Source organism: Naasia lichenicola (assembly GCF_004801885.1).
In the GTDB taxonomy this organism is placed as follows: Bacteria; Actinomycetota; Actinomycetes; order Actinomycetales; family Microbacteriaceae; genus Naasia; species Naasia lichenicola.
In genome coordinates, this window is sequence record NZ_SSSM01000004.1 from 457,205 (window position 1) to 514,088 (window position 56,884).

56 protein-coding genes (2 of these 56 cut by a window edge) are annotated in these 56,884 nt (G+C 68.4%); 21 read left to right on the forward strand and 35 right to left on the reverse strand.

Annotation, left to right across the window (positions count from 1 at the left end):
- Positions 1–746, forward strand: the 3' portion of a protein-coding gene (locus tag E6C64_RS10290) for an aldo/keto reductase (RefSeq protein ID WP_199241011.1). It extends 238 nt beyond the left edge of the window; 746 of the gene's 984 nt are visible here — the last part of the coding sequence; the start codon falls outside the window, past its left edge; its stop codon occupies positions 744–746.
- Between the two features lie 27 nt (positions 747–773).
- On the opposite strand, the gene E6C64_RS10295 is transcribed toward E6C64_RS10290, so the two are convergent.
- The gene (locus E6C64_RS10295) at positions 774–1,445 is read right to left on the reverse strand and encodes a ThuA domain-containing protein (protein WP_136427394.1); all 672 of its coding nucleotides are present in this window, start codon (positions 1,443–1,445) and stop codon (positions 774–776) included.
- A gap of 412 nt (positions 1,446–1,857) precedes the next feature.
- On the opposite strand from E6C64_RS10295, the gene E6C64_RS10300 reads away from it, so the two are divergent.
- From E6C64_RS10300 to E6C64_RS10330, 7 genes are all read left to right on the forward strand, one after another.
- Positions 1,858–4,935 (forward strand): FtsX-like permease family protein, encoded by a 3,078-nt coding sequence (locus E6C64_RS10300; RefSeq protein ID WP_136427395.1) that lies wholly within the window; start codon positions 1,858–1,860, stop codon positions 4,933–4,935.
- The gene (locus E6C64_RS10305) at positions 4,932–7,745 is read left to right on the forward strand and encodes an FtsX-like permease family protein (RefSeq protein WP_136427396.1); all 2,814 of its coding nucleotides are present in this window, start codon (positions 4,932–4,934) and stop codon (positions 7,743–7,745) included. The genes E6C64_RS10300 and E6C64_RS10305 overlap by 4 nt, the downstream gene beginning before the upstream one ends.
- Positions 7,742–8,809: an ABC transporter ATP-binding protein gene (locus E6C64_RS10310; RefSeq protein ID WP_136427397.1), complete on the forward strand. Its 1,068-nt coding sequence runs from the start codon at positions 7,742–7,744 to the stop codon at positions 8,807–8,809. Before E6C64_RS10305 ends, E6C64_RS10310 begins: the two co-directional genes overlap by 4 nt.
- On the forward strand, positions 8,806–9,486 hold the full coding sequence (locus E6C64_RS10315; RefSeq protein WP_136427398.1) for an ABC transporter ATP-binding protein: 681 nt from the start codon (positions 8,806–8,808) through the stop codon (positions 9,484–9,486). The genes E6C64_RS10310 and E6C64_RS10315 overlap by 4 nt, the downstream gene beginning before the upstream one ends.
- Positions 9,487–9,681: 195 nt before the next feature.
- Positions 9,682–10,518, forward strand: a complete 837-nt coding sequence (locus E6C64_RS10320) for an alpha/beta fold hydrolase (RefSeq protein ID WP_136427399.1) — start codon at positions 9,682–9,684, stop codon at positions 10,516–10,518.
- Between the two features lie 78 nt (positions 10,519–10,596).
- Complete coding sequence (locus E6C64_RS10325; RefSeq protein WP_136427400.1) at positions 10,597–10,920, forward strand: hypothetical protein; 324 nt, start codon at positions 10,597–10,599, stop codon at positions 10,918–10,920.
- A gap of 5 nt (positions 10,921–10,925) precedes the next feature.
- Positions 10,926–11,318, forward strand: coding sequence for a hypothetical protein (locus E6C64_RS10330; RefSeq protein WP_136427401.1), 393 nt, complete (start codon positions 10,926–10,928; stop codon positions 11,316–11,318).
- Between the two features lie 103 nt (positions 11,319–11,421).
- On the opposite strand, the gene E6C64_RS10335 is transcribed toward E6C64_RS10330, so the two are convergent.
- The 9 genes from E6C64_RS10335 to E6C64_RS10375 form a co-directional block, all read right to left on the reverse strand.
- Positions 11,422–12,465, reverse strand: a complete 1,044-nt coding sequence (locus tag E6C64_RS10335) for an NAD(P)-dependent alcohol dehydrogenase (RefSeq protein WP_136427402.1) — start codon at positions 12,463–12,465, stop codon at positions 11,422–11,424.
- Between the two features lie 116 nt (positions 12,466–12,581).
- A complete protein-coding gene (locus tag E6C64_RS10340; protein WP_136427403.1) occupies positions 12,582–13,622 on the reverse strand; it encodes an NAD-dependent epimerase/dehydratase family protein in 1,041 nt (346 codons plus the stop codon).
- A gap of 131 nt (positions 13,623–13,753) precedes the next feature.
- Positions 13,754–14,548: an anti-sigma factor family protein gene (locus tag E6C64_RS10345; protein WP_136427404.1), complete on the reverse strand. Its 795-nt coding sequence runs from the start codon at positions 14,546–14,548 to the stop codon at positions 13,754–13,756.
- Positions 14,545–15,063, reverse strand: a complete 519-nt coding sequence (locus tag E6C64_RS10350) for a sigma-70 family RNA polymerase sigma factor (protein WP_199241012.1) — start codon at positions 15,061–15,063, stop codon at positions 14,545–14,547. The genes E6C64_RS10345 and E6C64_RS10350 overlap by 4 nt, the downstream gene beginning before the upstream one ends.
- Positions 15,064–15,190: 127 nt before the next feature.
- Positions 15,191–16,384: a M20/M25/M40 family metallo-hydrolase gene (locus E6C64_RS10355; protein WP_136427406.1), complete on the reverse strand. Its 1,194-nt coding sequence runs from the start codon at positions 16,382–16,384 to the stop codon at positions 15,191–15,193.
- Positions 16,385–16,386: 2 nt separating this feature from the next.
- Positions 16,387–16,950 carry a dihydrofolate reductase family protein gene (locus E6C64_RS10360; protein WP_136427407.1) on the reverse strand — a complete coding sequence of 188 codons (564 nt, stop codon included), beginning with the start codon at positions 16,948–16,950 and terminating at the stop codon, positions 16,387–16,389.
- Positions 16,951–17,201: 251 nt separating this feature from the next.
- The gene (locus E6C64_RS10365) at positions 17,202–18,992 is read right to left on the reverse strand and encodes an ABC1 kinase family protein (RefSeq protein WP_233255558.1); all 1,791 of its coding nucleotides are present in this window, start codon (positions 18,990–18,992) and stop codon (positions 17,202–17,204) included.
- Entirely contained in the window at positions 18,989–19,567 is a 579-nt protein-coding gene (locus E6C64_RS10370) for a PadR family transcriptional regulator (protein WP_136427408.1), read from the reverse strand. Before E6C64_RS10370 ends, E6C64_RS10365 begins: the two co-directional genes overlap by 4 nt.
- Before the next feature lie 166 nt (positions 19,568–19,733).
- Complete coding sequence (locus tag E6C64_RS10375) at positions 19,734–20,900, reverse strand: L-dopachrome tautomerase-related protein (RefSeq protein ID WP_233255559.1); 1,167 nt, start codon at positions 20,898–20,900, stop codon at positions 19,734–19,736.
- 354 nt (positions 20,901–21,254) lie between these two features.
- On the opposite strand from E6C64_RS10375, the gene E6C64_RS10380 reads away from it, so the two are divergent.
- The gene (locus E6C64_RS10380; protein ID WP_136427409.1) at positions 21,255–22,451 is read left to right on the forward strand and encodes an MFS transporter; all 1,197 of its coding nucleotides are present in this window, start codon (positions 21,255–21,257) and stop codon (positions 22,449–22,451) included.
- A gap of 103 nt (positions 22,452–22,554) precedes the next feature.
- On the opposite strand, the gene E6C64_RS10385 is transcribed toward E6C64_RS10380, so the two are convergent.
- The 7 genes from E6C64_RS10385 to E6C64_RS10415 all read right to left on the reverse strand — a co-directional run bounded on the left by E6C64_RS10385 (position 22,555) and on the right by E6C64_RS10415 (position 30,838).
- Positions 22,555–23,172: a TetR/AcrR family transcriptional regulator gene (locus E6C64_RS10385; RefSeq protein WP_136427410.1), complete on the reverse strand. Its 618-nt coding sequence runs from the start codon at positions 23,170–23,172 to the stop codon at positions 22,555–22,557.
- A 25-nt stretch (positions 23,173–23,197) separates the two neighbouring features.
- Positions 23,198–25,204 carry an MDR family MFS transporter gene (locus E6C64_RS10390; RefSeq protein WP_136427557.1) on the reverse strand — a complete coding sequence of 669 codons (2,007 nt, stop codon included), beginning with the start codon at positions 25,202–25,204 and terminating at the stop codon, positions 23,198–23,200.
- A gap of 308 nt (positions 25,205–25,512) precedes the next feature.
- Complete coding sequence (locus tag E6C64_RS10395) at positions 25,513–26,403, reverse strand: anti-sigma factor domain-containing protein (RefSeq protein ID WP_136427411.1); 891 nt, start codon at positions 26,401–26,403, stop codon at positions 25,513–25,515.
- Positions 26,390–26,923: an RNA polymerase sigma factor gene (locus tag E6C64_RS10400; RefSeq protein WP_136427412.1), complete on the reverse strand. Its 534-nt coding sequence runs from the start codon at positions 26,921–26,923 to the stop codon at positions 26,390–26,392. The genes E6C64_RS10395 and E6C64_RS10400 overlap by 14 nt, the downstream gene beginning before the upstream one ends.
- Before the next feature lie 107 nt (positions 26,924–27,030).
- The gene (locus E6C64_RS10405) at positions 27,031–27,807 is read right to left on the reverse strand and encodes a class F sortase (RefSeq protein WP_136427413.1); all 777 of its coding nucleotides are present in this window, start codon (positions 27,805–27,807) and stop codon (positions 27,031–27,033) included.
- 2 nt (positions 27,808–27,809) lie between these two features.
- Positions 27,810–28,646, reverse strand: coding sequence for a DUF4397 domain-containing protein (locus E6C64_RS10410; RefSeq protein ID WP_438941852.1), 837 nt, complete (start codon positions 28,644–28,646; stop codon positions 27,810–27,812).
- 125 nt (positions 28,647–28,771) lie between these two features.
- On the reverse strand, positions 28,772–30,838 hold the full coding sequence (locus E6C64_RS10415; protein ID WP_136427414.1) for an MMPL family transporter: 2,067 nt from the start codon (positions 30,836–30,838) through the stop codon (positions 28,772–28,774).
- A 64-nt stretch (positions 30,839–30,902) separates the two neighbouring features.
- Here E6C64_RS10415 and E6C64_RS10420 point away from each other — a divergent pair, with 64 nt between their 5' ends.
- The 3 genes from E6C64_RS10420 (at position 30,903) to E6C64_RS10430 (ending at position 32,742) form a co-directional block, all read left to right on the forward strand.
- Positions 30,903–31,376 (forward strand): MarR family winged helix-turn-helix transcriptional regulator, encoded by a 474-nt coding sequence (locus E6C64_RS10420; RefSeq protein ID WP_158437828.1) that lies wholly within the window; start codon positions 30,903–30,905, stop codon positions 31,374–31,376.
- Between the two features lie 152 nt (positions 31,377–31,528).
- Entirely contained in the window at positions 31,529–31,894 is a 366-nt protein-coding gene (locus E6C64_RS10425) for a VOC family protein (RefSeq protein ID WP_136427416.1), read from the forward strand.
- Between the two features lie 68 nt (positions 31,895–31,962).
- A complete protein-coding gene (locus E6C64_RS10430) occupies positions 31,963–32,742 on the forward strand; it encodes an LLM class flavin-dependent oxidoreductase (RefSeq protein ID WP_136427417.1) in 780 nt (259 codons plus the stop codon).
- 98 nt (positions 32,743–32,840) lie between these two features.
- Here E6C64_RS10430 and E6C64_RS10435 read toward each other — a convergent pair whose 3' ends face one another.
- The 10 genes from E6C64_RS10435 to E6C64_RS10485 form a co-directional block, all read right to left on the reverse strand.
- Positions 32,841–33,326, reverse strand: a complete 486-nt coding sequence (locus E6C64_RS10435) for a pyridoxamine 5'-phosphate oxidase family protein (RefSeq protein WP_136427418.1) — start codon at positions 33,324–33,326, stop codon at positions 32,841–32,843.
- Between the two features lie 497 nt (positions 33,327–33,823).
- Positions 33,824–34,135, reverse strand: a complete 312-nt coding sequence (locus E6C64_RS10445; protein ID WP_136427419.1) for a hypothetical protein — start codon at positions 34,133–34,135, stop codon at positions 33,824–33,826.
- 236 nt (positions 34,136–34,371) lie between these two features.
- Positions 34,372–35,838, reverse strand: a complete 1,467-nt coding sequence (locus E6C64_RS10450; protein WP_158437829.1) for a relaxase/mobilization nuclease domain-containing protein — start codon at positions 35,836–35,838, stop codon at positions 34,372–34,374.
- A gap of 918 nt (positions 35,839–36,756) precedes the next feature.
- Complete coding sequence (locus tag E6C64_RS10455) at positions 36,757–37,248, reverse strand: signal peptidase II (protein ID WP_136427421.1); 492 nt, start codon at positions 37,246–37,248, stop codon at positions 36,757–36,759.
- A gap of 68 nt (positions 37,249–37,316) precedes the next feature.
- Positions 37,317–37,922 carry a cadmium resistance transporter gene (locus tag E6C64_RS10460; RefSeq protein ID WP_136427422.1) on the reverse strand — a complete coding sequence of 202 codons (606 nt, stop codon included), beginning with the start codon at positions 37,920–37,922 and terminating at the stop codon, positions 37,317–37,319.
- Between the two features lie 175 nt (positions 37,923–38,097).
- Positions 38,098–38,439 carry an ArsR/SmtB family transcription factor gene (locus E6C64_RS10465; protein WP_136427559.1) on the reverse strand — a complete coding sequence of 114 codons (342 nt, stop codon included), beginning with the start codon at positions 38,437–38,439 and terminating at the stop codon, positions 38,098–38,100.
- A gap of 92 nt (positions 38,440–38,531) precedes the next feature.
- Positions 38,532–39,353 (reverse strand): NAD(+) synthase, encoded by an 822-nt coding sequence (nadE, locus tag E6C64_RS10470; RefSeq protein WP_136427423.1) that lies wholly within the window; start codon positions 39,351–39,353, stop codon positions 38,532–38,534.
- Between the two features lie 9 nt (positions 39,354–39,362).
- The gene (locus tag E6C64_RS10475) at positions 39,363–40,658 is read right to left on the reverse strand and encodes an MFS transporter (RefSeq protein ID WP_136427424.1); all 1,296 of its coding nucleotides are present in this window, start codon (positions 40,656–40,658) and stop codon (positions 39,363–39,365) included.
- 9 nt (positions 40,659–40,667) lie between these two features.
- Positions 40,668–41,159, reverse strand: coding sequence for a GNAT family N-acetyltransferase (locus E6C64_RS10480; protein WP_136427560.1), 492 nt, complete (start codon positions 41,157–41,159; stop codon positions 40,668–40,670).
- Positions 41,160–41,176: 17 nt separating this feature from the next.
- On the reverse strand, positions 41,177–42,583 hold the full coding sequence (locus E6C64_RS10485) for an FAD-dependent oxidoreductase (RefSeq protein WP_136427425.1): 1,407 nt from the start codon (positions 42,581–42,583) through the stop codon (positions 41,177–41,179).
- A 112-nt stretch (positions 42,584–42,695) separates the two neighbouring features.
- On the opposite strand from E6C64_RS10485, the gene E6C64_RS10490 reads away from it, so the two are divergent.
- The gene (locus E6C64_RS10490) at positions 42,696–43,046 is read left to right on the forward strand and encodes an ArsR/SmtB family transcription factor (RefSeq protein WP_136427426.1); all 351 of its coding nucleotides are present in this window, start codon (positions 42,696–42,698) and stop codon (positions 43,044–43,046) included.
- 9 nt (positions 43,047–43,055) lie between these two features.
- Here E6C64_RS10490 and E6C64_RS10495 read toward each other — a convergent pair whose 3' ends face one another.
- On the reverse strand, positions 43,056–43,724 hold the full coding sequence (locus E6C64_RS10495; RefSeq protein ID WP_136427427.1) for an arsenate reductase/protein-tyrosine-phosphatase family protein: 669 nt from the start codon (positions 43,722–43,724) through the stop codon (positions 43,056–43,058).
- Positions 43,725–43,773: 49 nt separating this feature from the next.
- Here E6C64_RS10495 and E6C64_RS10500 point away from each other — a divergent pair, with 49 nt between their 5' ends.
- The 7 genes from E6C64_RS10500 (at position 43,774) to E6C64_RS10530 (ending at position 50,696) form a co-directional block, all read left to right on the forward strand.
- Positions 43,774–44,511: an MIP/aquaporin family protein gene (locus E6C64_RS10500; protein WP_136427428.1), complete on the forward strand. Its 738-nt coding sequence runs from the start codon at positions 43,774–43,776 to the stop codon at positions 44,509–44,511.
- Positions 44,512–44,526: 15 nt separating this feature from the next.
- The gene (locus E6C64_RS10505) at positions 44,527–45,912 is read left to right on the forward strand and encodes an FAD-dependent oxidoreductase (RefSeq protein ID WP_136427429.1); all 1,386 of its coding nucleotides are present in this window, start codon (positions 44,527–44,529) and stop codon (positions 45,910–45,912) included.
- On the forward strand, positions 45,909–46,301 hold the full coding sequence (locus E6C64_RS10510) for an arsenate-mycothiol transferase ArsC (RefSeq protein WP_136427430.1): 393 nt from the start codon (positions 45,909–45,911) through the stop codon (positions 46,299–46,301). Before E6C64_RS10505 ends, E6C64_RS10510 begins: the two co-directional genes overlap by 4 nt.
- 102 nt (positions 46,302–46,403) lie before the next feature.
- Positions 46,404–49,160, forward strand: coding sequence for a heavy metal translocating P-type ATPase (locus tag E6C64_RS10515; RefSeq protein ID WP_136427431.1), 2,757 nt, complete (start codon positions 46,404–46,406; stop codon positions 49,158–49,160).
- 30 nt (positions 49,161–49,190) lie between these two features.
- On the forward strand, positions 49,191–49,472 hold the full coding sequence (locus E6C64_RS10520; RefSeq protein WP_136427432.1) for a metal-sensitive transcriptional regulator: 282 nt from the start codon (positions 49,191–49,193) through the stop codon (positions 49,470–49,472).
- Positions 49,473–49,554: 82 nt separating this feature from the next.
- Complete coding sequence (locus E6C64_RS10525) at positions 49,555–49,998, forward strand: DUF6153 family protein (RefSeq protein ID WP_136427433.1); 444 nt, start codon at positions 49,555–49,557, stop codon at positions 49,996–49,998.
- A gap of 98 nt (positions 49,999–50,096) precedes the next feature.
- On the forward strand, positions 50,097–50,696 hold the full coding sequence (locus E6C64_RS10530) for a DUF305 domain-containing protein (RefSeq protein ID WP_233255561.1): 600 nt from the start codon (positions 50,097–50,099) through the stop codon (positions 50,694–50,696).
- Positions 50,697–50,769: 73 nt separating this feature from the next.
- Here E6C64_RS10530 and E6C64_RS19425 read toward each other — a convergent pair whose 3' ends face one another.
- Entirely contained in the window at positions 50,770–51,681 is a 912-nt protein-coding gene (locus E6C64_RS19425; RefSeq protein ID WP_332908225.1) for a cation diffusion facilitator family transporter, read from the reverse strand.
- 84 nt (positions 51,682–51,765) lie between these two features.
- On the opposite strand from E6C64_RS19425, the gene E6C64_RS19430 reads away from it, so the two are divergent.
- Positions 51,766–52,350 (forward strand): hypothetical protein, encoded by a 585-nt coding sequence (locus tag E6C64_RS19430; RefSeq protein ID WP_233255588.1) that lies wholly within the window; start codon positions 51,766–51,768, stop codon positions 52,348–52,350.
- Here the strand turns inward: E6C64_RS19430 and E6C64_RS10540 are convergent.
- The 6 genes from E6C64_RS10540 to E6C64_RS10565 all read right to left on the reverse strand — a co-directional run.
- Positions 52,320–52,685: an ArsR/SmtB family transcription factor gene (locus E6C64_RS10540; protein ID WP_136427436.1), complete on the reverse strand. Its 366-nt coding sequence runs from the start codon at positions 52,683–52,685 to the stop codon at positions 52,320–52,322. The two genes, E6C64_RS19430 and E6C64_RS10540, sit on opposite strands and share 31 nt — an antisense overlap.
- A gap of 240 nt (positions 52,686–52,925) precedes the next feature.
- Positions 52,926–53,861: an arsenic resistance protein gene (locus E6C64_RS10545; RefSeq protein WP_136427561.1), complete on the reverse strand. Its 936-nt coding sequence runs from the start codon at positions 53,859–53,861 to the stop codon at positions 52,926–52,928.
- Between the two features lie 196 nt (positions 53,862–54,057).
- Positions 54,058–54,384 carry a hypothetical protein gene (locus tag E6C64_RS10550; RefSeq protein WP_136427437.1) on the reverse strand — a complete coding sequence of 109 codons (327 nt, stop codon included), beginning with the start codon at positions 54,382–54,384 and terminating at the stop codon, positions 54,058–54,060.
- A 237-nt stretch (positions 54,385–54,621) separates the two neighbouring features.
- Positions 54,622–55,422 carry a motility protein A gene (locus tag E6C64_RS10555; protein ID WP_136427438.1) on the reverse strand — a complete coding sequence of 267 codons (801 nt, stop codon included), beginning with the start codon at positions 55,420–55,422 and terminating at the stop codon, positions 54,622–54,624.
- 128 nt (positions 55,423–55,550) lie between these two features.
- A complete protein-coding gene (locus E6C64_RS10560) occupies positions 55,551–56,300 on the reverse strand; it encodes a cytochrome c biogenesis CcdA family protein (protein WP_369122743.1) in 750 nt (249 codons plus the stop codon).
- A 46-nt stretch (positions 56,301–56,346) separates the two neighbouring features.
- Positions 56,347–56,884, reverse strand: partial view of a TlpA family protein disulfide reductase gene (locus E6C64_RS10565; RefSeq protein WP_136427439.1) — the 3' portion only. It continues 95 nt past the right edge of the window; only the last 538 of its 633 coding nucleotides appear in the window; its start codon lies beyond the right edge, outside the window; it ends in the stop codon at positions 56,347–56,349.

Consider the following 56,884-nt stretch of genomic DNA (forward strand, 5'->3'; position numbering starts at 1 on the left):
AGCGCCGCATCGGGCAGACCCTTCGGTCGCTGGGCGGGCTGCCGGATGGCGTGCTCCTGCAGACCAAGCTCGATCGCGATCCGGTCACCGGCACGTTCGAGGCGGATCGGATGCGGCGATCCCTCGAGGAGAGCCTCGAGCGCCTCGGCGTTCCCCGGCTCCCCCTCCTCTTCCTGCACGACCCCGAGCACATCGGGTTCGAGCGGGCGATGGAGCCAGGCGGCCCGGTCGAGAGCCTGCTCCGCTTCCGGGACGAGGGGTACACCGACTTCGTCGGGATATCGGGCGGCCCCGCATCGATGCTGGAGCGCTTCGTCGACACCGGGCTGTTCGATGCCCTCATCACGCACAACCGGCACACCCTGGTCGACCGCACGGCCAGCCGGCTGCTCAGCAGGGCATCGGAGGCGGGGATGGGCGTGTTCAACGCCGCCCTCTACGGCGGCGGCGTGCTCGCCCGCTGGCCGCGCATCTCGGATCGCTATCACTACGCCCCCGCCAGCTCCACGATGCTCGCGGCGATCGATGCCATGGGGGCTGCATGCGCCGCCCACGACGTCCCGCTCGCCGCGGCCGCCCTCCAGTTCTCGATCCGAGATCCTCGCGTGCACTCCACCATCTGCGGAGTGGTCTCCCCCGAGCAGGTGGACGAGACGATCGAGCTGGCCAGCCATCCCATCCCGGACGAGCTGTGGGCGGAGCTGGAGACGCTGGTACCCGACCGCGCCGAGTGGAGCAACGACTGACCGAGCCGCCTGGGCGCCCTCGGCAGATCAGCCGATGAGCCACCGGACGAGCGCCACCAGCATCGCGCGATGGCCCGGGCTGTCGTACGACTCGATGCCGTGGCCGAGCGCCGAATAGCCGACCCGTCCGGCAGCGGTGGGGCACGACCAGACGAGCGGGTACTCCGCAGCCCCCTCCCGATGGAAGGCGAGGACCTCGACGTCCGACGCGACCTCGAGATCGGTGTACCGCTCGTCATGGGCCGCGAAGTCGGTGACGCCGAACAGCGCAGATCCGGCCGATGTGAGCACGACGTCGGCGGCGCCGATGGGCGGATGCCATGAGACGCCCCTGATCCAGCGACCGCCCAGCGTCTCGGCCCAGCGCGGGTCGTCGCGGAAGGCGATGCTCGACGAGTGGACGCCCAGCAGCGCGCGCCCGCGGGCGACCGACGCGACGAGCAGATCGACCACGGCCCTGGACGACCCCGGCTCGAGGTCGAGGTTCGAGCTGGCGTTGACGATCACGAGCGCGGCATCCGCGAGCGATTCGGCCGTCAGCTCGTCGGTGCCCACGACGTCGACGGCGCAGCCCACCCCCTCCTCGAGGACTCGGGCGATCGCAGCGCTCGTGTCATCGAGGGAGTGCCACTGATCGGTGTGCGGGCCTTCGCCGCGCACGATCACGACCCGAGTGCTCCCGGTGTCCGCTGCGCCCATCACTCCTCCTCGAGTCGATCGCTCGAAGTCAATCACGCGCCGGCGTCCGAGGACGCTTCCGCCCCCGTGCCGAACTGCGGACTCGGCGGACCGAACTGCGGATCGGACATCCAATTCCCGCGTCAGGAGGCTGACACAGGGCTGTGGTCCGCAGTTCGGCGTGGAATCGGTCGCAGCTGCTGGTCGCGACGCGGTACTGAGGACGAAACGCGGCGGAACCCCGACGCGTTTCGTCCTCTGCACCGCGTCTTAACCGGCCCGGACCGTGGGAACGCGACCACGGTCCGTTCGGTGTGCACGGAAGCGACACCATGTGCACCGAATTTCGTGCACATGGCGCCGGAACGTACACATCCGTCATGGGCCGTAGAGTGCATCGACCACCCATCGACGTGTCGGAAGGATCGCTCAGGTGCTCGCGCTCAAGCGCCTCCGACCCCGCGCCGGACTCTTCCTCGCTCTGTTCGCCGTCGTGCTGCTGCTGTCCGGCCTCGCCGTCGGACTGACCGGGTACCTCTCGGTCGCCGGCAACGCGGGAGCGCGTACCGGGCTCGCCGCCCTCAGCGGGAACGACGGCGGATTCCGCATCATCACGCCGCTCGCGGACGGCGCTGACGCCGAGGCCCAGGACGAGCGGATCAGGGCGGCCATCGCCACCCTGCGCGGCGATGGTCGAGCGCTTCCGGTGATCGTCAGTCGGGACATCGCGACCCGCGACTCCGTCTCCCTCGAATCGAGCGGATCGGCGGCGTCGCCGGGGCCGCACGCCGTCGGCGTGACGATCGCCTCGATCCCCGACCTCGAGGGGCGCGCCGACCTGACCGGCGGGCGCTGGCCGACGAGCCCGGACGAGGCGACCCTGCAGGCCGATGCCGCCGACCGGCTGCGGATAGCCGTCGGAGACGTCCTCGCCCTGCCCGACGGCACGCCCATGACCGTCGTCGGCACCTGGCGGGTCCGCGATCCCGACGACCCCCGCTGGCTCGGCGAGGGCAGCATGCTCGTCGGCCGCCCCCTCCTCGGCTCGCCCGGGTTCCTCGTCATCGATCCGGCCCTCTGGCCGTCGACCGGGGTGGTCCCGGAAGCGCGCTGGACCGTGCAGCCCGACGCGGCCCGGGTCACAGCGGTCGAGCTCTCCGCCCTTCGGACCGCGTCGGACACCGTCGGCGCGGTCATCCGTGCCGGCGAGGAGACGCCGGGGCGCATCGTGCAGAGCGGTCGTCTGCGGCTGAGCATCGCCCCCATCGAGCGCAATGTCCGCTCCACCGCCGCGGTCGCGACAGCACCGCTCATCGTCGTCGGCGTGCTGGGACTGATCATGCTGCTGGAGCTCGCGCGAGTGCTCGAGCAGCTGCGGCGCGAGGAGAACGCCCTGCTGCGCGCCCGTGGCACGACCGATGGCCAGTTCGAGCTGTGGGCCGGGGCCGAAGCCGCCGCCGCCGTGGTGCCGGCCGCGGCGATCGGCTCGATCGGCGCGGCTCTCGCGATCACCGCCATCGGCTCCCCCACCGATGTCTCCCCCCTCGGCTGGGCACTCGCGGGTGTGGTCGCCGCCGTGGCGATCGGGGCGGTCGCGGCATCGGCCGGGCGCGAGTCGCGCGACATCAGCCGTGGCTCCGCGCCACGGGGGATGGCAGCGCAGCGCGCGCGGGGCGTGGTCGGGATCGGCGCCGTCCTGCTGCTCGTGCTTGCCGCCGTCGTCGCGGTGTCGCAGTTCCTGCTCTACGGCTCCCCGCTCGTGCCCACCGCCGACGGCGGGGTCGCCATCGACCCGCTCGCCGTGTCCGCGCCCGCGCTGGCCATCGCGGCGGCCGGCCTGCTGCTCGTCGCGGCCTTCCCCCTCGCGGCGCGTGCCATCGAGCGGATCGCGGACCGGCTGAGGGGGTTCCGCTTCCTCCCCCTGCGCCAGCTCGCGCGCCGCTCCCGCGCCGCGCTCACCTCGATCCTGGTGCTCGCCTTCGCGGTCAGCGGCGTCGTCTTCGCCGCCGCATACTCGGGCACCTGGTCGGCCGGCGCGGCCGAGACACGCGCCGTGCGGATCGGCACGGACCTGCGCATCACCGATGACGGGGGGATCCCGGCCGAGGTCCGTGCGCCAGCGCCCGGGCAGACGGCCGCCGCGCCCGGGCTCTCCACCGACGGGCAGATCGGCGACAGCGGCACGACGATCGTCGCCCTGCCGCACGCGGCGATCGGAGCCGTCGTGGCGACCGTCGCCGGCGCCGTGGATCCGGCCGAGCTCGGGAACCAGCTCTCCGACGCGGACGTCCGTCCGTCACTGCCGACCGATGCGACAGGCGTACGGGTGGGAGTCACCTCGACCCGCGCGGGCGACGAGCCGCTCGAGCTGAGGATCCTCCTCTCCGACAGCTCCGGTTCGCTCCGCGAGCTGTCGATGCAGCGCACGGCGTCCGGCTACACGGCGGACCTGCCCGCGAGCGATGGGGAGCCCGCGGGCTGGACGCTGCGCGGTCTGCGTCTCGAGCTGCCGGCCGTCCGGGTGGGGGCGGACATCGAGTTCGACGTCACGGCGATCGGCGGCGCGGGCGGGGATGCTCGGGTCCGCATCGAGGGTCGATGGGAGCCCGCGCCGGGTCCTCTGGCGAACCCCTCCGCCAAGTCCGACATCGTCGGCCTGCACGCCGGACGGCTCGGCGTCCACGCTGCGGCAGGCGACCCGGGCGGCAGCTTCCTCCTCGTCCTCGCTCCGGCCAGCGGCACCCTCGTCCCCATCGTCATCTCGCAGGGTCTCGCCTCGAGCTCCGGGCTCGAGGTCGGAGCCGAGCCCGTGGTGACGGTCGTCGGCTCGGGAGGGCTCCCCGCCGTCGTCGTGGGGATCTCCCCGGTGACCCCCGGCAGCTCGTCCGGCGAGGGGATCCTGGCGGACCTCGCGACCTTCCAGGACGGGGTCCTCCGGGCGAACCTCGGCACCCTCTCCGCGAACCAGTGGTGGGTCTCCACCGACGATGTGGACGCCGCCGGCATGGCAGCCACCGCCGCCGCACCGATCGGGGTCGAAGTCGAGACTCGGGGACCACTCGAGGCCGACCTGGTCCTCGGCTCAGCGCGCGTTGTCGTCTGGATCGCTGCAGCGGCCACCGCCGCTCTGACCCTGCTCTCGATCGCGGCGGGACTGCTCACCGAGCTGCGGGGGCGCCGAGGCGAGGTGGGGGTGCTCCGATCGCTCGGCCTGAATCGACACGAGCAGGGCATCACCCGAGCGCTGGAGTGGGGCGTGCTGCTCGCGCTCGGGCTGATCGCCGGCATCGTCGCCGGCGGCCTCGTCAGCGCGCTGCTAGTCGGATCGCTCGCTCGAGCTGCGGTGCCCGGCGCCGTCCCCGGGCTTCTGACGCCGTTCCGGATCGACCCGCTCGAGGGAGGCGCCGCGCTCGGACTGCTCGCGTTGGCCCTCGCGATCCTCCTTCTCGGCACCGCCCGAGCCGTGAGCCGCCAGGCCGACGCCTCCGTCGCCGACGGGAGCCGAGGATGAGCGCCGCGCGCCGCGGGCACCGCACCCGACGATGGACCGCCGGCCGTCTGCTCTGGCGCCGAGCCCGCACCCGGCCCGCTGCCACCGTGCTCGTGGCGGCGCTGGTGCTGCTCAGCCTGATCGTCGCGGCTGCGGTGCCGCGTCTCGTCGAGCGCCAGTCCGCCGCCGAGCTCGACTATCAGCTCCGTTCCATCGGCGCCACGGCCCGATCCCTGCAGGGCGTCACCGACTATCGGTCGCTGTGGCCGACCGAGCCGCCGCCGAACGCCGACCAGCTCTACGGTGCCATCGACCAGAGCCTCAAGCTCGAGCGGCTGGACTACCCCGAGCCTCTGTACAGCGCCGTCGGGGAGCCGAACTGGCTCGTGCAGATGCCGCGATTCAAGCTGGAGTCGCGCAATGGTGCACCCGTCGACCTCGGTCTGCAGCTGACCGCCGCGGAGGACTACCTCACCCGCATCCGCATCGTCGAAGGAGGGACACCGTCCACTTGGACGGAGAGCGAAGCAGACCTCGAAGAGCTCGAACGGGAAGCCGCCGAGCGGGAGGCCGCCGCTGCGGGCGAGCCCGGCGAGGCCACGAGCGGCGCCACCGCTGTGGCGCCGATCGACATCCTGGTGTCCACGAGCTCGGCAACCGCGATGGGCCTGAAGCCGGGAGACCTGCTCGGGGCGTCGGCAGCTGCGAACGCCGATCCGGAGGTTCCGGTCACCCCGCTGCGCTACCGGGTCAGCGGGCTGTACGAGCCGATCGACAAGGGCGACCAGTACTGGCTCCAGTTCGCCGACCTCCTGCCGGCGACCGAGATCCTCCCGTACATGGCGCGGCCCTACCTCTCGACCGCCGCATTCGTCGACCCGCTGACCATCGGACGATTCACCAGGTCGCTGGACGGCGCCAAGACCCGCCTCTACTACCCGGTCAGCGCAGACGCCCTGAACGGCGCCGACCCGGACCTGCTGCTCCGCCAGCTGTCGACCGTGGTCTCGCTCGGCATCACGCTGCCGGATCAGGCGGGACAGCTCAACCTCGGAACCCGGACGGACGACGCGATCGAGGAGGCTCTGGCGCGGGGTCGGACGCTCGCCGGACTTCTCGCGATGCTCGCAGCGGCTCCGGCGGGCGTGATGCTCGCCGTCCTGCTTCTGGGCATCCAGGCGGTCGTGAGGGGCCGTCGCTCGGATCTCGTGCTCGCCGCCGCGCGCGGAGCGGGCGAGCTGCGGCTGCGGCTCCTGATGACGCTCGAGGGCGCACTCATCTCCATCCCCGCAGGCGTCATCGTGACCGCGCTGGCGACGCTGCTCCTGCCGACCGAGCAGTCGGCGGTCGGATTCGTGCTGCCCGCGATCGTCGCGGTCGCCCCTCCGGCTCTGTACGGCCTGCTCGCCGACAGCCGCCCCGATGCGGGACGGACTGGCTCCCTCCTCTCCCGACTGCGTGCCGTGGCCGAGCTGGCCGTCGTCCTGCTGACCGCTGCATCGCTGTTCCTGTTGATCCGTCGTGGCCTCTCGACCTCAGGCCAGGCCGTAGGAGTCGATCCCCTGCTGTCCGCCGTGCCGCTGCTGCTCGCCGTGACCGTGGGCATCGCCGTGCTGCGCGGCTTCCCCGTGCCGCTCCGAGGCGCCGTCCGATCGGCGCGCGGCCGGCGCGGTGTCGAGGCCTTCGTCGGCTCGATCCGCGCCACCCGGGTCCCGACCCTGGGCCTCGCGGGCGTGCTGGCGCTCGTCGTCGGCCTCTCCATCGCTACCTTCTCCGCCGTCATGCTGACCACCTTCGACACCGGCATCGAACGCGCCGCCGCGGAATCGGTCGGCGCGGATGCCCGCGTCGACGCTCCCCTGCTGACCGCGGATGAGCTCGATGCGGTCACCCAGGTAGACGGTGTTGAGCACGTCGCCGGCATCCAGCTCGTCGGCCCGCGCACGCTCGGATCGGGCGACTCCGACGAGAGCATCACCATCGTGCTCTCCCCCACCGCCGAGCTCGGCACGCTCCGCACCCTCCCTGCACGGCTCGACGCGGAGCAGGACGGACGGATCCCCGTCCTGCTGTCCGATGATCTGAAGGAGGAGTTCACCGAAGGCTCCTCGGCGATCGTCAGCGGCCAGCCGCTCACGGTCGTGGGCTTCCTCCCCGCCGACTCCCAGTTGGGTCCGACCCACGGCTGGATCCTGGTCGACAGCTCCTTCTCCGATCGCATGTCGGTGCAGTTCTCGCCCAGCGTGCTGCTGATCGGCGCGGATCCGGCGCTGCTGCCTCAGCTGAAGGCTCCGCTCGAGGCCGCCGTGCACGCCGGTGCGGTCGACCAGGGCACCGTCATCACCCGCTCCAGCGTGTCGACCGTTCCCACCATGACCGCCCTGCGGAAGTCGGAGCCGAGCATCCTCGGGGTCCGGATCGGGCTGGGAGCGGGCGCTCTGCTCTCCGTGCTGCTCTGCTCGATCACCCTCGTGCTGTCCACGATCGCCGCCGGCCGCGAGCGGGGCAGGGTGGCCGGGATCCTGCGCACCCTCGGTCTTCCGCGGCGACGGCTGCGGAGCCTGATCGCCTGGGAGCTCGGTCCGGTGGCCCTCGTCTCCCTCCTTGCGGGAGCGGTTCTCGGCCTCGTGCTGCCGTACATCGTGACCGCCGCGGTCGACCTCCGGCCATTCACGGAGGGTACGGCGCCGGTCGCTCCGGTCCTCGATCCGACGACCATCGTCGGGGTGCTGGCACTGTTCTCGATGGTGGTGCTGGGCTCTGGGATCGTCGCCGTGGCCATCGGCGATCGCATCGCCCCCTCGACAACCCTGAAGATGGGATCCTCATGACTTCTGCCAACTCCTCGACGAACCCCTCGACGGGAGCACCTTCCCGTACCCCGTCGAGTGGCCTGTCGAGTGACCCGACGGGTGCCGCGAAGAGCCCGCCGACGATCGAATGCCGTGAGCTGGTGCGGATCTTCTCCTCCACCGGTGTGGAGGTGCAGGCGCTGCAGGGTCTCGACCTCACCGTCGAGCGCGGCGAGCTCACCGCCGTGGTCGGCGCATCCGGATCGGGCAAGTCGACCCTGCTGACCATCCTGTCGGGTCTCGATGTGCCGACCGCGGGACGGGCGAGCGTCGCAGGGCACGACCTGCTCGCCATGGGGAGGCGGGAGCGCACAGGATTCCGTCGGCACACCGTCGGTTTCATCTGGCAGCAGACCTCGCGCAACCTCCTGCCGTATCTGACGGCGGCGGAGAACATCGCCATGGCGCTGATCGTCGCTCGTTCGCCGAAGCGCGCACGTGGCGCGCGCATCGGGGAGCTGCTCGACCTGCTGAACGTGGGCGACCTCGGCGATCGGCTGCCGGCGGAGCTGTCGGGCGGTCAGCAGCAGCGGGTGGCGGTCGCCGTCGCCCTGGCGAACGGCCCGGAGGTGCTGCTGGCAGACGAGCCGACGGGCGAGCTCGACGAGGCCAACTCCGAGATGGTGCTCGATTCGTTCCGCGCCGTCAACGAGCAGCTCGGCACCACGGTGCTGATCGTCACGCACGACTCCGGCGTCTCCGAGCATGTCCGGCGCACCGTGCAGATCCGTGACGGACGCACCTCGACGGAGGTGCTGCGCAGCACCCGCACCGATCATGCGGGACTCGAGCACGAGGTCGCGGAGGAGTTCGCGGTGCTCGATCGGGTCGGCCGGCTGCAGCTGCCGCAGGACTACATCAGTCAGCTCGACATGCGCGACCGCGTGCGCCTCGGCCTGACGGACGACCATGTGACCGTGGCACCCGTGCGCGAGCGGTCGAGCCCGGCCGCCCAGGACGCGCTCGAGGCGTCGGGCACGGACGCCGATGGCGGGCCGGATGCCCCTCGGACCGCCGCGTCGACGTCGGAGGGCGACCGATGAGCGGCCCCGTCCTGCGCGCCGCGGCGCTGAGCCGCAGCTTTCCGAGAGCGGGCGGTGAGGTGCGCGCCGTCACGGACGTCGATCTCGAGCTGCACCCCGGTGAGCTCGTGGTGCTGCGCGGGCCCTCTGGATCGGGCAAGACCACCCTGCTCAACATGCTCGGCGGGCTCGACCGCCCGACCTCGGGCGAGGTGTGGATCGGCGACCGCGAGCTGTCGATCGCGAGCGAGGACGAGCTGTCCGCGCTGCGCAGCTCGACGCTCGGCTTCGTCTTCCAGTCGTTCGCGCTGCTGCCGATGCTGACTGCGGCGGAGAACATCGAGGTGCCGTTGCGCATCCTCCGCACGGATCCCGCCGAGCGCGACGCCCGGGTCCGGGAGCTGCTCGACCTCGTGGGCCTCGGACAGCATGCCAACCAGCGACCCGACGAGCTGTCGGGCGGGCAGCAGCAGCGCGTCGGCATCGCCCGCGCGCTCGCCAACCGACCGCAGGTGCTGATCGCCGACGAGCCCACCGGCCAGCTCGACAGCCGCACCGCCGTTGCGATGATGACTCTCATCAGCGAGCTGGTGCACGAGCAGGGCGCGGCCGGCATCGTGAGCACGCACGACCCGTTGATGGCCTCGTTCGCCGATCGCACGATGGCGATCCACGACGGCCACCTGACGACGACCTGACGACCACCTGACGACCGCGAACTCCGAGCCGCGTACCGAACTGCCCACACCTGCCACCTGAAGCGCGCTCCGAGCGGCAGAACTGGGCAGCTCGCGATGATTTCCCCTCGTAGTCAGCCGCATGCGGCCTGGGTTCATCCTGCAGAGATCCTGATGGCGACGCGTGCCCCCGGGCGGGGGTGCCAGGGTCGGAGGATGTCAGAAATCACCGCACATCACGGAATCTTCAAGGACACCGATCTGCACGTGGACGACACGGGAGGGTCCGGGCGCCCGATCGTGCTGATCCACGGATGGCCGCTCTCCGGCGCCTCGTGGGCCCACCAGGTCCCCGCCTTCGAAGCGGCCGGCTACCGGGTGATCACCTACGACCGCCGCGGCTTCGGGCAGAGTGACAAGCCGCTCACGGGCTACACCTACGACACCCTCACCGAAGATCTGCACGCTCTGCTCGAGGCACTCGACGTCACGGACGTCACGCTCGTCGGCTTCTCGATGGGCGGCGGAGAGGTGGCCAGATACTTCACCAAGTACGGGACCGAGCGCCTGCACAGTGTCGTCTTCGCTGCGGCCGTCCCCCCGTTCCTCGCTCACCTGCCGGGCAACCCGGACGGCCCGCTCGAGGAATCGCTCGCGGCGAAGATGACGGCGCAGCTCACCGCCGATCAGGAGGCGTTCTACGACGACTTCGTCACCCAGTTCTTCTCGGTCGACGGCACGCTCGTCGTCTCGGAGGTGGAGCGTCAGTCGGCGCTCGAGCTCACCAAGCTGGCCGACAAGAACGCGGCGCTCAAGACGATGGCCGCCTTCGCACACACCGATTTCCGCGACGACCTGAAGCTGGTGACGGTGCCGACGCTCGTCATCCACGGCGACGGCGACGGGACCGTGCCGTTCGAAGGATCGGGCAAGCGCACGCACGAGGCGATCCCGGCGAGCGAGCTGCATGTGATCGCCGGCGGTCCGCACGGCATCAATGCGAGTCACCCGGACGAGTTCAACCGCGTGCTGCTGGAGTTCTTCGCCAAGTAGTCCGCTGGGCATCGGCCGTCGCGCTCCGGCGCGGCGGCTGATGGACGTCCACGCACGGCAAGCGACTGGAGGTGCAGGGTGGCGGAAGAGTCCGACGACCTCGGCAGGCGGGCTGTGACACTGTTCGCGGCGACGAGTCTGGTCGCCGCGATCGTGGTCGGTGCGATGCTCGTCTCGGGCTACCGTGCCGGGGTCCTGGACAACCGGATCGAGTGGCTCTATTGGGCCGGCGCGATCCTCGGAGCCGCGGGGGTCGCCTGCCTCGGCATCGCCAGCATGCCTGCCCGACCGTCGGAGGCGTCGGTCGGCCGCCTCTCCGCCCTCATCCGCACCGGTCTGCTGCTGTTCATGGCCGCGCCGGTCCTCTGCGTCATCGCCGTGTTCACCGACTACTGGATCTGAACCCCATGGACGATTCCACGCCGCACCCTGCAATCGACTCCGCGGTGCATCCTGGAGTCCGCCGGCCGGATCCGGGGCGCACCCGCACCCGGCTCGAGCTGCAGGCCGCACTCGGCCTGCTCGCCGGGGTCATCGCGATGGCGACCATCTGCGGCGCCATCATCGTCTCGGGCTGGTTCGCCGGCGTCCTCTGGGATCCCGCCGAGCGGTTCTTCTGGGCGGGCGCAGCGGCCGGCGGCCTGATGGTGGCGTCCTTCGCAGCGGCCGCGTTCCCGGGCGGCGACGACGATGAACGAGCGATCTTCCGGATCCGGCTGTTCGTGCGGATCGGCCTGCTCCTGCTCGTGGTCGCGCCGACTCTGTGCATCGGCGCGATGGTCGCCGACTTCTACCGCTGACCCGCATCGCGCACCCTGGCCGCGGCAGAGAAGAGCTCCCCGCGGGTGATGTCTCACCCGCGGGGAGCTGCCTTCCCCCGCGACGAGCCGAGGGGGCACTGCTCTACTTGATGGACTCGACGTCGATCACGAAGCGGTAGCGGACGTCCGAATTCAGGACGCGCTTGTAGGCCTCGTTGATCTGCGATGCGTCGATCAGCTCGATCTCCGCAGCGATTCCGTGCTCGGCGCAGAAGTCGAGCATCTCCTGCGTCTCGGCGATGCTGCCGATGGAGGATCCCGCGAAGGAGCGGCGGTTGTCGAACAGGGTGAAGGCGTGCACCTCGAGCGCCTCGGGCGGGGCGCCGACGCTCACCAGCGTGCCGTGCAGACGGAGCAGCTTGAGGTAGGAGTCGATGTCGATCTTCGCGCTGACCGAGTTGATGATCAGGTCGAACGTGTTGGCGAGCTTCTCGAAGGTCTCGTCGTCACTGGTCGCGTAATAGTGGTCGGCTCCGAGTCGGAGGCCGTCCTCCTTCTTGCTGAGCGACTGGGACAGGACGGTGACCTCGGCGCCCATGGCGTGGGCGATCTTGACGGCCATGTGGCCGAGCCCGCCCATGCCGACCACGGCGACCTTCTTGCCGGGTCCGGCGTTCCAGTGCGCGAGCGGCGAGTAGGTGGTGATGCCGGCGCAGAGCAGAGGGGCGGCGGCCTCGTACGGGATGGATTCCGGAACCTTGAGCACGAAGTCCTCGACGACGACGACATGCGTCGAGTAGCCGCCCTGGGTGATGCTGCCGTCCTTATCGACGGCGGCGTAGGTGCCGGTGTTGCCGTTGAGGCAGTAGTTCTCGGCACCGGCGAGGCAGTTCTCGCACTCGCGGCACGAGTTCACCATGCAGCCGACGCCGACGCGGTCGCCGACCGCGTGCAGGCTGACCTCGGATCCGACCTCGGTGACGACGCCGACGATCTCGTGGCCGACGACCTGGGGGTAGCTGATCTCTCCCCATTCACCACGGACGGTGTGGATGTCGGAGTGGCAGATGCCCGCGTAGGCGATCTCGATCAGGACGTCGTGGGGGCCGACGTCGCGGCGTTCGATGGTGGTGGGAACCAGGGGCTCCGTGGCGGAGGGGGCGGCATAGGCGTTGACGGTGAGCACCGGACAACGCTAGCGGGCACCGCCTCGGCGTTAGCCGGGCGGAGCGTATGGCAGCGGGGCACCGCAGGCCACGGCCCGGCCACGACCCGACATTCCGCCCTGCAGCGCCGTCGGTCTCAGGGGGCCAGGGACGCCGATGCCGGGTGCCCCGTGCCATGCGCCATGGCGTCGAGGAACTCGCGCAGTGCGTCCTGCGCCGAGACGGTGGGCTCCCAGCCGAGGACGCTTCTCGCGCGTTCGGTGGACATGACGGGCACACTGGTGGCGATGTCGAGCCAGCCGGGATCGGTGGGCTGGAGGCGCGCCTTCCAGGTCAGCCAGATCAGGGCGCGGACCACGCTGCGTCGGATCGGCACGGTCCTGCCGCCGAGCAGGGAGGCGAGCACATCCGGGGTCATCACCGGCTCGGCGGCGAGGTTGAATGCGCCGCCTGCCGTGCGGTCGATACTGCGCCAGATCCCGTCCGCCACATCGTCGGCGTGCACCACCTGCGATACCACCGTGCTGGGCAGCGGGAGGATCGGCGTCCGCAGCCGGCCGATCAGTCGGTGCGGCACGAGGGGTCCGAGGAAGAGTCGCGCGACCTCTTGGGCGGCGTCGGCCTGGAACACCAGTCCTGGACGGATGCGGGTCAGCACCACCTCGGGATGCGCGGCCTCGAAGGCGTCCATCGCCCGCTCGTTCATGGCCTTGTGCGTGGCGTAGTGAGAGGTCGGCAGTCCACCGGTCGGCCAGCCCTCGTCGACCCGGCGATGCTTGGGCCCCGGGCTGTATGCGCCGACGGACGAGGCGACGACCACCTGCGGAACGCCGGCGAGCGCCGCCGCATCGAGCACGCGGGCGGTGCCGGCCACGTTGGTGGCGCGCATGAGCGGCACGTCGTGGCTGGGCTGCAGCTTCCAGGCGAGGTGCACCACCGCGTCTGCACCGTGGAAGGTCTCCGCGAGGTCTGCGGTGGCACTCGGCGTCGAGACGTCGATCGATCTCCATTCCGCTCCGTCGAAGGGCGGCGCGGAGGACGGCTCGCGGCGGCTGATGCCGACCCGGCTGACGCCGGGCTCGGACGCGAGCCGTCGCATCAGCGCGGCGCCGAGATTGCCGCTTCCGCCGACGACGACGATGCGCCTCGATGCAGTCTGGTTCGTGGCATCCGCCATGAGCTCTCCGCCCCTCCGAGCGCTCCCATGCGGGGGCGTCTGTTCGACGCTATCCCCTCGACCGTCGAGCTCTCGGAGAACGGCCGCGATACGGCCCTGGCGGGCCTACTCGACCACCGACGGCGCTCGAGTCAGGAGCGCGCGACCTCCGCGGTCATCAGGGTTGCGCCGGTGGCGAGGGAGCGGATCTCGACCGTCCGGATCTGATCGACGCTCAGCTCGGTCGAGCCGACCACGTCGACGGATTCCCCGGGGGCCGCCTTCCAGGTCGACACCTGGGTCTCCTCGCCCGTGTCGTCGATCACCACGAGGGCGTAGCGCCAGCCGCCCTCGTCGGTCGGCGGCGCGTACCAGGTGCCGTCCTCCGCATAGCTGCAGGCCACGTCGAGACTGGTTCCCCAGTCCGCCGAGGCGAGTCGCACGGTCGCCTCGAGCGGCCCGGGCTGCGTCTGCGCGAGGACGGTGGTGGAGCCGGTCGACGAGGTCGCGGCGATGATCGACGGGACGGCGACGGCCGCCAGCACGACGGCCGCTGCCACCAGGCCGAGCACCAGGCGTCGTCGGGTCCGGCCACTGCGCCGACGCTCCCTCTCCTGCATCCGCTCCAGCAGGTCGGCGGGGGGCGGAATCGATCCGGCGTCCGTTCCGGAGTCGAGGTCGGCGTCGGAAACCTCTTCGGCGCGGGCGTATCCGTCCTCCTCGCGGTCGAGCAGGCCGAGGGCCGATTCGGCCGGCACGGTGCGCAGCAGTCCCGGCAGGCCCGCGAGGGCCGCGACGGCGTCGGCGCATCGCTCGCAGCTCTCGAGATGCAGCTCGAACGCGCGTCGGTCTTCGGCGGACAGCGCGCCGAGCACGTAGGCGGCGTCCCACTGGGAGACCCGATCATGGGCCGCATGCTCGCGGGCGTCGGCGTGGGAGTCGGTCATCGCGTGACCCCCTTCTCCTGGAGGGCGAGTCTCAGTGCGTGGAGTCCGTAGTGCAGGCGGGACTTCACCGTCCCCTCCGGGATTCCGAGCTCGCGGGCGATCTCCGGCACGGTGCGGCCGGCATAGTAGGCGTGCACGATCGCGGCCCGGTGCTCCACGGACAGCTCGGCGAGCGCCGCTCCGACTACCAGTCCCTGGAAGACGGAGTCGGATCGGTCGTCGGAGAGCACCTCGGGGAGCTCGTCGACGGTCACCTCGTGCCGTCGCCGAGCCGTGCGGTACTCGTCGACGACGAGGTTGCGGGCGACGGTGAACAGCCAGCTGCGGATCGAACCGCGCTCGGGATCGACGGTGCGCTTCGTCCGCCAGGCCCGAAGCAGGGTCTCCTGCACGATGTCCTCGGCGGTGGCGCGATCCCCCGTGAGCGAGACGACGTAGCGCCAGAGCGCCGGGGCATGCTGGTCGTGCAGGGCGCGCAGCAGCTCGTCATCGGGACGACGCGGCGCGATTCTCACAACAGCCACACGATACGGCGGCGCGGATCGTTCAGCTCCGCCCGGCGCGGATCGTTCAGCTTCGCCCGGCCCGGTGGCTGAGCCGCGCCGGAGGCGCGTGTCGAAGCCCCGCCGAACGTTCGTCCCGCTATCCGGCCAGGAAGTGCCCGACCGCGGCGGCGAGCGCGATCGGAAAACGCTGCAGCTGAGGGATGTCGACCCACTCGTCGACCGCGTGCAGCCCGCCGCCGGCCGGACCGCAGACGATCGTCGGCACGCCCGCCTCCTGCCAGAGCGCCGACTCCATCCAGTAGGGCGCTCCGACCTCGCGCGGCGGCTCGGCACCCGCCTTCGGCAGCTCGATGGCCATCAGGTCGAGCAGCTCGCGCGCCGGGCCGCTCGGCTGGGCCCGCCAGGCGGGACGCGAGATGCCGGGTTCGAGCTCCCAGCCGACCTGCGGATGGTCGCCGCGGATGGCGTCCACGATCTCCTGCAGATCGCGCATCCCGATGTCGTCCGGCTCTCCCGACACCGTGCGGCGCTCGACGGTCAGCTCGCCGTTCGCTGCGATGGTGAACGGCGCGACTCCGGCGCGAGCGACCGTCGCCATCAGCGACCCCGAACCGAGCAGCGGATGCGCCGGCGCCGCCGCCATCGCGCGGTTGCGTCGGGCGATGGCGACAAGCAGCTCCCCCAACGGTGGCATCACGTCGACCGCGAGCTCCGGCTGCGAGGAGTGGCCCGCGCGCCCGGTCAGCCGTGCCGTCTGCACCGAGTAGCCGCGATGCGCGACCGGCAGATCGAGCCAGGTGGGCTCGGCGACGATGCAAACGTCCGCTCGCAGCTCCTCCGCGGCGAGCGCGTCGAGCACCGCGAGCGCCCCGAGGCTGCCGTCCTCCTCATCGGCGACCAGGGTGACCGCGATCCGCCCCGGCGGGTCGGTGCCGACCAGCTGCTCGGCGGCGAGCAGGATGCCGGCGATCCCGCCTTTCATGTCGCTCGTGCCGCGGCCGACCAGGCGGTCGCCCTCGATCCGCGCGGTGAACGGATCATCCATGCCATCGACGCCCACCGTGTCGAGGTGGCCGTTGAGCATCACCGTGCGACCGGATCGGGAGCCGCTGCGCACGGCGACGACGCTCGGCCGCCTCTCATCGGATCCGGCGTGGACGAGACGGGTCGTGAAGCCGGCCGATTCGAGTCTGTCCGCGACGAACGTCGCGATCCCGGCCTCGCCGGCATGCCCCGGCGACAGCGATGGACTGACCGAGTCGATGGCGACGAGCGCTCGAGTCAGGTCGAGCACGTCGTCCGACCGACTGCCCGGGCGCGAACCAGACATGTTCAGCGCCGGATCCGATAGCTCTGCCAGACGACGCCCGGCTCGAAGGGCCGCACACCGATGAGCTCGAGATCCACAGGCCTCGTGCCGCCGAGAAGCGGGATGCCCTCCCCGAACAGGACGGGATTGACCTTGAGCACGATCTCGTCGATCTCGGGCAGCAGCGTCGCGGCGAGGCGGCCGCCGCCGCACAGCCAGATGTCTGCGCCGTCCGCTCGCTTGAGGTCCCGGACCAGTGCCAGCGGGTCGTCGCGGACCAGCTCGACCGCCGGGTCCACCGCGTCGAGCGTGGAGGAGAACACGAGATGGCGCAGATGCGGATAGGCATCGGCGATGCCGGCGTCGAGGCCGACCTGGTGGGTCGCGCGGCCCTCGAGCACGGTATCGAAGCGGCCCGCGCCGTCGATCCTCAACGCCGTTCGCGCCGACCCGGGCAGCATCTCGGGGAATTCGGCGATCAGCGCATCGATGTGGTCGCCCTGAACCGGGAAGCGGTCGAACCTGCCGTCCGGCTCAGCGATGTAGCCGTCGGCGCTCGTCGCGACGAAGTAGACGAGGGATCGCACCCCTTCAGCCTGCCCAGAGGACCGGTTGCACGCAAGGAGCACGGGAGGGAGCAGGGGACGACGGCCGGGCTTCGACACGGGCGCTGCGCGCCCGGCTCAGCCACCGATGAATACTCGTTGATCTGAATACTCGTTGGTCGAGGAGGGCCCCGCCGAAGGCAGGGCCGTCTCGAGACCGGCAGCCGAAGCATCGAGCCCGAGAAGCAGTGCGCGCCTTCCGCGACTGACCGGCAAGCCGATGCAACCGCTGGTCAGCGGCCCCGGCGGCCTCGGAACAGTCCTGCGAGGAGCGCATGGAGCAGCGGAAGCGCCGAGACCGCCATCAGCACGATGCCGAACACCTCGTCGGTGCTCCGCAGCAGGACGCCGGCGAGCAGCAGTCCCACGAACACGATCGCCGACACCATGCGGCTGACGGTCCGCTCGAGCTGTCGGACCTGGCGCTCGAGCCGAGGGGTCTCGACCTCGATCTCGCCGTCCTCGATGCGGGTGACGAGCCCGTCGAGCCGGCGCGGCAGCCGGGCGACGATGCCGACGGTCTCGACCGCCTCACGCGCGAACGACCCGATCACGCCGCCGCGCTCGTCGCGGAGCAGCTTGTCGGCGTAGGGCTCGACGGCGTTCCAGATGTTGAACTTCGGGTCGAGCGTGCTGCAGAGGCCCGAGATCAGGGAGACCGCCCGGATGACGAGCAGGAAGTTCTTCGGGAGCTGGAAGGGCAGCAGACGGATCGTCTCGCCGAACTGGTCGGCGAAGTCCTTGAGCTCTCGCGGGTCGACGTCCTGCAGATCGGTGAAGGCGACCCCGCCGAAGCGGGAGAAGAGGGCGGACATGGTGCGCTCGAGCTCGCGGATGTCCGCCGAGGGAAGCAGGACGCCGAGGTCGTTCATGCTCTTCACGAGCCGTCGGCCATCGCGGGAGGCCACCGCGATGAGGAACTGCTGCAGCCCGGTGCGCAGGGTGTCGGGGATCTCGCCCATCATGCCGAAGTCGACGAACGTCAAAACCCAGCCCCGCGCCTCCCCCGCGGTCCCGGCGCCTGCGCCATCCGCTGTCGCGGTGCCCGCGCTATCGGTCTGCGCCGCGGACCGGGGCACCGGAGTGACGAAGATGTTGCCCGGGTGGGCATCCCCATGGAAGAAGCCGTCGACGAACAGCTGGTCGAACATCACGTTCGCGAATTCGATCGCGACGGCGGACGGATCGATGCCCGCCGACCGGAGCGCATCGAGATCGTTGATCTTGATGGCGCTGACGTCCTGCAGGGTGAGCACCCGTCGCGTCGAGCGCTCCCAGGCGATGCCGGGCACCCGCACGCGGTCGTCGCCCTCGAACTGGGCGGCGAACCGCTCGGCGCTCTGTGCCTCGTGCAGGTAGTCGATCTCCTCCAGGCTGGTGACGGCGAACTCCTCCGCGAGTCCGGGCAGGTCGACACGGCGGTTCACGAGGGCGAATCTGCTCAGTCGCCGAGCCACCCAGCGCAGGGCGGCCAGGTCGACATCGACGAGCATCCCGATGTTCGGGCGCTGGATCTTCACGACGACGTCGGTGAATCCCGCATCCTGGGCCATCTCGGGTGAGAGCCGCGCGCGGTGCGCCTGGCCGAGGGACGCGGCCGCCATCGGGGTCTCATCGAACGAGGCGTATGCGCCCTCGAGGGAGGTGCCGAGCTCTGCCTCGGCGAGCGCGCGGACCTGGCGGAAGTCCTCGGGCCGCACCTCGTCCTGCAGACCGACCAGCTCGCGGGTGACCTCGGGCGGCAGCACGTCGAGCCGAGAGGAGAGGAACTGGCCGACCTTGATCATCAGGCCGCCGAGCTCGGTGGCGAGCCCGTAGAAGTTTCGTGCCATCCGCTGCCACCGACGGGTGCGTCCCCGGGCGCCGAGCCCGGCGAGGCCGAGCTGGGGCAGAGCGATCTCGAACCACCAGTTCTCGACCATGTAGCGGGTCGCGAAGCGAAGGATGCGCCGGTAGCGGGCGCGCCCGTCGCGGCCGAATCGCTCCGATGGATCGCGCGCGACGATCGCGGTGGTGTTGGTCAACTGCGGGCGAGGATGGCGTAGAGCTTGCGCCGCGCCTCGTCGAGCACCGCGACCGCTTCGGCGACATCCTCCGGCGATCCGGCGTGCGCCACCTGCGCCGCGGCCTGGGCGAGCTGCGCACCGGCCTTCGGGATGGCGCCGGAGAGGGCGGCGGCTCGCTTGCCCGGCGCTTCCCACGGAGCGGAGACATCGGGCGCCGTCTCCGCGGCCACCCGTCCGGCATCGGTCAGGGAGTAGGTCTTCTTGCCGGCCGATTCGACGGCGGTGACGAGCCCCTCGTCGGCGAGCACCTGCAGGGTCGGATAGACGGAGCCGGGACTCGGCTTCCACATCCCGTTGCTGCGCTCTTCGATCGCGCGGATGATCTGGTAGCCGTGCATCGGCTCCTCGGTGAGGATCGCCAGCACGGCCGTGCGCACGTCGCCGCGCCCCATCCGGCTGCCGCTGCGCTCTTCGAAGCGCTGCTCGAACGTGTCGCGGAGCTGATCCATCGCGTCCCAGATCCCGGTGCGCGAGCGACCGCCTCCCGCTCCCGAACGAGCACCCGACGTTCCGCCTGCGTTTGACCTGATCATGACAACCTCCGGTGATGTGCGACCGGGGTCAACGATAGTGGGCGACACATCGCTCAACCTGGGCGTCATCGATCGGCGGCTCACCGGCACATGAGAAGTGCGCGGGCACGCGAACGTCCACGTGCCCGCGCACACTCGATGTGCCGCGGCTCGGATGCGCGCCGCGCTATCCCGTCGGAGAGTCCTGGGAGATCGCTCCTGCACCGATGGCGACCCGGAACAGGTAGTAGGGGTAGACCCGCAGATCGTCGCCGCCCTGATACTTGGCCTGCCGGTGCAGCTGATTCGCCGTGACGTAGAGGTGGCCGTCGGCGGCGACCGACATGGTGTCGGGCCAGAGCAGGCGCGGATCGTGGGCCACGGTCTGCAGCTCACCGCTCGGCAGACGGCGCACGACGGCGTTGTGCTCGTAGTTCGTCGCGTAGAGGATGCCGGCGCTGTCCGTCTGGAGCCCGTCGGCACCGCCGCCCCTGTCGCCCTCGTCGATGACCGTGCTCCCGACGGCCTCGTCGTCCACAGAGCGGTCGCAGAGGGCGTCGACCGACACGCTGTGCCAGCGACGGGTCGCCAGGGCGCAGTACCAGAGTCGGGCCCCGTCGGCGGAGATGGCGATGCCGTCGGCACCCATCGTCACGGGCTTCGGGGCGCCGTCTGCGGGTCGCTCCATGAAGACGCGGCCCTCGACGATCGGGACGAACTCCTGCGTGGGCAGGGCCTTGGTACTGGGGTGATCGTGCAAGCGCCTCCAGGCATCGCCCGTGGCGAGGTCCACCACGATGATGCCGTTAGGGCCGCTGTCAGCGGAGTCGGTGATGAACGCCATCCCCGCCTCGCCGCGACCGAGGTCGAATCGCACATCGTTGAGATACGTGCTGGGCAGGGCGACATCCGGCTCGAACACGATGGTCTGCACGACCTGATCGGTATCGAGGTCGACGCGCAGGAGCTTGGGTCCGCCGCGCTTCGTCGGCTGGAACAGGGGGCTGCCGGTGTCGAGCACCCACAGCCGGTCGGCCGGATCGACCACGACGCTCTGCACCGAGACGAAGGCGGTCGGGTCGTCGTCGCCGGATGGCGTGTTGACCTCGATCGACGGGTAGGGGACGGGGTGCCCCTCGCGCAGCTCGACCACGGTGGCCGGCACGTCGTCGCCCCACTTCGGGTAGTTGACGAAGATGCGTCCCGCGGCCGACACCGTCACCCCGGTCGGCATCGGCCCGTCGTCGAAGGTGTGGACGACTTCGAGCTCGCCGAGCGGCTCGTCATGGCTGTGCAGCTCCTGGCCGTGCAGCTCGCGGCCGGCGACCGCCGGCCCCCAGAAGGCGGTGCTCACCGGTCTGCCTCGTCGTGGATCGTGATCGGCATGGTCGGTCTCCTCGCGTCGTCGGGTTGTTCTTCCAGTCCACCCGCGAGGGTCGGGGCCGACAAGGGCTTGCGCGTGGGCATGCCCTGTGCGCTCGGTGAGCGTCGGCTGGATCCATCAGGGCTGTGGCCGGCGAGCGGGATCCGTTCCCGATCCGCGGGTCGAGACGGTACCGGCATCTCAGGCGTGGATGCGGCCCTAGAGTCGACCCTCGTGACTCGATCGGACGCTTCGCCCGCCGCCGCATCGGCGCCGGAACCCTCCGGTGAACCGCCCGACGCATCGCCCGCTTCTTTGGGCGGTGCGCCCCGACGGGCCTGGTGGATGCTGATCGTCATCACGATGCTCAACGTGGCGGGCATGACGGTCGTGCTGCCCGTGCTGCCGTTCGTCGTGCTCCGATACATCGACAACGCCGACCACCTCGCGGTATGGGTGGGCGTCCTCGAGACCGTCAACGCCCTCTGCGCCTTCCTGGTCGCGCCGTTCCTCGGAGCCCTCTCCGACCGGATCGGACGACGCCCCGTCATCATCACCGCCGCATTCGGCGCATCGATCGGCTACCTGACCTTCGGCATCGGCGGCGCGATCTGGGTGCTGCTGCTCGGCCGCATCATCCAGGGCATCACCGCCGGGGACATGCCAGCCCTCTTCGCCTACGTCGCCGACATCACGCCGGCGGACAAGCGCGCGAAGCGCTTCGGCCTGCTCGGCGCACTCACCGGCATCAGCTTCATGATCGGGCCGGCAGCTGGAGGGCTGCTCGCCGCGATCGACGTCAATCTGCCCGTGTTCGTGACGGCGGCCATCGCGGCCGTGGTCGCCGTCCTCAGCATCTTCCTCCTGCCCGAGAGCCTGCCGCCCGAGCGGCGCACCCGCTCGCTGCACCTGCCGCACCTGCACCCGTTCAAGGTGCTGAAGGATGCGTATACCCGACCTCAGCTGCGCTGGGTGCTTCTCGGCTTCACCCTCGTCGCCATCCCGTTCATGTTCTTCGCGAACAACTTCGCCGTGCTCGCGCTGGATTCGGTGATGTGGAACGCGACCCAGATCGGTCTCGTCGTCGCCGGCGTCGGGATCGTCGACATCATCGTGCAGGGCGGACTGCTCGGCATCCTGCTTCCGCGGATCGGCGAGCGCGGGGTCGTGATCGCCGGCATCGCGGCTCAGGGATTCGGCTGCGTGGCCCTCGCCATCGTGGGATCGGTCTTCGACTCCCCCGTCCTCGTCATCGTCGGCGCGCTCGTGCTGGCCGCCGGCCAGGGCGGGGCGAACGCGGCGCTGCAGGGGCTCCTGTCGACCGCGGTCGGCGACGACGAGCAGGGCTGGCTGGCGGGGGCTGTCTCCGCGATCCAGTCCGCGTCCGGGATGATCGCCCCGCTGCTCGCCGGCTTCCTCTACACCGGCATCGCCCATTCCGCGCCGTACTGGCTGGGAGCGGCCATGTTCGTGGTCGCGGGGGCGCTGCTCATGCGGGCGAAGCTGTCGAGCCCGTCGAAGCTGGTGGCTCCGACAAGCTGACTCCGACAGGACGCTGACCGGGCAGATGAAAGGTGCGCGGGCACGTGAACGTTCACGTGCCCGCGCTCCTTCCATGTGCCGCGGCGCGGCAGGCGGATAGGGCCTAGGCGACCGTCTCGACGAGTTCGGCCGACCGGAGCGGTGCGTTCCGCACGGCCACGATCGCATCCACCGAGGACCGCAGTCGGACGGCGGACGGCAGGTCCGATTCCGTCGTGCTGTGCACGGTCAGAGCGAGCGCCGCGAGCACGAGGCTGACGGCCAGCTCGGCCTCATCGCGACTCGCGGCACGTTCCGCCGCGAGGTCGATCAGCCGTCCGCGGGCAGCCGTCATCAGGCTGCCGAGGGTCGGCATCAGCTCGGGATTGCGCTTGACCAGGCGCTTGAGGCGCAGATGGCGGGCGGCGAACTGGTCGCCCCCAGCGATCATGTCGCAGAGGGCGTCCACCAGCGATCCGCTCGCCGACCGGAACCGCGTCGCGGCGCCGTCGTCGAGCGATTCGCCGGAGAGGCCGAGCGCGGCGGCGTTCTTGGAGGGGTAGTAGTTGAAGAAGGTCCGAGAGGACACGTCCGCCTGGTGGCAGATCTGGTCGATGGTCGTCGACTCGAAGCCCTGCTCATCCACGAGGCGGTAGGCCGCCTCGTGGATGGCGCGGCGGGTCTGCGCCTTCTTCCGCTCGCGGAGGCCGTCGCCGGCCTCCGCGTTCTCGAGGATCGTCATGGTGCGCTCGTGATCCTGGGCGGCTCTACGCGGTGCGGATGGAGCCGGTCTCGGTGAGACCCGCCTTGTCCGCGCGCTCCTGCAGGGCCGAGACCTTGCGCAGCGGCGGCACCTTGAAGAACAGCGACAGCACGAACGCGAGCAGGATCACCGAGAGCGCGATCCAGTACACGGTCACGACCGAGCTGTTGAAGCCGATCAGGAACGGCGCGGCCAGGCGCTTGTCGGCGCCGTTCAGGAACGACGTGTCGCTGGTCGAGCTGCTCGCCGAGTCGGAGGTCGACGAGTCGCCGTCCTTGATGTTGTCGGCGATCGTCGGGGCGAGCTGGTCGACCCAGTACGCACGCTGGTCGGCGTCCGAGTAGTCGACCGAGACCGTGTCGCCGTCCACCGTGGCGTGCGCCTTCTCGGCGACCGCGGCGAGCGCGGATGCCTCGGCTGCAGGCTGGGCGGCCACGACCTGGGTCGCGATGATTCCCGGTGCCGCGGTGGCGGGGATCGCACCGGCATCGACCTGAGCCTGGACGGCTGCCGTGACCTGCTGGGTCACGGCGTCGTCCGCCGCGGCGGTTGCGGTGGTCACCGCGTCATCGAGCTGGTCCTGCACGGACTGCTTGATCGGGGTGACGATCGGGTTCCAGATCTGCTCCATGACGGCCGCGTTCTCGCTGGCGCCGGCGACCGACGGGTCGAGGGCCGCGTCGAGCGACGTGGTCAGCTGCTTCTCGCTGCCGAGCGAGTTCATGATGTTGGCCGGCAGCGCCGAGAACAGCACGGAGAGCAGGATGGCGACGCCCAGCGTTCCGCCCATCTGGCGGAAGAAGGTGGCCGCGCTGGTGGCGACGCCCATCTGGTGCGGCTCGACCGACCCCTGGCTGGCGAGGGTCAGGGTCTGCATGAGCTGGCCGAGGCCCAGGCCGATGAAGAACATCGCCATCATCAGGAACCACAGGGGCTTGTCGACCGTGACGAAGGTCAGGGTCAGGAAGCCGAGGGCGGTGATCGCCGTGCCGGTGATGGGGAAGATGCGGTACTTGCCGGTGCGCGCCAGGATCTGGCCTGAGCCGATCGACGCGATCATCAGGCCGACCACCATCGGGATCATCGCGAAGCCCGACTGGGTCGGAGTGAGGCCGGTCACGATCTGCAGGTAGAGCGGGAGGGTGAGCATGGCACCGAACATGCCGAAGCCGACGAGCACGCCGAGGATGGTCGCCATCGAGAACGAGCGGGAGTTGAAGAGGCGGAGCGGGATGATCGCGTCCTCCTTCATGATCCGTTCGGTGATGATGAAGGCCGCGATGCCGAGGCCGCCGATGATGTAGCAGGCGATCGCACCGGCGGAGCCCCAGCCCCAGGTGCGGCCCTGCTCCGCGATCAGCAGGAGCGGCGCGAGCGCGACGATGACGAAGGTGGCGCCGAACCAGTCGATGCGCGGCTTGGCGTGGCGCTCGAACTTGGGCAGGTGCAGGAAGGCGATGACCATGCCGAGGGCGATGATGCCGATGGGCAGGTTGATCAGGAAGACCCAGCGCCAGCCGGTGACGAACAGGATCTCGTTCGCGCCGGCGAACAGGCCGCCGACCAGCGGGCCGATGACCGAGGAGATGCCGAAGACGGCGAAGAAGTAGCCCTGGTACTTGGCACGCTCACGCGGAGCGAGCATGTCGCCCATGATGGCGAGCGGGATGGACATCAGCGCACCGGCCCCGATGCCCTGCAGCGCGCGGAATCCGGCGAGCATCAGCATCGAGGTCGAGAACGACGCGGCGAGCGAGCCGAGCAGGAAGACGGCGATGCCGAAGATGAAGAGCGGGCGACGGCCGAAGATGTCGGAGAGCTTGCCGTAGATCGGCACCGCGATGGTCGAGGTGATCAGGTAGGCGGTGGTGACCCACGCCTGCTGGTCGAGACCGTGGAGGTCGTCGCCGATGGTGCGGATGGCGGTTCCGACGATCGTCTGGTCGAGCGAGGACAGGAACATGCCGGCCATGAGGCCGTAGATGACCAGCAGGATCTGCCGGTGGCTCATGATCGGCTTCGAGGCCTCAGCTGATGAGGCGGTGGGCGCCTCGACGGGCGCGGTTGCAGTTGACACGGAATTCCTTAGTGCGGGCGGCGGCAGAGGGCCGAAGAGGCACGGCAAAGATTTTGCAGGCAACGCAATCTTACGCGATTGCATTTCTGCGTCAAGTGCATTCGCGCACCCGTCTTCGGGTGTGTCGGCATCCCGGCGCCACGGTCCGCGGGAAGCGTCCCGACCTGCGGCCCCGATCATGCGTCGAGAGAAATACCGTAGGCGGGCATCGCCTCCCTCTCGGCTGCATCGGGAACGAGCGGTCAGCGCAGTTCGCCCCGAACGATGGAGTCGCCGGAGTGCGCGGGATCGCCGTCGAGCGGCTCGGCGGATACATCCACCAGGTCGTAGTCGAGGATGTCGACGCCGTCCGGGATGGCGAAGGAGCCCGCGTCGCCCTCGAGCACGCCGAGGCTGATCAGCTCGCGGAGATCCGAGGTGATCAGCCACACCTCCCGGTACTGCGTCGAGTCCACCGCGCCGCCGACCGTGACGGCGAGGGTGCGGCTCCCGTCGGGGGCCTCCTCGACGACCGCGTTTCCGGTGTCGTCCCAGCCAGGCAGAGGCGCGAGCTGAGCGGCGGCCACCACCTCGGGAGGCGCAGGGCGCGTCATGCCCCAGACCACCCCGATCACGGCAACCGCTGCGGCCAGGCCGGCGACGGCGACGAGGACCGGGCGCCGGACACGACGGCGGCTCGACGCGCCAGACGAGCGGCTCGACGGGCGGCTCGGCAGGCGGATCGGCGTCGGCTGTGCAATGGGAGCATCGCCTACCCCTCCAAGGGTCAGCTGGTCCGCGGGTGGCTCGCCGACCGGGCCATCATCGGAGGTCTCGCCGGCTCCGATCGCACCGGCCGACGGGTCCGTGGCAGCATCATCGCCGAGCGCGGCCTCGCCCGTCGCTTCGGCGGACATTCCGAGCTCGGCGCGGATGTTCGCCCACACCCGACGATCGGGTGCGGTGAGGTCGACGACATCGATCGCGGTGCGGCCGAGAGCTGCCGCCTCCGCCAGCTCGCGCAGGTAGGCGGCGCAGTCCGGGCAGTCGTCGAGATGCCGCAGGTCGGGGTCGGCTGCCACCTGCTCGCCGATGGCGAGCAACGCGAGCGTGTCCGGATGGACGTGCCTGCTCAGCTCTTCATCCTCTGACATCGACGGCCCCCAGCTGTGTGCGAAGCCGTTCCAGGCTTCGGCGGATGTGACTCTTCACGCTGCCGAGCGGCAGTCCCGTCCGCTCCGCGATCTGGACATGGGTCAGATCGTCGAAGAAGGCGAGCCGGATGACCCGCTGGGCGTCGGGCTCGAGGCGGGATATCTCGTCGGCGATGAGGAGACGGTCGGCCAGGTCGATGTCGGGAGCGGGGGCGGTGCGGACACTGTCGAGTGCGACGAGGCGCTCCTGCAGGGCGCGCACTCGGGCGCGCGCCTCGTGGGTGTCGGCGATCTTGTTGCGGGCGATCCCCATCAGCCAGCCGGGAAGCCGGGCGCGGGACGGATCGAAGCCGGTGCGCCCGGTCCACCCGGCGACGAACGTCTTCTGCGTGACGTCCTCCGCCTCCCCCACGTCGCCGAGCGATCGCAGCGCCACCGTGTAGATCAGCGAGCTCCAGCGCGCGTAGGCCTCTTCGAGCGCGCGCTCGTCGCCCGCGACGAATCCGGCTTCGAGGTCCACGTGTCGATCATCGCGGTCTGCGCGTCGGCGCGCATCGGAGCGAGGGAGATCGGACTGCCCGACAGCCGACGGGCTGCGCGAGGGCTGCTGCTCCTGCGGCGGGACGGTCACTGCGCACCTGCGTCATCGGAAGCGGGGACGGCGGTCAGGATCACGTTGTCCGCGTAGGTCAGGCTCTGCCGGTCGAAGGCTCCCCCGCAGGTGATCAGCATGAGACGCGGCGGACCCTGCCGATCGAAGACCTCGGCGACGGGAAGGTCGGCCTTCGCCGTCTCTCGCGCCGCGGTGAGCAGGAAGTCGTGCGGGGCGCCGGACGCGTCGAAGACGGTGATCCGCGCACCGGCGGCGAGCTCGGTGAGCCGGGCGAAGGGTCCGAGGCCGTACTCGAGCGAGTCGACGTGGGCGGCGAGAACCGTCGTGCCCGCTGCGCTCGCCAGATCGGAGCCGAACCGGTACCAGCCGGCGACGGCGACGTTCGCGGGGATCTGCATGGCTCCGTCATCGAGCACGCCGACGGGCTCGACGGCCATGTCGATCCCGACGTCGGCGATGACGATGCGGGTCGGCGGAAGCGAGCTCGTCGCCGGCAGATCCGCCAGCGCGGCGCTGTAGAGGGGAACGTCCGGGAGCTCGGGCTCCTCCGCCATCGGAGGGTCGTCCACCGGAAGATCGATGGCCGCGTCGGCGGTCAGCACGGAGCTGCCGGCAGTGTTGGAGCCGATGCCGAGCACGTCGTCGATCGACGCCGGTCCGTCAGCCGCGACCGCGGGGGCATCCGTTCGGAATGCGGCGAACCGCGCGTCCGTGGGCGCGGCCGCGACGCAGCAGATGGTGATGAGGAGGGCGATGCCCGAGAGCACCGCCCCCCTCAGCAGGGTGAGCATGGTCAGCTCTTCGCTCCAGCGGAGCGGCGCGCCATAGCGAGGCCCGCACCGACGAGCAGCAGCAGGCTCAGCGCGAACCCACCTACGAGCAGGGGCGATCCGGGTGCGGTGTCGACGAGACCTGCGGTACCGGTGTTCACTCCATCGGGCGACGAGTGCAGTCCGCCGATGGTCTGCACGGCGAGAGCCAGGTTCTTGTCCGTGGCGCTACCCCAGGCGTAGACGATGGTGTTGACGCCCTCTTCGATCGGGACGTCCGCGGGACCGATGACAGGCGCCGTGGTTCCGGCGAGCGCCACGGCGGCCGACACGGTCCCGGCGGCGAGATCGAGGCTCGCCTCGTTCGGGTTGACCAGACCGGAGACGACTGCCGATCCTCCGGCCAGGATGTCCACGGCGGGTGCGGCCGCGGTGTGCCGGACCGTGAGGCGACCTTCGCCCGCGGCAGTGCTGCTCAGGTCATTCGTGAACAGCGTGGCGGTGGGCTTGCCCGCCTCGCTGAGATGCGCGACCGCCGTATAGCTCGTGTTGGCGGCGAGCTGGAGGTCGATGGGGCCGATGACCGGGGCGCTCGCGTCGGCCGCGTCGGCCGCCGTGATGGCCACGGTGTAGGTCCCCGCGGGGAGATCCAGCGGTCCGGCCATGTCTCCGGGCTGGAAGTCGTCCAGCGTGAGCTTGTCGTTGACATACACGTCGACCGGCGTGGCCGGGACGGCGTGCAGGACGTAGAGATCGGCGTTCGTCGATGAGATCGCGCTGGCGGGTACCACCGCGCCCATCGATGTCAGGACGCCGATGGCGATGCCGGCTGTGACGCCGGCGAGCAACTTTCTGTGCACGTGCTTCCTCCTTGGGTGAGCGGCAGACCGCGCCTGTCACTCATCACTTCTCGCGGAGGGATGCATTCGGATGCACTTCTCCGGAATTCGGTCGAGATCTCTTCCCCGGGCTTCGCGGACTCCCGTCAGTGCATGTCCTTCGCGGAGAGCCGGCCGGGCCACCAGAAGCGGTCACCCGCCAGGAATGCCAGGGACGGCACCACCAGGGTGCGCACGAGGAGGGTGTCCAGCAGCACTCCGATGCAGACGATGATGCCGATCTGGGTGAGGGTGATCAGCGGCAGCACCCCCAGCACCGCGAAGACGGCGGCGAGCAGGATCCCGGCGCTGGTGATCACCCCTCCCGTCGAGCTCAGGGCGCGGATCATGCCGTCCTTGGTGCCATGCACCGCCGCCTCCTCCCGCGCACGGGTCACCAGGAAGATGTTGTAGTCGACGCCCAGCGCCACGAGGAACAGGAAGCTGAACAGCACCACGTTGGTGTCGATGGCCGGGAACCCGAAGACCGACTGGAAGAGCAGCCAGCTCGCACCGAGGCTGGCGAAGAAGCTGCCGACCACCGTGAGCAGGAGCAGGACCGGCGCGACCAGCGAGCGCAGCAGCAGGACGAGCACCACGAACACCAGGCCGAGGATGAGCGGGATCACCAGATCCTGGTCAGCGGTCTGGGCGCGACTGACGTCGAGCGCTTGGGCATCGAGCCCGCCGACGAGTGCGTCCGCGCCGTCGACGGCATGCAGCTTCTCGCGCAGCGCGTCGACCGCCGCGAACGACTCGGGTGTCTCCGCGGCCGCGTCGAGGGTGACGTCGATCTCGGTGATGCTCCCATCCGACGCTCCGACGCGCGTCGAGTCGACGCCGTCGACCTCGCCGGCGGCGTCGGAGACGGCCTGCGCGCTGTCGGCGTTCGCGATCACGATCACGGGCGATCCGCTTCCGGCGGAGAACGCGTCGGCGAGGATCTCCTGGCCGATGACGGCCTCGGGAGCCGAGGTGAAGCTCTCGGTCTGGGACAGCCCCAGCTTGATCTGCGGCACCCCGGCGACGGCGAGGCCTCCGAGCAGCGCGACGCCGATCAGCACCACGGCGATGGGGCGTCGGGAGACCAGGATGCCGAGCCGATGCCAGACGCCCTTCTCGGTGCTGCCCTCCGTGCCGAACCGCGGGATGTAGGGCCAGAACAGGCCACGGCCGAACAGCACGAGCGCGGCGGGCAGCACGATGAGGGCGAAGGCCATCGCGATCACGATGCCGGTCGCGCACGCGATGCCGAGCGCGCGATTGCCCGTCAGCTGAGCGAACAGCAGGGTCAGCAAGCTGAGCACCACGGTGCTTCCGCTGGCGATGATCGCGGGACCCGCGCCGCGCAGTGCCCGCGACATCGCGCTGCGGCGGTCCTCCACGAGGCGCAGCTCGTCGCGGTATCGGGCGATGAGCAGCAGCGCGTAGTTCGTGCCCGCACCGAAGACGAGCACGGACAGGATGCCGGTGACCGAGGCGTCGAGGGTGATCCCTGCGGCGGCGGCGACCCGAGTGGCGACGATGCTCGCGAGCCCGTCCGCGGTGCCGACGACAACGAGGGGCACGAGCCACAGCCAGGGGCTGCGATAGGTGATGAGCAGCAGGACAGCGACAACGATCACCGTCGTCAGGAGCAGGGTGAAGTCGGCGCCCTCGAACACCGCCGCGACGTCGACGGCGAAGCCCTCGGGTCCGGTGAGCAGCGCGGTGAGTCCGTCGGGAAGGTCGGTGTTCGCTGTGCTGCGGAGCTGATCGGCGCGATCCGCCTGCTCGGCGACATCGCTCAGCTCGGCGAGCGGCACCACGACGAGCGCCACGGTGCCGTCCTCGGAGACGGTGGGGGGAGGCAGCGCATCGGTGCTCGAGGATGCGGCCAGGCGATCGGCCGCGCTCTGCACGGCCGCGATGTCATCGGCGGTCAGCTCGGCGAGCGCCCCATCCTCCGTCCGACTGAAGACGAACAGGGCGGTCGTTCCGTCGGAGTCGGGCAGCAGCTCTTGAGCCGCGGCGACTCGCGCCGATTCCGCGCTGTCGGGCAGGCCGACGCCCGGCGATGAATCCCCCTCGGCTCCCGAGCCCAGGGCGAAGACCGCCCCCGTCACGAGGAGCGCGCCGACCAGCACGATCCACGAGGTCCGTCGAGCGGTGAGAAACGAGCGAAGGCGACGCATGTCTGATCCATTACTTAAAGAGGTGAACTATTCGACTCTTGAAGGTAGCGCTAAACTGTCGACCATGCCAAGTGAGACTCCGCAGAGGGATGGGCGCCGGATGCACCCCGCGACGCAGATGATCCGCGAGATCCTCGACGTCAGCGCGGAGTTCGAGGGCCACCTCGGCCGCGAGCTCTCCGTGAACCCGACCGACCTGGCGGCCATGGAGCACCTGATCCAGTCCGGCCCCCTGGCGCCGAGCGAGCTCGCACGACGACTGCACATCACTCCGCCCGCGGTCACGGCGTCGGTCGACCGGCTCGAAGCCGTCGGCCACGTTCTGCGCACCCACGACGCCGGCGATCGGCGAAGGATCGTGATCACGGCCTCGCAGGCGTCGACGGCTCAGGCGATGGGAGTCCTGATGCCCATGATCCGCGACGTGGACAGGGTGATCGAGTCCTTCGACGCCGACCAGCAGGCGGCCATCACCCGATATCTGGACCAGGTGCTGGTCGCCTACCGGTCCCACATACCCTCCGACGGCTCGGCCTGAGGCTCTGCGACCGGCTGCATCAGGGCGCGACGGTCGGTGCCGCAAGCCCCAACCGACCATCGACGCCAATCCGCGGTTCCTTGGAGATTCCCGAAACGGGGGCGCGGACGGGGGCGCGGAGCCTAGGCTGGAGCCAACAGGCGGGAGCCCACTTGTCTCATCCGATCTGGCTTCAGCCGACCGTGCACGTGCGTTCCCTGCTCGCGTCCATCGAGTTCTACGAGGCCCTCGGAGCCGTCGTTGTCGCGGGGAGCAGGATCGGCAACTTCGTGCGGCTCGACATCGGCGGCTGTCAGCTCTCCCTCGATGAGGACGCGCCGGACACGGTGCGATCCGAGGGCGCGGTCTCGCTGAACTTCGAGACGGATGATCTCGATTCGCGCTTCCGCGAGCTGGTCGTCGCGGGAAAGCTCGCCGTCACCGCGCCGAGGCGAGTCGAGTTCGGCCGGCAGATCGAGCTCACGACGCCGGATGGCACCGCTGTCACCATCACGCAGTTCACTCACCCCACCAGCTGAGCTTCCCTGACGGCTCCTCGGCCAGGTTCGAGGTTCTGGATGGCGCCGACGTGGGGCACGATCGAGGTATGTCAGATCGAGCCGTTGTCTCACTGGGTATTGCCGCATCGGTCGGTCCGGAACTGGCGGGATGGCTGGCTCCGCTGATCGAAGACGCCGGATTCCACGCGCTCTGGGTGAATGACACCCCTGGCGCCGATGCGGTCGCGGTCCTCGAGGCCGCCGCCCGGACGACTGAGCGACTGCACCTCGCGACGGGCGTCCTCGCGGTCGATCGCCGCGCGCCCGGTGACATCGCCGCGCAGATCGTCGGGCGCCGGCTTCCGCAGCAGCGCCTGACGATCGGCATCGGCTCAGGGCAGGCGGGGAAGGGCGCACTCGAGCTCGTCCGGAGCGCAGCGTCGGCGCTCACGTCCAGCGTCGATGCGCGCATCGTGGTGGGTGCACTCGGCCCGAAGATGCGCGAGGTGGCCGCGCGGGCATCGGATGGCGTTCTCCTCAGCTGGCTGCCTCCCGACCTCGCCCGCGAGCAGGCGGCGGAGGCCCATGCCGTGGATGCGGACTCCCACGTCGCGCTGTACGTGCGCGCCGCGGTCGCCGAGGCAGCGCAGCCGCGCCTGCACGAGGAGGCGGCCCGCTACGTCGGCTACCCGTCGTACGCCGCGAACTTCGCCCGCCTGGGCATCGACGTCGAGGACACGCTGTTGAGCACGTCCGTCCCGGGGACCGCCGAGCGCCTGAAGGATTACCGGCAGGGCACGGACGAGGTGGTTCTTCGCGCGATCACGGCCACCGACAGCCTGGACGACTATCGGGCGTTCATCGACGAGGCCCGCACACTGCTGTGACGCCGCGGTCGCCCGCCCATCGAGTGACGTCGGGAGGAGCCAGTGTCCGCGGACCAGGTCAGGCGACCTGCCCCGCGGACCTGCCTGCGACCCTCAGTTCAGAGGGTGATCTTCTCGTTGTCGATGTCCATCGGGCTGCCCGAGATCTTCGACTTCACGTAGCTGACGACGGTCGCCACATTCCCACCGGGCGTGTCCCAGTACTCGGCGCTCTCGACATGCACGATCAGAGCGCGGAGTCGGTCGTCGTCGGGTCCGTCGGGGAACCAGGCCTCCGAGCTCTTGTCCCAGAGCGAGCTGATCCGGTCACGATCCGCGCTCAGCTCGCCGGTCCCGGTGGCCGACACCCACGAGCTGTTCGAACTCAACGCCACGTTGAGGGCCGGGTTGCTGGCGATCCGCGCGACAGTCGACGAGTCGGCGCTGGTCAGGAACCACAGCTCGCCATCGAAGCCGTGGTGCTGCTGCTGCATGGCGAACGGCTGGGCGACGGGTCTGCCCGCATCGTCGAGCGTCGTCAGCATCGCAATGGGGAAATCCTCGATCAGCTCGGCGAGCTTGGCGGTCGGATTCGCGTCGTCCATGTCATCTCCTCGGTCCCTGGGGGATCTCGCTCAGGGGAGTCCCACGATAGGACGCGAGCCTGACCATGCCATCTGCACCAGGGCGCGGCACCAGGTGAGGAGATGGCGGACACCACCGAAAGCAGCCGCTCATGCCGATGGCAAGCAAAAAAGGGCCGCTTCGCGACCCTTTTTTCCTTGTAGCGGGAGCGGGACTTGATCCCTGGCGCAAGCGTGCGCCATGGGCCCACCGCCTGCGGGTCCTGCGAGCACACCCCGGTACAAGCAAAAAAGGGCCGCTTCGCGACCCTTTTTTCCTTGTAGCGGGAGCGGGACTTGAACCCGCGACACCACGATTATGAGCCGTGTGCTCGACACAGGCGATCACGGGCGTGGTTTTCGACTCAAGAAGTCCGGAATCATGCGGAAGTTGGCTCGCCTCGATGCGCCTGAATCACGGGCTTTTTCCTCAGATGTGGTCAAAATGTGGTCAGATTCAGCCCCGCCGGAGAACCCTCTCACCAGGTGTTGATCCGCTTCAGAATGCCGTGCAGCTCACGACTCAACCTCATGTAGGCGGGGTAGATCTCGGCCGCCTCTGCCGGAAGGCGCTTCTCGGTGTTGGCCAGCCTCGCGACGGCATTGGTGAAGTTGGCGAGATTGCGCAGCGGGATCATCAGCATGCTGAGTTCGCGGAATGCGCGTTCCTGGTCTGCCGTGAATGTGGAGGGCGGCGCCATCGACGTTTCGTGCAGGAACCGCGCAACCGTCATGTTCAAGCCGTCCGCGAGCTCGCGCAGCTGTCGGTCCTCTTCCTCGGTCAGCTTCACGACGTGCCGATGCGTACGGGGCGTGGCCGAGTTGGGCCGGCGCCGTGGACCGAGATTGAGCGTGAACTTCTGGTCTCTGTTTGACGAATTCATGCGGCCAGTATTCGTGCCGCCTGCTCGCGGCGAAAGCTTTTTCGCTCGAGTTGTGACTGTGCGACACAGTCACATCCGCCTCGTCCGATCAGCTCCGACCGGCTGGTTCGGCCCGCCGATCCGTGGCCGCCTGCGGCCACGGGCTACCGCCCGTGATCCGCCGATCGGTCGCGCGCTGTGGGCGGGACGAAGCTCCGGGGGCGATCGCCGTTGGACGGCCGGATGGGATTGCCGGATCGGACTTCACGCCATCCATCCGAGATGGCGTCGAAGTGCGGTCCCGAGATGCCATGTCGAGCTGCCGCGGCTCGCTGATCATCGCGAAGAGCGATGATCTGATCCCTCATCGTGGCGGAGAGCTGCCGCGCGCGTTCGGCCTCTCCCGCTGCTCGGTGCGCCTCCATGATGGCGACGACTGTCCGACCCATCTGCCGTAGCAAGATCGCCGCGGCAGCCGAATTCGTCATCTTCGGATCGGCGAGAGCGAGCAACGAAGCCGCACCCGCCAGCGACTGAAGATGCATCGGTCGCGGTTTCGATTCATGCGCAGGCAGATGCGCACTGCGAGCTAAGGCTCGCGCCGTGGCAGCTAAGGGCCCCGGCGTCGACTCGACACGCGCGGACCAAGCCGCGAAGACCCCGGCGGCGTCCCGAGCCGCATGTGCCCACGCAGATCGATCAACGACAGGCACCTCTCGCAACTGCGATCGCAACCTCGCAATATCCGCGGCGAACTCGCGAACGAGACGAGGAGAGACCTCCTCTGTTTCTCTTCCCGGACGCGCCGGACGGTAGCGCCACGGATTGCGGAAGCTCGCCTGCCACTCGGCCACCCCGCCCGACACGGACTCAACCGAGTCGGCCCACCCCTCGCGCAGCCGGGGCAGCGTGAGATCCCTCGCGAGACGCCCACCCCCGTACCAGATCGGCCGCCCGCCCTTCTCTGGCCGCATGGCGACGGAGTACCCGGCAACCACGTCGTCCCTTCCTGCAGCGAAGCGAGGCCTGACCAAGACGCCATGCTGATTCAGGCGGCGGACGAACTCGCCTTCGTCGAGCGAAGCGGCCGCCGCGCCCCGCACCGTCCGCTCGAGCCGATGAGCATCTACCTCGGCCTTGTCCTCTCGCTCTGCGCGAGATCGTTCTCCCGGCTTGACGCCGCGCTCCCCAAGCCCGTTCTCCCGGGACTCAAGGACCTGCAGTCCATACTTCTTCTCGAGATCCCGAGCCGCGGTCTGCGCCTTCCGGAAGTCGTTGTGCGTGGACGCCTTGGTGCCGTCTTCACGGACGAGGGAGACTGCGATGTGGATGTGATCGTTGCCGTTCGACGAGAGCCCGTGGCGGATGGCCACCCACCGACACGGCGCCTCCCCCGCGATGTCGCTGAACCCCATGGCATCGATGAAGTCGTCCGCGATCGCGGCCCATTTCTCATCATCGAGCTGACCCTCTTCAGCTCGCAACGACAGCGACGCGTGCCACACGGATGCGGGAACGCGATCGCGAATCGGCTCACCACCATCAGGGTCCGCGACCGTCACGACGCGAGTGACCTCAGTGCCGAACGCCTTTCGAGGGGCATCAAGCTCTTCGGCGACGGCCAGCGCCATGGCCCGGTCCAGGACTCCGTTCCCGAAGAAGGTGACGGTGGCTTCGTCGCCTGTGACGAGGTGTTGCTCTTCGTGCTCGTCTTTGCGTCCGTCGCCGGCGAGGTAGACGAGCAGGCCGGACATCTTGGCGCCGCGAGTGATGTTTGGAATCACTGCCGTCACCGCCTCTGCCCAGCGCAGCGACCGCGAACGCGGCCACACATCAAGTGTGGATGGGACCGCTCGAGCGGGCCAGGTTTAGGTGACCTAAACCTATAGCTTGCTCCCGAATCTGCCCCAGCCAAGGGCTCACGTCGAACGGGGACAGCTCTCACACTTATTGCGGATCGTCCTTCGGCCGATCTCCGTTTTAGGGCAACTTCGTTGCGTTTCGGCCTTGGAGTGTGTTCGTCGTGCTCGCTCCGGCAAGGGCGCTTCGCGTCGCTGCGCGATGCCGACTAAACCCATGTCGGCACCTTTGCCTGCGCTGTGCGCGGCGAAGGCTTCAACTTCTGCCGAAAAGCAATTCAGTTGGAATGCGGAACATGTAGACCGCGAAGTCTGCTTGCGCGGCGGGGGCGCGTTCGCAGCGAAGAGCGGCCCTTCACTCCTGTGCTTGGACCAGGTTCTTGCCGTCCTGGGTACGTCCGCGATGGGACACTCCGAAAAGCCGGGCTGGAAACCACCACCGGAAGATGCGACCCAGGTGTGTCGTGTGACACCAGCAGCTCGATGAGCATTCGCATTCGAAGTTGCGAGGGTTATGCAGCGTCTGCAGAACCGACCGGGCCATGCACGAAGTGTAAGCGCAGCACCGTCGTGCTCGCGAAGATCATTTGTCCCCGGCGCTATCACGAGTGACAACGACACGGCAGACGTCGCTGCAGCCGCGGTCGTAGTGCGCGTGTGTCTACTGCTTCGTGACCTGAGTCGGGAAGGTCAGATCTCCGATTTCTGCCCTTCCTTGCGCGGTCGGGTGCGGTCATCTCGAGGACCGATCGCGGAGCTGATCGCCCACAAGGCGATGCCGCAGGTTGTGAAGATGTCCGCGACGTTCAGGATGGCGAACCACTCGATCGCGATGAAGTCGACGACATGGCCACTTAACGGAGCGGCTTCCGCCCGGAAGACCCGATCGATCAGGTTGCCGACGCCTCCCCCTGCGGCGGCGGCCAGCGCGAGCGTACCCAGCGCTCCTTCACGGCGGCGGATACGGACCACCACCCAAATGACGAGCCCCGAAAGGACGAGGAAGAGCCCAATCACCAAGGGCGCTCCGAACTCGGCGCCCAGGCCGAACGCGACGCCGGGGTTGAAGACGAGCCGCAGTGAGACCCCCGGCAGCAGACCCAGGATGTGCCCGTCGGCGAAGGTCACCAGCGCCCACCATTTGGTGAGCTGGTCGATGACGGTCGCCAGCACGGCGGTCATAGCGGCCAGACCAGTGAGGGCAGCGGCACCGAGCCTGCTCCGCTGGCGATGAACCGCCCGCTCGGCGGTCAACTCAGAACCTGCACAAGCCGAAGCAGTACCCCGGACTCGATGATGATGTAGAGGCCCAGGCCGATGAAGACGAGCGGCACGAGCCAGTGCTCGACGCGCTCCAACAGTTCAGTGACTCGCCGGTTGGTGCCCACTGTGCGCGCGACTACACACCAGACAGCCACGAGCACCATGAAGACGACAATCGTCAGCGCGGTGTCCGCTGGATCCATCGACCTGAACACGGGCGTGTACAGCGAGATGTTGTCCGCACCGTTGGCAATCGTGATTCCGGCGACCGCGAGTAGGCCACCCGCCTGGGTACCCGAGTCGTCATCGTCATCGTCGCGGCTCCGCAGACCCTTGATGAGCAGGTAGATCCCGATCGCGAGCGGCACGACGCCGATTAATCCGACCCATTCATCGGGCACGACGGTCAGGCCCAACGCGGCGACGACGCTGAGGGTGACGAGGGCGATGAACCCGAGGTATTGGCCAACGACGATCTTCCAGCCTGGAATCCCCCTTCGGGATGAGGCGACGAAGATAACTGTCAGAACAACGATGTCGTCGATGTTGGTAGCGGCGAACAGCCCGACGGCGGCGAGGATGACCGTTAGCACCTAGTCGTCGTCCTCAACGTCCGAATCGACCCCGGATTCGGTGACGGACTTGAGCCGGCGAGAATTCCGCCGGTGATCGTGACGACGCCCTCGATGACGTTGTCGGCAACGGTGAACTGCGCGAGCCGCAGCCCAGGCCAGCCCGGGACCTCCGGGTCGTTGAGTGTGGCGCGGCTCATCGTTCCCGCACCTCCGTGCCGTAGTTGGAGCAGAGGTCGACCTCGTAGCCGGTTGCTGCCAGCAACGTCTCGGCGACGCTCAGCATGTCGACCAGTTCGGGGTGAGCGAGAGAATAGAAGATTTGTCGCCCCTCGGGACGCCCGACGACGAGGCCGCAGTCACGCAGGCATGCGACATGCTCAGACGTGGTCGACTGCGGCAGCCCCAGTTCGCGGACGAGATCGCCTACGCGCGCTTCGCCGGTCGCGAGTCGCCGCACGATTGTCAGACGGTTCGAGTCGGCAAGCGAGTGGAATAGGGAAACAGCCGCCTTCGAATCGAGCGCAGAAGTAAACATCGCCATCCTACGATGATATCGGAAGGAGTCGATGGGTTCTGTTTCGGGCTGTTGACCCTGTTCTCCTGACAGGCCTGTGGAGGCTAAGTCGATCAGCCCTGCTGCGGCGTGAAGGGCGTTGCTGGAACGGCGCGCTTGTGGCGCGTCTGAAGAAACCTGGCCTCGATCGCCGCGGCGGCAGCTGCTTCGATGTCCCGGCCTTCGAGGTAGTCGTCGATCTGGGCATATGACAAGCCGAGTTCCGCCTCGTCGGCCCTGCCGGGGCTTGCGTCGAGCAGGTCCGCTGTTGGTGCCTTCATGTACAGGCGAGCGGGCGCGTCGAGATGCTCGAGGAGCATGCGACCTTGACGCTTATTGAGGCCGGTGAGAGGCGTGATATCAACTCCTCCATCGCCGTACTTCGTGAAGAATCCGGTAACCGCCTCGGCAGCGTGATCGGTACCGACGACGAGGAGATTTGCCTGCCCGGCAAGTGCGTATTGGGCAACCATGCGGACGCGTGCCTTGACATTGCCCTTGGTGAAATCGCGCATCTGCTCGCGCGTCGCGTCGGCATACTCAAGCACGAAGCCATCGACGGGGCGCTCGATCTTGAACGTCACAATGCGGTCGGGCTTGATGAAGTCCAGCGCAAGGTGCGCGTCGCTTTCGTCAGCTTGCACGTTGTAAGGCAGTCGCACGGCCAGGAATTCGGCTTCGATGCCGTCGGCGCGCAATTCCTGGGAAGCCAACTGACACAGGCGCCCAGCGAGTGACGAGTCCTGTCCGCCGCTGATTCCCAGCACGAATCCGCTCGCCTTTGACTGGGTGAGGTAGTCCTTCAAGAAGTCGATGCGCAGCCGCGCCTGCTGGGCGGCATCGATTTCGGGGCGCACCTCGAGTTCCGCGATGATCTGCTTCTGCAAAGGCCTCATGTCCGGAGCCTAAGTGGCGCCACAGTGTCGCGGCAGTCCTGGCTCGATGCACTCACCTGCAATCGGCGCGTCGCGGTGAAGAGCCGACGCCGATATCCGTCCACCTTTTTCCTCCGGCATCAGGGGCGACTCGCACGATTTCGGCCGATGTCCGGCAAGCGCGAGCGTGATGAAGAGCGTCCCGAGCGCTGCCACCCCGGCGAGCAGGACCACCGCCATGGGGAACGACCCCAGTCCTGCAGCAATAGCCACTCCGCTGACGGGGGCAAGCGCGGACGCTGCTGTCACCGGCGCCGCGAGAGCCCCGTTCAGGGCACCAAGACGCTGAAGACCCCATCGATCGGCCACAGCGGTGGCCTGCACGAGCGTGAGCGCACCCCGCACCGCGCCTGACACTGCGGCCACGGCCGCCAACAGTCCGACCGGTCCAGGGATCAGCGCCAGAGCGCCGAGGACGACCACCGCTGCGACTCCGACACCGGTGGCGCGCCATCGTGCGGGCATCCATCTGTTCAAGATCGTGAAGATGATCCGACCGATCACCTGGCCGGCGCCGACGGCTGCGAGCAGGATGGCCGCCGTCGTCGCGTTGATTCCTCGCTCAGCGAGCAGCGGAATCAGGTTGAGCGTGACGCCGAACATCGCGAAGGCCAGCAGTGCGAGACCCGCTGCGAGTCCGAGGAACGGGAAGGTGAAGATGATCCGCGAGCGCCCGGCAGGTTGAATCGAGGGGACCGGACGAGTGACAATGTTCGGCAGGAGCGCGTGCAGCGGAATGGTGATCAGTGCCAGAGCTGCTCCGAGAACGAGGTAGGTGTCACGCCAGCCGAGTTCTCCGGCGAGCAGGCTGGCGATCGGCACGTAGATGGTCGATGCGAGGCCGGCTACCAGCGTGAGTATCAGCAGTGGGCGGTCGCGTGCCGCCTGGTAGTGCAGTCCGATAAGAGTGAAGGCTGGCTGGTAGAGGATCCCGGCTTGAGCGATGCCGATGACGAGCCAGGCGACCACAAAGCCAGCGAAGGACGAAGCCGTGGCCAGGAGTAGGACGCCGATGAGGGCCAGCAGCGAGCCGGTCAGCATCACCACTCGGCCGCCGAACCGATCGAGCAAACGGCCAGCGGCAATACCCACCACCGCGGAGAGGACGAGGCCGGCAGAGAATGCACCCATCACACTGACGAGGCTCCAGCCCGTGTCCGACACGATGTCGGCTGCGACCGCGGGCAGCGAGTAGTAGAGCGTCCCCCAGCTGACGACCTGCGTGATGCAGAGCAGTGGCAGGAGACGACGGGGAGGAGCGCTCATCCGAGATCCTCAGCCAGTCGGGTTGGCCGCGCTGCGCCGCTCGATGAGCACGGTGTCCCGCCATTGCCCTGCGAGAGGACCGTATGTCATGAGGGCGATGCGTTCACGTCGTCCGATCTCGCGGAAGCCGAACCTCGTGTGGAGCGCAAGGCTGGCCTGGTTCTCGGGGAAGATGCTCGACTGGATCGTCCAGATGCCCGCCTGCTCCGCCGCGTCGATGAGCGCACCGACCAGCAGCCGGCCGACCCCGCGTCCGCGGGCGTAATCCGAGACGTAGACGGAGTGTTCCACGACGCCCCGATAGACGTGCCGCGCGGACACGGCTGACAGAGCCGTCCAGCCGACGATCGCGTGGTCCTGGACGGCAACCAGTCGGCCGACCGTCAGCTTGCCCGCGTCGAAGTCGCCCCAGTCAGGCGGGCTCGCTTCGAAAGTTGCATGCCCGGTGGCAATCCCTCCGCGGTAGATCGCCTCGACCTGCGGCCAGTCCCCCGCCGTCATCCCGCGGATGGCGACGCTCACGCGCAGCAGCCGCCGGACTTCGCGTCAACCGTGGCGGACTGGGCGGAGGAGATGGCCTCCCAGATCGCCTCCGACGAAGCGGGCTCGACGGCACAGCAGCTGGAGCCGCCGGACCCGATGTCGGCCGAGCAGACACCGGTCTGAGGGAGCACGAGCTGGACCTGTCGCGCGGCGGCGTGGTTGCCGGCCAGTTCGTCGGCGATGGAGCGGACCTGCTCGTAGCCGGTCAGGAGCAGGAAGGTCGGGGCTCGTCCGTAGGACTTCATCCCGGCGATGAAGAAGTTCGATTCGGGGTGGGCGAGCTCGGCGACTCCGTGAGGGTCGACCGTGCCGCAGGAGTGCAGGTTCGGGTCGATCAGGGGCGCGAGAGCGCGGGGAGCTTCGACGATCTCGTCCAGTGAAATGCGGATCTCGCGGAGCATGCCGAGGTCGGGGCGGAACCCGGTCGCGTTCACGACGACATCGGCGATGACGCTCACTCGTCCGCTCCCGCGGCGCGCGGTCACCGTGCAGGCGCCGTCGGACTCGTCGAGTCGCTCTATCTCGAAGCGGTCCAGCAGCGTGATCGCACCCGACCGCACGAGGTCGTGGACGCGGCCGCCGAGCTTGCCGCGCTCTTCGAGCTCGTCGTCATCGGAGCCGTAGACGCGGACCGGGTCGGCGCCGCGGATGGCCCAGGTGATCTCGGTTCCGGGCGCCACCGCGGCAAGTTCAGCGAGTTTGAGCAGGGTATTGGCGGCCGAGTGCCCAGCCCCGACGACGAGCACGCGTCGTCCGGCCAAACGGGCTCGCTCGGCGCCCAGTACGTCCGGCAGGGCGTGGCTGATGTATGCGGCTGCGCCGGGAGAGCCGAGCGGGTTGAGGCCGGAGGAGGAGAGCGCGTTCGGGTTCGAGTACGTCCCGGAGGTGTCGATGACCGCGCGGGCGAGCACGTCGACGGTGTCTACGTCCGTCTGGATGCGCAGCAGGAAGGGCGTCGATGCGCGTCCTGTGGAGCGGGTGCGGTCCATGCCCTCGCGGCTTACCGCGGTGACGCGTGAGCCGTATCGGATCCGGGGTGCGAGCTCGTCGGTGGCGGCGAGCGGCGTCAAGTAGTCGTCGACGAGCTGGCGGCCGAGGGGGAGCTCGTCGCTGGCGGGCGCTACCCATTCGGCGGCCTCTAGCAGGCGACGGGCAGCCGGGTCGATCAGGTGCTCCCAACGAGTGAACAGGCGGGTGTGTCCCCACTGGGACACGGCCGCGCCCGCTTGGTTGCCGGCCTCGTAGACGACCACGTCGATCCCTCGCTCGAGCAGCTGAGCAGCCGCGGCGAGCCCAATAGGTCCGGCGCCGATGACGGCGACGGGCAGCCCGGTAAGGCGTTCTTCGGTGGCGCGGGGCGGCACGGTGAGCGTCATCGTCATTGCGGGGGTCTCCTTCGTTCATAGGCCGTCCGACCCGAGAGCTATATCGACGTTCATCGATGGAGGCAGTCTGCAAGCGAACATCGACGGTTGTCAATGTCTATGGCAGAGTATGGCTGTGACACTCCTTGAGACGACAGTTTCTGACGCCTGCTGCGCGCCGACGTCGTCCCGCGAACCACTCGGAGCCAGCCAGGCCGACTCACTCGCGCACGCACTCAAGGCGATCGCGGACCCGACTCGACTGCGCCTTGTGTCGATCATCGCGGCGAGCACCGAGGGCGAAGTCTGTGTCTGTGATCTGACGGATCCCGTTGGACTCAGCCAGCCGACTGTCTCTCACCACCTGAAGGTTCTCGTCGACGCGGGCATCCTGAGCCGCGAGAAGCGGGGCACCTGGGCGTACTACTCACTCGTCCCGGGCGGGTTGAGCTCTCTGGCCACCCAGGTCGCCGGAGTCTGACCCGTTTCGCTAGGCAGCGGAGATGTGGTCGACGAGGCCATCGATCCGGCGAGCCAGGTCTTCTAGCGCCGCATCGAAGGCGCCGTCGGTTCCTACCCGCACCGGGTCGGGGATCGACCAGTGCAGTGCATCGGCGCCGAGTTCTTCGTGTGCGGCGTCACAGACCGTGACGATGAGGTCGGTGTCTTCGACAACAGCCGAGAAGGATTGTGGGATCTGAGCGCGTAGCGAGAACCCGTGACGCTCGGCAGCGGAGATCGCACCGGGCGCGATCGCGGGGGCGGGGTGGGTGCCCGCGGATACGGCTGGAATCGAGCTCCTCTGCGACCAGAGCTCGACAGCGAGTTGCGACCGTGCGGAGTTCGCCGTGCAGACGAACAGAACCCTGCGGGCCGCGGCGGCGCTCGAGGGACCAAGGTCGAGGAGTGCCGCCGGCTCGAGACGCACGTAGCTGCGACGGCGATCGGCTTCCGACCGCCCGCGGCTGACGAATCCTTCCCGCTCCAGCACTCCCAGGTGGTGGGCGATCAGGTTGGACGGCATTCCGAGCCGATCCTGAAGCTCGCGTGGCGAGAGGTCGCCCAGGGTCATCAGGTCGAGCATTCGCAGCCGCGCGGGGTCGGCGAGGGCGGCATGACGCGCGGTCCGACGCTCCAGGTTTGTTCGCTCGACGTTCATTGACTCAATCTTGACTGAGCGATCACAATCCGTCAAGATTGCCCGCGTCATGAACGATCACCCCGCCCATCTGTTGCGACGACTGGTCGCCGAATTCCTCGGTACCGGCCTGCTGGTCACCGTCGTGGTCGGGTCCGGCATTGCCGCGTCGACTCTCTCGCCGGACGACGTCGGGCTGCAGCTGATGGAGAATTCCATCGCGACCGGACTCGGCCTCGCGGTGCTCATCGTGGTCTTCGGCCCGGTGTCGGGTGCGCACTTTAATCCGGTGGTCACGCTGGTCGACGCGGTCCTCAGTCGAGTCAGCTCGGCGCGCGCCCGATCGTCGACTCTCGCCGGCTACGTCGCGGCGCAGGTCGCTGGGGCCATCACTGGAGCACTGCTGAGCAACGCGATGTTCGAGGTCCCGATGGCGATCTCGGAGACGGATCGCCTCTCGGGCGGTCGACTTCTCGGCGAAGTCGTCGCGACGGCCGGACTGGTCCTACTGATCTTCGCCCTGACTCGCACCGGTCGCGGCCATCTCGCGCCGGCCGCCGTAGGCGCCTACATCGGGGCGGCCTATTGGTTCACGAGCTCGACCTCATTCGCAAACCCGGCAGTCACCATCGGCCGGATCTTCTCGGACACCTTCGCAGGGATCTCACCCGCCTCCGTCGCCCCTTTCATCGGCGCCCAACTCCTCGGCGCAGCACTCGGCGCCGCACTGACTGCCCTCCTCTTTCCCGCCACCAACCACCGACGCGTCGCTGATGCCCCGGCGTCCATCGCGCACACCAGCTCCTGACCGAAAGGCCCACCCATGCATCTCGTCGCCATCGGCGGAAGTGACGCCGGCATCTCCGCCGCACTCCGCGCCCGCGAACTCGACCCGTCCGTCGACGTGACAGTGGTCGTCGCCGACGCCTACCCGAACTTCTCGATCTGCGGCATCCCGTACTACTTCTCCCGCGAGGTCCAGCCCTGGCAGTCCCTCGCCCACCGCACCCACGCCGACCTCGAAGCCACCGGAATGGCACTGCGGCTGGACACATTCGCCACCGACATCGATGTCGCCGGACAGAGACTCACCGTCCGCGCGCAGGACGGCTCCACTTCCGACATCGCCTACGACGAGCTGGTCGTCGGCACCGGGGCGCTCCCCTCCCACGCGGGAATCGGCGGCCTCGAACAGTTGGGCCCGGAGGACGGGGTGCACGTCATCCATTCGATGGGTGACACATTCGCCCTCGACCGTTTTCTAGAGGAGCGCGATCCGAAGACCGCGATCATCGTCGGCGCCGGCTACGTCGGACTCGAGATGGCGGAGGCGTTCACCGTCCGCGGACTCAAGGTCACCCAGATCCAGCGCGGGCCCGAGGTGCTCTCCACCCTCGACCCCGAGCTCGGAGGGCTCGTGCACACCGAGCTCAGCCAGCACGGCGTTGAGGTGCTCACCGACACCACGGTCAGTTCCGTCGAGCGCACCGGCGCCGGCCTCGCCGTGCACGGCACGCACCTCGGAGAGCCCGTCACCCGCAACGCCGACGTTGTGCTCGTCGTGGTCGGAGTTCGCCCGAACACCGAGCTGCTCGAGCGCGCGGGCGCGCGCCGCGGCGCAGGCAAGGCGGTCGTCGTCGACGAGGCGATGCACACCGGACTCCCCCACATCTACGCGGCAGGCGACGGCGTGACCACCCACCACCGCCTGCTCGGCCTCACCTACCTGCCGCTCGGCACGACCGCGCACAAGCAGGGCCGAGTCGCCGGAGAGAACGCACTTGGCGGCTCCGTCCGCTTCGCCGGCTCCGTCGGCACGCAGGTCGTCAAGGTCTTCGACCTCGTGGCTTCCCGCACTGGCCTGCGCGAGCATGAAGCCATCGCCGCGGGTTACAGCCCCGCGACGACTGCCGCCGTCGCCGACGATCACAAGCGCTACTACCCCGGCGCCCTGCCGATCACCATCCGGATTACCGGCGACACCACGGACGGCAAGCTCCTCGGAGCGCAGCTCGTCGGTCGCCTCGGCACCGAGACAGCCAAGCGCGTGGACACCTACGCCACCGCCCTGTTCGCCGGACTCACCGTCGAGCAGGTCAGCGATCTCGACCTGTCCTACACGCCGCCGCTCGGCTCGCCGTGGGACGCCGTCCAGGTCGCCACCCAGGCATGGAGCCGCACCAACTCCGGAACAGTGACCCCCGCATGAGCAAGCCCGTCGTCCTCTTCATCTGCCAGCACAACGCAGGCCGCTCCCAGCTCGGCGCAGGCCTGCTCGAGGTCCTCGCCGGTGACCGGTTCACCGCCACGTCCGCGGGCCTGTCACCAGCCGATGTCGTGAATCCGGCGATCGCCGCGACCGTCGGCGAACTCGGCCTCGATATCGCAGATCGCGTGCCCCGTGCCGTGACCACGGAGGACCTCGAGAGCGCGGACATCGTCGTCGCGATGAAGCCCGGGCTCGCTCTGCCGGAGGCCACCATCAAGCGGTTCATCGAGTGGCAGTTCCCTGACCCCACTGCGTGGGATGTGGATAGCGTTCGGCCGATGCGCGAAGCCGTGGCGGCGAGGATCGCGAAGGAACTACTCGTCACGTGACCTGAGAGGTTGCACCGAAGGTTGTGAACTCGGGCCATATACCCCCCAGGGGTATAGCCTGCATCGATTGGCGTCCGGCGCCGGGAAAGCAGGGAGTTCACCTTGAGCGGGATCGTTGTAGCAGTCGCCGTGGCGCTGACGGGACTTTTGGCGTGGTACTTCTTCGCCCCACGGCGATCTAAGCGGGCTGCCATGGACGGGGGTCTGCAGGTTCAGACGATCACGGTGAAGGGCGGCTACTCACCCAGCGTTGTGGAGCTGGAGCAGGGTGTGCGCACTCGTCTGATGTTCGATCGGCAGGAAACAGGGGACTGCTCGTCGCAGGTGGTGTTCCCCGACTTCAAGGTTAATCAGAGCCTGCCTTCTTACTCCACCACCGTGGTGGAGTTCACTCCGGAGCAACTCGGGGAGTTCGGGTTCGCGTGCGGAATGAATATGCTGCACGGGACCGTGAAGGTCGTCGCCGCATCAGCTGACGCCCAGCGCACGGCGACTGCTGTGCTCGAAGCCTCCGATGCGCTGCCGTTCGACTGTGCGGACGACTCCCCCATGACCCTCGATGGGGATCATGGCGAACAGGAGGCTGCCGAGCACTCCGCTGAGATCGAAGACCTTCGCCGGCGAATCCTCGTCGGCGCTGTGCTGACGCTTCCGGTATTCCTTTCGGTCATGGCACACGATCTGTTCGGGGCGACATGGGTGCCGCCTCTTCTCCTCGCGCCCTGGTTCCAGTTCCTGCTGGTGACCCCGGTCATGTTCTACACAGGATGGCCCGTACACCGGACGGGGTGGCTGGCGCTGACGCATCGTGCGGCGGAGATGAATTCGCTCATCACCCTTGGCACGATCGCCGCCTACGGGTTCAGCCTCGTCGCGACCTTCTTCCCGTCGTTGCTGCCCGTCGAGGCGCGAGGCGTCTACTTCGAGGCTGTCGGCGTCATCCTCACGCTGATCCTGCTCGGCCGCCTGTTGGAGACGAAGGCGAAAGCCGGCACTGGTGAAGCGATCCGGACTCTCATCGGCCTTCAGCCGCGCACCGCGCGGGTCGTCCGCGCGGACATGGAGTCCGAGGTACCCGTCGGCGACCTCCTTGTCGGAGACATCCTCGCGATCCGGCCGGGCGAGAAGCTCCCGGTCGACGGAGCGATCACCGAAGGCACCTCTACGGTCGATGAGTCGATGATCACGGGCGAGCCCATGCCGGTGGTGAAGTCCGTCGGCAGCACCGTCATCGGGGCGACGATCAATCAGACGGGCGCGTTCCGCTACGCCGCGACTAAGGTCGGCGCCGACACGATGCTGGCCCAGATCATCAGGCTGGTCCGCGAGGCCCAAGGCTCGAAGGCGCCGATCCAGCGCCTCGCTGACACCGTGTCCGGCTACTTCGTACCGGCCGTGATCGCTGTGGCGATCTGGACGTTCACCGCCTGGTGGCTGTTCGGCCCGCCGCCCGCCGGCATCTTCGCCCTCGTCGCGGCCGTCGCCGTGCTGATCATCGCCTGCCCGTGCGCGCTCGGACTGGCAACGCCACTGTCGATCACCGTCGCTACCGGGAAGGGCGCGGCCAACGGAATTCTCATCCGCTCGGCGCAGGCTTTGGAGACTGCACACAAGCTGAACACGGTCGTGCTGGACAAGACCGGCACCATCACTAGGGGCACGCCAGCGCTCACCGACATACTCCCGGCCACCGGGTTCGACGCGGATGAACTGCTCGCGCTCATCGCCGCGGCGGAGCGGGATTCGGAGCACCCGCTCGCGAAAGCGATCGTGGTCGCCGCCGAAGATCGCGGGCTCAGCAATGCTCGAGCCCGCAGTTTCGAGTCGATCACCGGGCAGGGAGTGCGCGCCCAGGTCGGCGACAGGATCGTCCTCGTCGGCAACGCGCGCCTTCTGACTGCAGCGGGCATCGACACCTCGAGCCTCAGCGCTGCAGTGGAAAGGCTTGCCGTCGACGGCAAGACACCCATGCTGGCCGCGGTCGATGGACGCCCGGCTGGACTGGTGGGCGTCGCGGACACCATCAAGGACGGTTCCATCGAGGCCATCGCCGGCTTAGCCGCACGAGGGATCGATGTGGTCATGATGACGGGCGACAACCGCACCACTGCGGCGGCCATCGCTCGCCAGGTTGGAATTCACCGCCTCGTCGCGGAAGTGATGCCGGAGCAGAAGGCCCGCGAGGTGCGCCGCCTGCAAGCGCAGGGCCGTGTCGTCGGCATGGTGGGCGACGGCATCAATGACGCCCCAGCCCTTGCCCAGGCCGACGTAGGTTCAGCGATAGGCACCGGCACGGACGTCGCAATCGAGGCCTCGGACATCACCCTGATCTCGGGCAATCTGTCCGGTTTGGTTACAGCCATTGACCTCTCCCGGGCCACCATGCGCAACATCCGGCAGAACCTCGCGTTCGCATTCGGCTACAACGCGGTCGGCATCCCGATCGCGGCAGGCGTCCTGTACCCGGCATTCGGAGTGACTCTCAGCCCGATGATCGCCGCCCTGGCCATGGCACTGTCATCCCTATCGGTCGTCACCAACTCCAGCCGACTCCGCCGATTCAGCCCCAAGCCCCCGATCCCGCTGGCATCGATCCACCCCTCGACCTTCGAACCCGTGATCGAGATCGGCAGCGACGACCAACCCGAGGAGCACAGTCACATGCCACACCCTGACTCCCCACCTGCCGGCCAGACCGCGCTCGTCACGGACCCGGTCTGCGGGATGAACATCGATCCTGAGACCGCTGCGGCCACCCGCAAATTGGACGGAGCCACCTTCTATTTCTGCTCCATCGGCTGCGCCAACGCGTTCGACGCCGACCCGCACCGCTACGTCCCCTCGCACGCAGGCCGCTGACCCAATGTTCCGGATCTCGAAGGAGGATTGATGGTCGGCTACGTCGACAACAAGGACGCGTTGCTCACGCGGTTGCGCCGAGCCGAAGGTCAGGTGCGCGGCATCCAACGCATGATCGAAGACGATACCTATTGCATCGACGTCCTGACCCAGGTCTCCGCAGCGACCAAGGCTCTCGAAACGGTCGCTCTCGCTCTCCTCGAGGATCACCTCCGCCACTGCGTCGCCGAAGCCGCCGCAGAAGGCGGCACCGTGGCGGAGGAGAAGATCCGAGAAGCATCCGCGGCCATCGCGCGACTCGTACGCTCATGAGCTCGCAGGTCCTATCCGTCCGCAGACTCCCACCCCGAGCCGGAGCTCGGAGTTGCCCCGGGCGCCATGCGGACCCGCCGCGATGAGCCTGTCGATGCTCGGCGGCTTGGTGCGCCGACACCGCGACACCTCCCCCACCCTCATGCTGCTCGCAGTGGTGTGCGCGGTTGTCGTTGGGCTGCTGGGCATGCACACGATCGCCACCGCTGCCGGAAACCACGGCGGCGGATCGATGTCCATGCCGATGGCAGTCGATACCCCGAGAGGTCACGACGCCGGTATGTCCCCTGCGGCCGGGTCGGAATGCACCGGCACCTGCGATACCGGGCACAGCATGGCCGCGATGGCGTGCGTGCTGGCCCTTCTGCTCACGGCACTCACCTTGGCCTCCGCCATTGCCCTGAACGTGTTCGGGCAAGGCGGATCAGACAGCGGAACGGGCGGCGGGAACGTGGCCGCACCTGCCTCGGCGCTCGACAATCGGGCCCCGCCCGACCTCATACTTCTGTCCATCAGCCGCACCTGATCTGGGAAGCCCTCGCGGGGCACTCCTCTCCTCCCCTAGATCATTCACACGCAGTTGATAGGACAAATCTGATGTCGAAATACCGCTACACCCTTGCTTTGGCCGGCGCCCTCGCGCTGACGGCGACCCTCGCCGCCTGCTCGACCAACTCGCCCTCCGGATCTATGACCGGAATGGATCACGGCACATCGGGCACCGCCACGACCGACACGAGTATCACCAACACCGGCCCCCACAACGACGCGGACGTCACGTTCGCGATGGACATGATTCCTCACCACCAGCAAGCAGTGGAGATGGCGGACATGATCCTCGCGAAGGACGGCATCGACGCCGACGTCATCGACCTCGCAACCCGGATCAAGGCTGCGCAGGATCCGGAGATCATCACGATGACCTCATGGCTCAGCATCTGGGGCGAGATGATGAACAGCTCAGACATGTCAGACATGAGAACCATGGGAGAGAACGGCATGATGTCCTCCGACGACATGAATGCACTCGATAAGGCCACCGGAGATGAAGCGACGAGGTTGTTCCTGGAAGGGATGACCACTCACCACAAGGGAGCGATCACGATGGCACAGACCGAGATCAGCGACGGGGAGAACCCTGACGCGATCGAGCTGGCCAAAACCATCGTCGAGGACCAGACGGCAGAGATCGACGAGATGAGCTCGCTGCTCAGGTCGCTCTAGGCGGGACTGCGGTGGAGCGGGTGCTGCCACGCGCCCGCTCCACCGTCGCCAACTGCAGGCTCGGCGACGAAAGCTACTGGACAGCGGCCGAACTACGGGCCGGACGAAGCTGAACGCCGTCGAGATTTGGCAACGCATGGCCGAGGCGGTGTTCGGCCTCGGCCATCACCACCGCGACCTCCGTCAGGGTCATATCGTCGAGCACGACAGACGCTGCACCCTGCAGCCGATGCCCCACCCAGCGCAGCTGGAGCTGGTCGACGGCCCGCACTCCCGGCGTGGCCCTGAGAGCCGCCTCCGCCTTCTCAACCAACTCAGGTTCGATGCCATCCATCAGCCGACGCCCGATAGACCGGACCGTTCCCCAGAGCAGCACGAGGATGGCGACAGAGATCACTATTCCCACGATGGGGTCGGCGAGGGGGAATCCGAGCATGACCCCGACTGCGCCGACGACGACCGCGAGGGAGGTGAACCCGTCCGTCCGCGCATGGACGCCATCGGCGACGAGGGCGGCAGATCCGATGCGTTGCCCGACGCGGATTCGGTAGATCGCCACGACTTCGTTCCCCGCGAACCCGATCACACCAGCCGCGACCACCCACCACAGGTTCTCGATCGGCTGCGGATTGAGAAGCCGGACGATCGACTGCCAGGCTGCGACGAGCGCCGAGGCAGCGACCACGATGACGATGAAAAGACCGGCGAGGTCTTCGGCCCTACCGAAGCCGTAGGTGTATCGCCGCGATGCGGCACGTCGCCCGAGGTTGAAGGCGATCCACAGGGGTACCGCGGTCAGGGCGTCAGAGAAGTTGTGAATGGTGTCAGCTAGCAGCGCCACCGAGCCTGAGATCAGGACCACCAGCAGCTGGAGAACTGTGGTGCCGAGCAGCACGAACAGGCTGATCTTGAGCGCACGGACACCCTGGGCACTCGCTTCCAGTGCGTCGTCGACCGAATCGGACGCGTCGTGCGAATGCGGCACGAACAGGCCGTAGAGGAACCCTCGAAACCCTGTCGGGTGTGAATGGCCCTCCGCCCCGTGGGAATGCGCTTCCGAGCCTTTTCCATGGTGGTCGTGGCCATCGTGCTCGTGCTCGTGCTCGTGCTCGTGCTCGTGCTCGTGCTCGTGCTCGTGCTCGTGCTCGTGCTCGTGCTCGTGCTCGTGCTCGTGCTCGTGCTCGTGCTCGTGCTCGTGCTCGTGCTCGTGCTCGTGCTCGTGCTCGTGCTCGTGCTCGTGCTCGTGCTCGTGCTCGTGCTCGTGCTCGTGCTCGTGCTCGTGCTCGTGCTCGTGCTCGTGCTCGTGCTCGTGCTCGTGCTCGTGCTCGTGCTCGTGCTCGTGCTCGTGCTCGTGCTCGTGCTCGTGCTCGTGCTCGTGCTCGTGCTCGTGCTCGTGCTCGTGCTCGTGCTCGTGCTCGTGCTCGTGCTCGTGCTCGTGCTCGTGCTCGTGCTCGTGCTCGTGCTCGTGCTCGTGCTCGTGCTCGTGCTCGTGCTCGTGCTCGTGCTCGTGCTCGTGCTCGTGCTCGTGCTCGTGCTCGTGCTCGTGCTCGTGCTCGTGCTCGTGCTCGTGCTCGTGCTCGTGCTCGTGCTCGTGCTCGTGCTCCGAGTGTCTATGCAGGGAGGTCATTCCAAGGCTTCCGACTGCGAGTGGTGATGGCGGGGCGTACCGCCCAGGGAATGCTCTGCCTGGAAGATCGCATCCGACACGAGACGGTTCGCGTGCTCATCGGTGAGCCGATAGAAGACGCGGGTCCCGTCCTGCCGCGTGGTGACCATTCGCGTCAGCCTCAGCTTGGCGAGGTGCTGCGAAACCGCGGCCGCTGACTTATCGACCGCCTCCGCGAGCTGATTCACGGAACGCTCGCCATCTCGCAAAGCGAGGATCAACCGAACGCGCGTCGCGTCGGCCAGCATCGCGAACACTTCCACCGCGAGTTCCACGTTTTGACTGTCTGGGCTCCGTCCGCACATCTGCTTATCTGCATCCATACGCAGATTCTCACACACTCGTCTTCCGGGAGCCCTGCTATTCGTCGTGGGCGGTAGAGGACGTCAAGTATTGGCGGCGACGCCGCCCTGTGTGTCCAAAGCAGGTGATCTTGCGGTGCTCGCCTATCGCGCGATCCGTTTCAATTCAATCAGGATCGACAGTCACGCTCCTTCTCCCATTTCGATGCTGGGCACTGAGCAATAGCCGGAAGTGTCGGCGTTGGTTCCGTCCTCAATGCGCTACCGGACGAGACGGGGTACCAGCTTCACGAAGGTGAGCATGCCCATCAGCTCGATGAGGGTCTGCGTGACGACGGCAAGTGGAGCGAGATCCAGGCTTGCTGGGAGAGCGAGGGCGAGGGGTAGGACGACCAGCGAGTTCCTCGTCGCGCCGGAGAACACCAGTGCCCTGCTCGCCGCCACATCCAATCGTGCGACCCGTGCCGTGGCGATACCGACGACCAGCATGACCGCGAGGAAGGCTACATAGATCGGGACGACCAGCAGCAGCTTCCCCAGGCGCTCTCCGACCGCGCTGATCTGAGACCCGATGACCACGGCGAGCGTCGCCATCATCAGGGGAACCATTGCCGTTTGCGTCACCTTCTCGATCCGCACGCCGACCTTCGAGCGCGCAGCGACCCACTGCACGAGTGCCGCCGCCGCCAGGGGAAGGGCGATGAGGAACACGAAAGCCTCGACGAAAGGCAGGATCTCGATCGAAGAGATCGCGGCCGCCCCGGCGAACAGCAGGAGGTAAGCCGGCAGCAGGAGGATCTGCACGAGCATGAGCAGCGGTGCCGCCGCCAACAGGCGGTCCTTCGCACCGCCGGCGATGCCCGCGAACACGATCACGTAGTCGATGCACGGTGTCGAAAGGACAAGGACGACGCCGATGAGCAGGGCAAGATCAGCCGAGACGAATCTCGACAGCCCGAACACCACGATGGGGACGGCGACGAAGTTGAGCGCCAGGATCGCGGCCAGGAAGCGCACGTCGCGGAAGGCGCGTCCGATCCGGGAGAGCGGCACGCCGAGGAAGGTGGCGAAGAGCAGCAGTCCGAGGACGGGGTTGATGCTTGCGGCGAGGACCGAGGCGGACTGAGGAGCTGCGATCCCGCCGATGACGCCAACCGCGGTCGCCGCAAGATAGAGCCAGATCTGCCGGTGCTCCATCCAGCGCACCGCAGTGGTCACCTGGCCACCCTAGGGGCCTGGTTGGCCCAGATTCGCTTCGCTTCGCGCTTCGAGCACCGTCGCACTGCCTTCTTCACCCAGACCGAACTTCGCTGCACTGGGGATTGTGTTCGCGACAAGATGCTTGTGATTGGAAAAGATCGCTGCCGCAACATAGACGGGTTCGGGGCTGGAGTCAGGCGGCGGAGTCGTTGCCTGCATCGGCATCGCGGGCTCTCTCTGCTTCGGACTCCAGCTCCTGCCGCAGACGCACGCGCCGAACCCGACGCACCATGTCGAGGACGAGGAGCACCGTGACCGCGGCGATCCCGAAGGTCACGATGAATCCGAACGGGCCTGGTGTGATCAGCGTCTCGTCGAATGGCATCGGGGTCGGAGTTGGAGTCGGGGTGGGAGCAGAGGGCGATTTCGGGGGCGGAGTGGGCGCAACGGCGATCACTGCCTCTGCGGCTGAAGTCAGCTCGATGCCGGCGAGGAACACAGCGGTTGCGAGGGTCAGCATGGAAGCGAATCCACTGCGCACCCGTCAGCACGCGCCCGGGTACCCCACGCATTCGAACCATGCTCGACGGCCTTCGCCTGCAGTGCAGTGCGGATGGTGAGGCTTCCCATGGCGGTCCACCCGATTGCGAAATGTTGACTCACGCTGTCGGTGTCCTCTCGGGTTCTGTCGATCGTGCGGGAGTACCCAACGGGCACGGTGGAAGGCATGGCTCCTGCCGGAGCGAGCAGCGGCTGCCTAGGCGACACTTTTGACCTTGTCCGGGCGCGCTGCATTCCGGGCGCCGGCGTGTTCGCTGGCGGGGATCATGGCGAGGAGCCTCTCGCTGAGCAACCTGGGTTGACTGCCTGCTTGAAGGGCCATGATGCCCTCGATCAATATGGTGAGCCGTTCGGATTCGAGCGAGGTGATCTTCGTGATCCGGCCGCCGATCGGGAGCCAGAGGAAGTTGGCCGTCATGACGCCCCAGAGGGTGGCAACGAACGCACCGGCGATGGAATGTCCTAGGGTGTCCGGCTGATCCAGGTTCTCCAAGACATGGGTGAGGGAGACGACGGTTCCGATGATGCCGATGGTGGGCGCGAAGCCGCCGAGCGAGTTGAAGAACTTCGACGCGTTCTGCCCGGTGCGCTCCATACTGCCGGCTTCGTCTTCGAGCATGATCCGCAGGTCGTCAGCATCGACACCGTCGGCGATGTTCTGCAGCGCCTTCTTCAGGAACGGATCCTCGATCTTGGCGGCCTCGGCCTCCAACGCGAGCAGGCCGTTCTTGCGGGCGATCTCGGCCAGCTCGACGACCTGGTCGACCGCCGCGCGCGGGGCCTGCGTCTTGCCCTTGACGTAGCGCGGCAGGCTCTTCAGCGCCGCCAGTGCGTCTTTCATCGTCGTGCTGGCGAAGCCGACGCCGAAGGTGCCACCCAGGACCAGGATCATCGGCGCGGGGAGGATCAGCGCCGAGATGCTCGCCCCTTCGAGCGTGATCATCGTGATGAGTGAGGCGAAGGCGAGGACAATGCCGAGAATCAGTGCCGGATCCATCAGAGTGCCCCCTCGGCCGTGCATACGTCGGCGGCCGGCGTCGGCGGGGGCTCGGGCAGTTCGGGTCTCGTCATGGGCGATGCCTCTCCTACGGATGGTTGATTCGGGTGATTCATGCGGATCTGGGCTCAGACGATGGGACGGAATCCGAGGATCCAGCCCTGAATCGCGTAGATGATGAGGTTCCAGAGCCCGGTTGCCATCAGTACGCCGAGCAGCAGCAGGAGTGCGCCGCCGATCAGGTTGATAAGCCGGATGTGGCGTCGGATGAAGTCCGTCGCTCGGGTGAACCAGGTGAAGGCGAGGGCGGCCAGTAGGAAGGGCACCCCGAGACCCAGGCAGTAGGCGGCGGCGAGCACAGCGCCGCGTCCTGCGGAGCTGCTGGAAAGTCCGAGCGCTAAGACGGCGCTGAGCGTTGGGCCGATGCAGGGCGTCCAGCCGAGTCCGAAGAGGATGCCGAAGATCGGAGCGCCGGCAGTCCCAATCGAGGGCATCCAGCGGGCGCGGAGGGAGCGTTGAAGGGGCTTTATTAGGCCGATCAAGACGAGCGCCATGATGATCACAACGATGCCGAGTATCCGGGTGAGCAGGGCCTGCCAGCGGATGAGCCACTGCCCGAGGGCGCCGAATGCGGCTCCATAGCTGACGAAAACCGCCGAGAAGCCGAGGATGAACAGGGCGACCCCGACAACGGTGCGGCGTCGGCTGCGAACGTCGGAGTCGGCTGTGCCGGATATGTACGCGAGGTAGCCCGGCAGCAGGGGCAGCACGCAGGGCGAGGCGAACGAGACGAGGCCCGCGATCATTACCAGTGGGATCGCGATGAGAAGAGTGCCGGAAAGTGCGGAGTTGGCGAAGAAGGAGCCGATCTCATTCACGATCGCTCACCACCCGTCGCGTTCGGGCCGAAAGCAGAGCTGACTCTCATCGCGAAGGTGATTGGGCAGGCGACGACTGAAGATCCTCGTCGAGCACGGCGCGAACGAGCGAGCGGAGCGTGCCCTCCTGGACGGCGCCGAGCACGCGGGCAGCCGGACGACCTTGTCGATCGAGGACGACGGTGGTGGGCACCGCGGAGGGAGTCATCTCTCCGGCGAAGGCCAGGACGACACCGGCGTCCCTATCGATGAGCGATCGGTACTCGACGCCGAATCGCTCGGCGAACGTCTGGGCGACGGATGCCTCGTCACGCACGTTGACGCCGACGAACTGCACGCCTTCGTCCCCGAACTCTTCGGAGAGCGCCTGGAGGATGGGTGCTTCGGTCCGGCACGGAGGGCATGCTGCGTACCAGAAGTTGACGACGAGGATGCGGTCGTCGACCTGGGTGGAGTCGAAGCTCTCGCCGTACTCGTCGGTGCCGGTGAAGCGGATCGGATCGGTGCGGTTCTCTGGAATCACCTCGAGCACGGTTCCGTCGCCGGCGACATAGTTGCTCCCAGCGACGGTCTCGCCGTCGGCT

Bases quoted from the DNA above. Each gene is read 5' to 3' on its own strand.
- E6C64_RS10525 (WP_136427433.1), top strand. From the start codon at position 49,555: ATGAGCCTGTCGATGCTCGGCGGCTTGGTGCGCCGACACCGCGACACC.
- E6C64_RS10520 (WP_136427432.1), top strand. From the start codon at position 49,191: ATGGTCGGCTACGTCGACAACAAGGACGCGTTGCTCACGCGGTTGCGC.
- E6C64_RS10505 (WP_136427429.1), top strand. From the start codon at position 44,527: ATGCATCTCGTCGCCATCGGCGGAAGTGACGCCGGCATCTCCGCCGCA.
- E6C64_RS10380 (WP_136427409.1), top strand. From the start codon at position 21,255: ATGCTGATCGTCATCACGATGCTCAACGTGGCGGGCATGACGGTCGTG.
- E6C64_RS10315 (WP_136427398.1), top strand. From the start codon at position 8,806: ATGAGCGGCCCCGTCCTGCGCGCCGCGGCGCTGAGCCGCAGCTTTCCG.
- E6C64_RS10340 (WP_136427403.1), bottom strand. From the start codon at position 13,622: ATGGCGGATGCCACGAACCAGACTGCATCGAGGCGCATCGTCGTCGTC.
- E6C64_RS10390 (WP_136427557.1), bottom strand. From the start codon at position 25,204: ATGAGCCACCGGCAGATCCTGCTGGTCATCTACGGCCTCATGGCCGGC.
- E6C64_RS10480 (WP_136427560.1), bottom strand. From the start codon at position 41,159: ATGACGGCGGGGGACTGGCCGCAGGTCGAGGCGATCTACCGCGGAGGG.
- E6C64_RS10370 (WP_136427408.1), bottom strand. From the start codon at position 19,567: ATGATCAGGTCAAACGCAGGCGGAACGTCGGGTGCTCGTTCGGGAGCG.
- nadE (WP_136427423.1), bottom strand. From the start codon at position 39,353: ATGAGGCCTTTGCAGAAGCAGATCATCGCGGAACTCGAGGTGCGCCCC.
- E6C64_RS10475 (WP_136427424.1), bottom strand. From the start codon at position 40,658: ATGAGCGCTCCTCCCCGTCGTCTCCTGCCACTGCTCTGCATCACGCAG.
- E6C64_RS10430 (WP_136427417.1), top strand. From the start codon at position 31,963: ATGTCAGATCGAGCCGTTGTCTCACTGGGTATTGCCGCATCGGTCGGT.
- E6C64_RS10510 (WP_136427430.1), top strand. From the start codon at position 45,909: ATGAGCAAGCCCGTCGTCCTCTTCATCTGCCAGCACAACGCAGGCCGC.
- E6C64_RS10495 (WP_136427427.1), bottom strand. From the start codon at position 43,724: ATGAACGTCGAGCGAACAAACCTGGAGCGTCGGACCGCGCGTCATGCC.
- E6C64_RS10555 (WP_136427438.1), bottom strand. From the start codon at position 55,422: ATGGATCCGGCACTGATTCTCGGCATTGTCCTCGCCTTCGCCTCACTC.
- E6C64_RS10485 (WP_136427425.1), bottom strand. From the start codon at position 42,583: ATGACGATGACGCTCACCGTGCCGCCCCGCGCCACCGAAGAACGCCTT.
- E6C64_RS10355 (WP_136427406.1), bottom strand. From the start codon at position 16,384: ATGTCTGGTTCGCGCCCGGGCAGTCGGTCGGACGACGTGCTCGACCTG.
- E6C64_RS19430 (WP_233255588.1), top strand. From the start codon at position 51,766: ATGGTGGTCGTGGCCATCGTGCTCGTGCTCGTGCTCGTGCTCGTGCTC.
- E6C64_RS10320 (WP_136427399.1), top strand. From the start codon at position 9,682: ATGTCAGAAATCACCGCACATCACGGAATCTTCAAGGACACCGATCTG.
- E6C64_RS10435 (WP_136427418.1), bottom strand. From the start codon at position 33,326: ATGGACGACGCGAATCCGACCGCCAAGCTCGCCGAGCTGATCGAGGAT.
- E6C64_RS10415 (WP_136427414.1), bottom strand. From the start codon at position 30,838: ATGCGTCGCCTTCGCTCGTTTCTCACCGCTCGACGGACCTCGTGGATC.
- E6C64_RS10550 (WP_136427437.1), bottom strand. From the start codon at position 54,384: ATGCTGACCCTCGCAACCGCTGTGTTCCTCGCCGGCATCGAGCTGACT.
- E6C64_RS10405 (WP_136427413.1), bottom strand. From the start codon at position 27,807: ATGCTCACCCTGCTGAGGGGGGCGGTGCTCTCGGGCATCGCCCTCCTC.
- E6C64_RS10455 (WP_136427421.1), bottom strand. From the start codon at position 37,248: ATGACCGCCGTGCTGGCGACCGTCATCGACCAGCTCACCAAATGGTGG.
- E6C64_RS10500 (WP_136427428.1), top strand. From the start codon at position 43,774: ATGAACGATCACCCCGCCCATCTGTTGCGACGACTGGTCGCCGAATTC.
- E6C64_RS10305 (WP_136427396.1), top strand. From the start codon at position 4,932: ATGAGCGCCGCGCGCCGCGGGCACCGCACCCGACGATGGACCGCCGGC.
- E6C64_RS10385 (WP_136427410.1), bottom strand. From the start codon at position 23,172: ATGACGATCCTCGAGAACGCGGAGGCCGGCGACGGCCTCCGCGAGCGG.
- E6C64_RS10450 (WP_158437829.1), bottom strand. From the start codon at position 35,838: ATGGCGCTGGCCGTCGCCGAAGAGCTTGATGCCCCTCGAAAGGCGTTC.
- E6C64_RS10395 (WP_136427411.1), bottom strand. From the start codon at position 26,403: ATGTCAGAGGATGAAGAGCTGAGCAGGCACGTCCATCCGGACACGCTC.
- E6C64_RS10345 (WP_136427404.1), bottom strand. From the start codon at position 14,548: ATGACCGACTCCCACGCCGACGCCCGCGAGCATGCGGCCCATGATCGG.
- E6C64_RS10465 (WP_136427559.1), bottom strand. From the start codon at position 38,439: ATGTTTACTTCTGCGCTCGATTCGAAGGCGGCTGTTTCCCTATTCCAC.
- E6C64_RS10310 (WP_136427397.1), top strand. From the start codon at position 7,742: ATGACTTCTGCCAACTCCTCGACGAACCCCTCGACGGGAGCACCTTCC.
- E6C64_RS10420 (WP_158437828.1), top strand. From the start codon at position 30,903: ATGCCAAGTGAGACTCCGCAGAGGGATGGGCGCCGGATGCACCCCGCG.
- E6C64_RS10490 (WP_136427426.1), top strand. From the start codon at position 42,696: ATGGCTGTGACACTCCTTGAGACGACAGTTTCTGACGCCTGCTGCGCG.
- E6C64_RS10330 (WP_136427401.1), top strand. From the start codon at position 10,926: ATGGACGATTCCACGCCGCACCCTGCAATCGACTCCGCGGTGCATCCT.
- E6C64_RS10540 (WP_136427436.1), bottom strand. From the start codon at position 52,685: ATGGATGCAGATAAGCAGATGTGCGGACGGAGCCCAGACAGTCAAAAC.
- E6C64_RS10295 (WP_136427394.1), bottom strand. From the start codon at position 1,445: ATGGGCGCAGCGGACACCGGGAGCACTCGGGTCGTGATCGTGCGCGGC.
- E6C64_RS10545 (WP_136427561.1), bottom strand. From the start codon at position 53,861: ATGGAGCACCGGCAGATCTGGCTCTATCTTGCGGCGACCGCGGTTGGC.